Genomic DNA, 57191 nt, shown 5'->3' on the forward strand with positions numbered 1-57191 from the left:
AAGGCTCGTGACGCACTGGAGGCGTATCGCGAGGCGACCGCGGGCGAGGATCCGCGGGCGGAGCTGTTCGAGGCCGCGAAGGGAGCTTGAGAGTGATGGACGGCCGTCGGCGCAACCCGTATGAACTGACTCAGGAGACCCCGGTCTACGTCATCTCGGTGGCGGCCCAGCTCTCCGGCCTGCACCCGCAGACACTGCGTCAGTACGACCGTCTGGGCCTGGTCTCACCCGACCGCACCGCCGGCCGGGGCCGCCGCTACTCGGCCCGCGACATCGAGCTGCTGCGCACCGTGCAGCAGTTGTCGCAGGACGAGGGCATCAACCTGGCCGGCATCAAGCGGATCATCGAGCTGGAGAACCAGGTGGCCGCGCTCCAGGCCAGGGCCGCGGAGCTGGAGGCCGCGCTGGACGGCGCGGCGGCTGCCATGCAGCAGCGGGAGGCTGCGGTGCACGCCTCCTACCGGCGGGACCTGGTGCCGTACCAGGAGGTGCAGCAGACCAGCGCGCTGGTGGTCTGGCGTCCGAAGCGGCAGCATCCGGCGCCCGACTGAGACGCACCGCCCTGGCGCTCCGCACGACGCACGGCGAGCAAGGCGGCTGAGCACGAGGCAGGGCGAGCAGGGCGGTTGAGCACGAGGCAGGGCGAGCAGGGCGGTTGAGCACGAGGCACGAGGCACGCATGCGGGGCCCGGAGGTTTTCCCTCCGGGCCCCGCATGCGTGCGGCGGTCGGACCGCGGGGTATGCGAGTCAGCCGGTCGCCGTCGGCCGGCCGGGCCGGGTCACCGCTGGGTTCCCGGCTGCTGTCCGGGCCAGCTCGCGGGCGGCCCCTGGGTCCAGCCGCCGCCACCGGGCTGGTGCGGCTGCCCGTGCGACGGCCACTGCGGCTGCTGGGGCGCCGCGGGCTGGAAGCCGGTGGTGTAGGGCTGCGCGGGCGCGGTCGGGTACGGCTGCTGCCCGGCGGGCGCGTACGGCGGCGCGGGGTGGGCCGCGGGCGCGTACGGGTGTTGCGGCGCGGCGGGGTAGAGGTGCTGCGGGGCGGGGTGCTGCGCCGGGATCTGTGTCGCGGGCGGCAGGTCGAACTGCGGGAGGGGCGCCGTGCTGACCCGGTCCAGGAGGACGATGTTGGGGTTGCAGTCGGCGGGGTGCACGAACACGGCGCCGCCGGCCCGACGCTCCACCACCAGCAGACTGAACTCGGCGAGCGCCTGAAGCTGCGTCGGCTCGAGCACGTACTCGTAGACGCGCTGCCGTCCGGTCGCGAGGCTGGTGCTGTCGCTGTCGCCGGTGGTGCGGGTCGTGGACTCGTTGCTGGTGTGCGTGACGCTGGTGGAGGTGCCCGTCGTCGTGCTGTGGCTGCCGCCGGAGCTGGTGGAGGACGACGACGAGAACGGGTTGGATCCGCCCTGGTAGCTGGTGGAGCTGCTGCTGCCCCAGTTGCGGCCGCGGGTGACGGACTCGCTGTGGGTCGTCCCCCTGCTGACGGAGGAGCCGACCGTCTCGGCGACGGAGGTGTTGACGGTCCTGCCCTCGGTGTCGGTCAGCGAGTGCAGGACGAAGGAGTGCTCGCGGCCGATGAAGTCCGCCGCGACGTTGGCCTCCTGGTGGTTGCCGAGCTTCATGAAGGCGACGGTGCCGCCGCCGATCATCTGCTCGGCGGCGTCCCTCAAGTGCGGCTGCAGCAGGACGAGCGGGGACCCCCGGCGCTCGCAGACCTGCGCCAGCTGTTCGAGGTGGCGTCGCTGGAGGCCCTGCTCGCCGAGTGCCAGGAGCACGGCCGGGGCGGTCTCCTCGAACGAGGCCAGCCGCCGCATCACGCTCTGCACGGCCAGGTCCGCCAGCAGTTCCGTGCTCGCCGAGCCCGCGCCGAAGTCCAGGGCGAGGCAGGTGAGATAGCCGGGGCCGCGCCCTTCGCGGGCGGCGCCCAGCCGCTCCAGCGGGTGCACGAAGGAGACCAGGCGGAAGAGGCTGTCCCGCACCTGGTCCTTGTTCTTGTCGTTGAGCAGGTCGTCCGCGATGCGGTTGCGTTCGTCCCGGCTGAGGCAGGCGGTGTCGTCGGCCTCGCCCATCAGGACGCGCAGTCCCGCGCCCAGCCGGGCCACCGAGACGTCGTCGCCGAGGGCGCCGCACAGCTGGGTGAGGATGCGGGTGTCGACGGCGCGATCGGCGCGGCCCGCCTCGGGATTGTCGCCGTGGACCGCCTCGACCAGCGCGTGCACCAGCTCGTGCGGGCCCAGTCCGCCGACGATGCTGCTCTCGGCCATCCGGCTGGGCAGCAGCTGGACGTCGACGGGCACTCCGGCGGCCTCGGCGAGGACGGACAGCTCCCGGCACACCAGGGCCTGCGTCAGATCGACGACGATCACCGGCCGGTCCTGGAGCGTGGAGGCCCCGAAGACGGTGAGGAAGCCCTCGCGGCCGCGCTGGCTGCCGCCGAAGACGTCCAGGCGCCGGATGTCGGCGCCGAGGGGCAGCGAACCCCAGGCGTCCAGGCCGCGGACCCATTGCTCCTGCCCGCTTTCGTGGTGCTGCCGGCGCTGCTGCCACATCTGCCAGGAGGACTGGAAGTGCTTCTCCAGGGCGCTCTGTTGGGTGGTGAGGTGACCGGTGGCCGAGCTGAGCCGCTGGGCGGCGAGGGCCATCCGGGCCAGCGCGACGACGATCGCCACGACGCCGAGGACCGCCATGACGGGTCCGACGAAGTAGCTCAGCACGAAGCAGGCCGCAGCGACACCGCCGCCGACTTTCAGGGCGGAGCCGCGACGCTCCTCGTGATCGAGCCGTGCGGCGGTGGCCCGGTTCTCGTACCCGACCTCCACCTGCTGACGCTGCGGTTCCGGCTCGACGAACGGCCGGCGCAGCGACTCGGGGTCGCGGTGGACCCAGCCCAGACGCGGACCCGCGTCGAAGAGACGCAGGTAGCGGCCGAGCTGTCCGGTCCCGGTGCTTTCGACAGTCATGCGTGAGGCTCCCGGCCCGTCAGGCGACGAAGGTCTCGAGCGCGCGGATGCGCTGGTGAAGCGGCGGATGCGAGGACATGAGCCGGGCGACGGGGCTCTCCTTGCGTGCGGCGTCGTCATGGCCCTCGGCCTGCCAGCCCGCGAACACGGAGATCAGCAGGGGCCCGTACCCGAGCTGGCCGGCGAACCGGTCCGCCCGCAGTTCGCCCTGCCGGCCGGCCCAGGCGAGCAGGAACGGGATCGCGTAGAGGACGACGGCGGGCGGGAAGGCGAGGAAGGTCGCGACGGCGAAGGCGCCGAAGACGACGACGAAGACGCCGGCCGCCAGGCAGGAGAGTTCGGCGGTGAAGAAGAACAGGAAGCGCGTCACGAACTTGACGACGGTCATGAACATCCGGACCGGCACGGCGTACCAGATGCCGAGCAGCAGGGCCCAGGAGTGACCGCCGACGTGGTGCCCCAGCTCGTGGGCGAGGACGGCCGCCAACTGCTGGGGCGGCTGCCGCATCGCGCCGCGCGTCACACCGACGATGTGCCCTGCGGCGGCGGAGGCGTTGAGTTCGTCCGTGTCCTCCAGCCACAGTGTGTACTGGCTGCCGTCGATCCCGGCGCGGCGCGTGACGTCGTCCCAGATCGGCTGGAGCGCGGCCAGTTCGGCGCCGGTGGGCGGCCGCATCTTGAACAGCAGCCGCGCGAGGCCGCGTTCGGTGGGCCGGTGGAACACCAGCGCGCCGGAAGCGAGCCAGGCGACCACGAGGACCACGTCCAGACCGCTCGGCAGGGCCTGGGAGATCAGCCACACCACCAGCAGACTGCCCAGGAAGAGCGGCACGTTGAGCAGCAGCCTGGCCACCGAGGTGGCATCGGCACTGCGACGCACCTGCGGTACGCCGGGGGCGTTCGGGACCGGCGCGTACGGCTGCTGGGGATACGCCAGCGGCGGTGCCTGGCCCGGCGCCTGCTGCGGATGCTGCTGTGGTGCGAAGGACTGCTGCGGCGCGAAGGGATGCTGCTGCGGCGCCTCATGCGGGGGGTGCTGACCGTAGGCGGGCGGCTGCGGCGCGAACTGGGGCGGCTGAGCCGTCGCTTGGTACGGAGCCTGCTGGTACGGAGCCTGCTGGTAAGGAGGCTGCTGGTACGGGGGTTGCTGCGGTGCCGCGGCCTGGTAGGGAGGCTGCTGGTACTGCGGCTGGTGCGGTGGCGGGGTCTGGTACGGCGGGGTCTGGTACGGAGGCTGCTGCTGAGGCGGCGGGGTCTGGTACGGAGGCTGCTGCTGGGGCGGTGCGGCCTGGTACGGATGCTGGGGCGGTGCGGCCTGGTACGGCGCCTGCTGCGGCGGGACGGGAGGCGCGGGGGGACCGGGTGGGTAGGCCGGGTCCTGCGGCGGACCGGACGGGGCGTCGGGATGCCCGGGGCCGCTGTGCCCGTACGGGTTCTGGGGTTGGCGAGGGTCAACGGGATGGGTCATATGAGTTCGCCCTGAGGGAGATGGGCGCCATGAAGGCGCCCACTTGTGGACAGGTGAGAAATGACCGTCCCGCGGACGGCAGAAGACATGCCTCTGATGATTGAACTCGCCCCCGTGGCCGCCGAAGCGGATGTCAGTCATTGATCAGCAGCCGACACATGGTGCACGAATCGACTTCCCAAGTCCACCTGGAATGAGGGGAAGTGACGTCACAGTTGCAAGGCTTGGCCGCGTTCACCGTTGCCTCTAGGGTGGTGCCGCAAGATCGACAACGGGGGAGACGTTGCCCAGAAGACCGCTCGCGCACGAGCCCGTCATCATTCCCCGGAGCGAACGCGCCGAGCATCGGCGAGAACGCGCCGGACACCCCGGAATCGCCGGTCGGGTCGGTCGGGCCGAGCGCATATGACCGACCACGCACCGGGCGGCGGCACATGGCAGCGGTTCGCGAGCCTGGAGGCCGCGCTGCTGCGCGAGGTCCCGCGGCAGCGGCCGTCCGAGGACCGGCCGTCCGGCGGTGAGGACGAGCTGCGGGCGCAGCGCCTCGCCGCTCTGGTCTCCGCCCACCACGCCCCGCACCCGCACGACCCGACGGGCGGCGCGGTGCTCGTCGGCTGGGCGCGGACGGCGGCCGACGGTCCGCTGGACGTCCTCGTCGGCGGCGCCGCCCTGCTGGGCGGCCGCACGGACCCGGCCGACGGGACTGCCGCCCTGCTGAGGCTTCCCGCGGGCGCGCGTGGCCTGCGCCGGCCGGCGGGCACGGCGGCCGCCCTGATGGCCGCCTTCCCCTGCTGGAGCGCGGTCGCCGGCGTGACCGACGGGCTGCTCGTCGACGACGAGCCGAGGCCGGTGGACACCGCGGCCGCTCGCCGGCGGCCCACCCTGGAGGACTGCCTCCTCGGGGTGTGGCAGGAGCCCTTCGCCTGGCTGGTGTTCGCCGAGCCGGTGCCGCCCGCGGAGCTCGGCGAACTCACCGATGACGTGGCCGACGAACGGCGCAGGACACAGGCCAAGGCGGAGAGCTCGCCCGAATACGCCATCGCCGCGGCGCGACTTGAGCGCCGCCACAAGGAGCTGGCCAAGGCGTCGGCCACCGGACTGTGGCGCATACGGCTGCTGGCCGGCGGCCGGACGCCCGAGGAGGCGACCCGGGTGGCGGCGCTGCTGTGCGCCTCGGCGGACCTGGAGGGACTGCCGTACGCGCTGCGTCCGACCGGGCGGGTCGGCGACCTGGCCACCGCCCTCGGCGGGGCCCTCCCGGCGCCGGAGGAGTACCCCTGCCTCGCCGGTTCGGACCTGCTGGCTGCCCTGGCCAGGCCGCCGGCCCAGGAGATTCCCGGCGTACGGTTCGCCCTGCGCCCGGAGTTCGACGTCACCCCCGAGACCTCGGGCCGTCCCGCGCCGCCCGGAGCGGCTCCCGTCCGGCTCGGCTCCGTGCTGGACCGCAACCGCAGTCCCGTCGGCGCCCTCGAACTGACCCGCTCCACCCTGAACCGGCACACGTTCGTGTGCGGGGCGACCGGTGGCGGCAAGTCGCAGACCGTACGAGGCCTCCTCGAGTCGGCGACGCACGCGGGCATCCCCTGGCTGGTGGTGGAACCGGCCAAGGCCGAGTACCGCTTCATGTCGGCGCGGCTCGGGGACGCCGCCGAGGTCGTGGTGGTCAAGCCGGGCGATCCGGAGTCCCTCCCGGCCGGTCTGAACCCCCTGGAGCCGTCCGCGTACACGAGCGGCGAGCGCTTCCCGCTCCAGACGCACCTGGACATGGTGCGCGCCCTCTTCCTGGCCTCCTTCGACCCGCAGGAACCGTTCCCGCAGGTCCTGAGCGCCGCGCTGACCCGCTGTTACGAGGATCTGGGCTGGGACCTGACGCTCGGCGAGCCGACGTTCCCCGGCGCCGAACCGCGCTACCCGACCCTCGAGGACCTGGAGCACACGGCGCTGCGGGTCGTCGCTGACATCGGATACGGCAAGGAGGTCGCCGACAACGTCCAGGGCTTCATCAAGATCCGCCTGGCGGGGCTGCGCCTCGGCACCACCGGCCGCTTCCTCGAGGGCGGCAGACCGCTCGACTTCGGCGAGCTGCTGAAGCGCAACGTGGTCTTCGAGATCGAGGACGTCGGCGACGACAAGGACAAGGCGTTCCTGATGGGCACGATCCTCATCAGGCTCGTCGAGTATCTGCGCATGGAACAGCGGGTCACTCGTCGGCTGAGCTTTCCGCTGCGTCACCTGACGGTCTTCGAGGAGGCGCACCGCCTGCTGCGCCGCGCCGAGGAGAGCGGCGCGAGCGCCCACGCCGTGGAGATGTTCGCGGGCCTGCTGGCGGAGATCCGGGCGTACGGCGAGGGGCTGGTCGTCGCGGACCAGATCCCGGGCAAGCTGCTGCCCGACGTCATCAAGAACACGGCGGCGAAGATCGTCCACCGTCTGCCCGCCCAGGACGACCGGGAGGCGGTCGGCGCGACGATGAACATCACGCGGGCCCAGTCCGAGTACCTGGTCACGCTGCCGCCGGGCGAGGCGGCCGTCTTCACGGACGGCATGGACTATCCGCTGCTGGTGCGGATGCCGGACGGGACGGACCGCGAGGACGCGGGAGCGATCAGGCCGGCGTCGGCGGCGGGCATGACGGATCCGCGCAGTCGCGCGTGCGCGCCCGACTGCTCGACGGCCCCCTGCACACTGCGCGACCTGCGCCGGGCCCAGCGGCTGACGGAACAGGCCGAACTGCGGATCACGCTGTGGGCCGAGATGACGGTGGCGGCCCATCTGCTGGGCTGGACGACGCCGCTGCCGGGCGAGGACATGCGGCGCGAACTGGAGCCGTTCCGGGGTCGCCTGCTGGACTGCGCCATCGGCCAGGCCGTGGACGCGGCGGTGCACAGCCGGGCCGGCGCTCCTTCCCGCCCGGGCGCGCTCGCCGAGCATGTGGCGGCGGCGATGCGGGCCCAACTGGACGGGCTGGACCCGTGCCCGGTCGGCGAGCCCCGCTTCAAGGCGCGGAAGGGGACGAGGACACGGGTGTACTACCACGGGCGTCACGAGCCGTCGGTGCTGGAGGGGATCGTGGGCTGCACGGACACGTCGCCGGACTGGCGCGGCCGGTTCGCGCGCACGCTGTCGTGCTTCGCACGCTCGATCCGACGGCCGGACACCGCCGAGAGCAGCACGGGGGACGGAAGTGAGTGAAATTCACGAAAGCGAACGTCCGGTGGTTCCGGAGCTGCCTGCGGAGCAGACCGGCGGTGGACCGGGGTGGCGGGCGGAATCGACGGGAGAGCCGGAGGAGCCGAGGGCCGGCGACTCCGTGGCTTCGCCGGACGCCCCCACCCGAGACCTGAGCGACCGACCGGAACCGGAACCGGAACCCGAACAACCCGAACAACCGGAGCAATCCGAACAACCGGAACGATCGGAGACATCGGAACAACCGGAGTCGCCTTACGAGGCGCCCGAAGCACCCGAAGCCCCCGGCGACGAGCCGGAGCAACCGGAGCAGCGGGAGCCATCAGAAGTGGGAGAGCCGTCCGAGCCGCTGGAGCCGCTGGAGCCGCTGGAGCCGGCAGATCCGGTAGACCCGGCAGGCCAGGCGGACCTGGCAGAGCAGCCGGAGCAGCCGGAGTCATCTGAAGCGGCGGACCCGGCGGACCCGGCCGAGCAGCCGGAGCAGTCGGAGTCATCTGAAGCGGCGGACCCGGTGGGCCCGTCGGAGGAGCCGGAGCCGCCAGACCCGCACGAACAGCCGGAGCCGCCCGAGCAGCCGGAGCCGTCCGAGCAGCGAGAGCCGTTCGAGCCGTCCGATCAGCCGGAGCCGTCCGAGAAGGCGGACCAGGCTGAGCAGCCGGAGTCATCTGAACCGGCGGACCCGGCGGACCCGGCGGTTCCGGCAGGCCCGGCGGACGCTCAGGGCCCGGGGGACACGTCTGAGCTGCTGGAGTCGTCGGAGTCGTCGGAGTCGTTGGAGTCGTCGGATTCGCCCGAGTCGGCAGACCCGTGGGAGCCGTCGGACGAGGAGGCCGCGCCGGACATGGTCGAGGAGGGCGAGGTGGCCGTCGAGGGTGAGGAGGCAGGCGAGGGGCCGTCCGAAGAGGAGGCCGGCGGGGACGCAGACTCCCAGGACCAGGCGGCCGGGGCGGCCGGGGCGGCCGGGGCGGCGGAGGGTGCGCCGGCGGCCGAGGAGGCCGACCAGTCGCCGGGACGTGGCCTGATGGGGCGTCTCAAGGACGCCGTCGCCGCGGTGCGGGGCCAGGACAAGCCGACGGAGGTCCAGTCCGTCGTGGACCGGCCGGACATCCACAACCCGCAGGCCCTGAACGCGCGTCCGGATCGCTACGGAAATCCGCTGGAACGCGAAGACGGCACGCGTGTCCCGCTGTTCGACGGTCCGCCGCGACGGGAGCAGACGCGCCAGGGCGGTATCGGCGACTGCGGGATGATCTCCACCATGGGCGCCGTCGCCGGCCATCTGCCGGACACCATTCGTGACGTAGTGCGGGAACGCGACGACGGCGCCTATGAGGTGACTCTTCACGAGACGAAATACGCGGCCTCGCGGGATCGTTACGAGCCGACCGGGCGGCCCGTCCGGCTCACCGTCACCTCCGAGCTGCCGGTGTTCTCGGAGGTGCCCGACAGGGCGGCGTTCGCGCGGACGGCCGAAGTGGGAGTGGCCTGGCCGGCGATCCTGGAGAAGGCGATCGCCGGTGTGGACCAGACGTGGGACGACGAACGGCGGGCGAAGTGGGACCGCCAGCACCCGACGGCGGATGCCGGCACCCAGGGGTATGTGCGACTGGACAACGGCAGTTACGGCAACGAGCGTGCCGAGGTGCTCACCCAGCTGACGGGCCGTCCCTCGTCCGTCGTGGAATTCCCCAGCGGATACGACATGCAGGGACGCAGCGCGGACCGTCAGCTGATCGAGGACATCCGGGGGAAACTCGCGGACAACTGCCCCGTTCTCGTGGGTACGGTGTCGAGGGAGAGGAGCGAGGCGCCCCTCGCCAAGGACCTCATTTCCGGGCATGCCTACGAGGTGACCGAGGTGGACGACCGGGGACTCTTCCATCTGCGGAATCCCCACAACATCAACCACCCCGAAGAACTGACGGTCTCCGAGTTCAAGAAATACATAAAACCCAGCTACGTCACACTGGAGTGATGGTCATGTCCGAAGTCAGGCTCGTCCACGGAATTCCCGCGTTCGAGGACGGGATTCAATTCGGGGTCATTCATGTGGACGCCCGTCCCGGGGCGCCGCTGACGGTGAGGTTGGGAGTGGCGGCGGAAGACGAGCGGAGGTACACCCTCGAAGTGGGTGACTCCTTCGCCGTCCGGGACGAGAACTGGAAGGTCGACAGGGTGGAGAACCCCGGCAGCGACGACTGGTGCGTCGTCCTGAAGAAGACCGACTAGGGGCGGGGCGGGCCGGCGCCGACGTCGGCGAGGTCCGGGAGAGGTCCTCGACGGCCCGCGCCGGCCCTGTGGTTCCTTGGCCCGCCCTTCGCCTGATTTGTCCGGTCAGACCTTTTCAGGGCCTCCGCTTCGTCTCCATGTGTCTTCACACCCTGAGCGGAGTGTGACGTTGCTCCTTCGTTAAGCGGTTCTGCTTGACGACGGCGGTCGCCGCCGCGTTGGCTTCTCAGATACCCGGGTCACCAATGCCGCACCCCGGTCCGCAACGCCCCGAACGCACCTGAAGTGAGCACCCGAAATGCGTCGTATCGCCATAGCTGTCGTCGCCTCCGCGATGTCCCTCTCACTTGCCGGGTGCGGGATGCTGGGGGCCTCGGAGAAGACCGGCAGCGCGACACCGACCCGGAGCAACGCGATCACGGTGGGCGTGCTGATGCCGGAGGAGACGAACACCCGGTACGCGGAGTTCGACTACCCGATCATCAAGAAGAAGGTCGCGGCGCTCACGGACAACCAGGGCAGGACCGACTACGCCAACGCCGCCTCGGACGAGAAGACCCAGGACCGGCAGATGCAGAAGATGATCGACGACAAGGTCGACATCATTCTGCTGGACGCCGTCGACGCGAAGGCGATCGCGCCCATGGTGAAGAAGGCCAAGGAGGCGAACATTCCGGTCATCGCCTATGACCGCCTGGCCCAGGGCCCGATCGACGCGTACGTCTCCTTCGACAACGAGCTCGTCGGCGAGGTGCAGGGACGCAGCCTCGTCGAGGCCATTCCGAACGCCGGCGTGTCCGACAAGATCGTCATGGTGAACGGCTCGCCCGCGGACCCGAACGCCGGCCAGTTCAAGGCGGGCGCGCTCAGCGAGATCAGCGGACGGGTCACGATCGCAAAGTCTTACGACACCGACAAGTGGAGCCCCGAGGTCGCCCAGGCCAGCATGACGAAGGCGATCGAGGCGATCGGCAAGTCCAACATCGCCGGCGTCTACTCCGCCAACGACGCCATGGCCGGCGGCATCATCAAGGCCTTGGAGGCGGCGGGCGTCAAGGACACCGACCTGCCCCCGATCACCGGTCAGGACGCCGAACTGCCCGCCGTGCAGCGGATCATCAGCGGCGAGCAGTTCATGAGCGTCTACAAGCCCTACCCGGCGATGGCCGAGGCCGCCGCCGAGGCCGCCGTCGCCAAGGTCCAGGGACGTGACCTCCAGTTCGAGGCCCTCACCCGCGACACGGTCGACAGCCCGACCGACAAGGCCATTCCGGCCAAGCTGGTCACGGTGGTCGCGCTGACGAAGAAGAACATCCAGCAGACCGTCATCGCCGACGGCATCTACAAGGCCTCCGACATCTGCACCGCGAAGTACAAGTCCGCCTGCGAGGCCCTCAACCTGATCTGAGCCTTCGGCCGACGCCCGCCTCTGCGGCTGCGGCGGCCCTGGCTGAGACCCCGGCGAGAAGATCACCGGCCCGGCGCCTACCGCGCCGGGCCGGTGCTCGCATTCCCCCGTAGTTCCCCCGTCGTCGCCCCCCTCGGGCTGCCCGGCCGGACTCCCCCGTGGCCCGGCCGGGTCGGTTGCGTCTCCCCCCGGGTGCGGAGCACCCGGGGGAGAAGCGGAATCAACGATGCACCGTCGCAGCCGTCCTGCACCACCGTCAGCTTGTTGCAACGTGAGGGGAGGAGGCTGGGAGAAAATCGCACAGACGGGTGGTTTTTCCAGCCTCGGACCGGAGGAGCCGTGTTGCGGACCTCGTCCGGGCCGCGCATAGTTGCGCTCCGGAAGCGGCGTACGGCGGGGGTGGGATGCGCGATGGCCAGGCACGGGGCGGAGGAGCATCCACATGGCGCCGACCGACTGTGCGAGGCCGGGGACCGCGTGTACTCCCGGGCCGTACGGCGCGGCCGGGTGGCGCGCACCGACTCGGAGGCGGTTCCCTGTCTCCTGGAGCTGGCCCTGCTGCACCCCGACCCCGACGACATGGAGTGGCTGGTGCCGACCTCCCCGCAGGAGGTCATGACCCGTCTGCTGCGCGGAGTCTACGACGAGGTGAGCGCCAGTCAACGGCGGATGGGCTCGGCGGTCGCCGCCTTCGAGTGGTACGCCGGTCTGGGCGGTCCCGCGCGCGGCACGAGCGCCGGCGAGGGAGCGGCGATCCGCGTCCTGGACGGCGCCTCGCGCATCCAGGCCGCCCTCGACGCGGCGACCGAGGCGTGCACGACCGAAGTGCTCACCGTGCAGCCCGGCGGCATCCGGCGTGAGCACGAGCTGTCGGAGGGACTGCACCGCGCGCTGGAGCTTCGCGGTCGCGGTGTGCGCATGCGGGACCTCTACAACCATGTCGCCCGGCACGGTCAGGGCCTGCTCAACTACCTGGATCTGATGGGCGACACGGTCGAGGCCCGCACCCTGGACGAGGTCATCGACCGGCTGATCCTCTTCGACCGGACGGTCGCCTTCATCCCCGCCAACACCGACCGCACCATGGCCCTGGAGCTGCGCCACCCGGCCCTGATCTCCTACCTGGTGACGGTCTTCGAGCGGCTCTGGCGGCTGGGCGTCCCGCTGACCGCTCCGCTCCCCGACACCCGCATCGAGGGCATCTCGCACCGCGAGCAGTCCATCGCCGCGCTGCTGGCCGAGGGCCACCAGGACGCGGTGATCGCCGAGCGGCTCGGCATCAGCGTCCGCACCTGCCGGGCCCACATCGCCCGCCTCTCGGAGACGCTGGGCGCGGCGAGCCGGACCCAACTGGGCGTGCGCATCGCCCAGGTGGGCCTCGACCGCCCGTCGGGAGAGGGCGAAGACGCGGTGCGGGAGAGCGTGCCGGGCGGGGCGGCGGAGAGCGCAAGCACGTCGGGCGGGGTGGCGGAGAGCGCGAGCACGTCGGGCGGGGTGGCGGAGAGCGCGAGCGCGCCGGGCGGGGCGGCGGGGAGCGCGAGCGCGTCGGGCGGGGCTGCGGGGACGGGCGCGTCGGGCGGGGCTGCGGGGACGGATGGCTCCGTCGGCGTTCCTGCGCCGGGATCCGGCTCTTCCGCGGCTCCCGCCCCCTCCTCGTAGGCGACCGCTCCCGTCCCCTCCTCGTAGGCCACCGATCCGGATGTCTCACGGGCCGGCCACTGATCCGGCCGCCTCACGGGCCGGCCACTGCTCCGGCCGCCTCACGGGCCGGCCACTGCTCCGGCCGCCTCACGGGCCGGCCACCGCTCCGGCCGCCTCACGGGCCGGCCACCGCTGCGGCTATCGCTCCGGTTCCTCCTCCTGCCCGGGCGTCTGCGCCCGGCCGCGGCGCTGGTCCCGGTCGAGGATTCCCGACTGCCCGATGAGGTAGCCGAGTTGGGCGCGGCTCTCGCTGCCGAGGGTGGCGGCGAGCTTGGCGATGTGGACGCGCGCGGTGCGGATGTTCATGCCGAGGCGGTCGGCGATGACGGCGTCGGTGTGGCCCTCGACCAGAAGGGCCGCGATGGCCTGCTGCCGGGGCGTGACGCCGCCCCGGGACAGCCGGTGGACCGCCTGCGGGTACATCGGGAGGGCCAGCCGCCAGAGCCGGTCGAAGGTGGTGGTGAAGTAGGTGAGGAGGGCGGGGTGGCGGACCTCCAGGGCCAGTCGGCCTTCCTCGCCGGCGGGGATGAAGGCGACCGTGCCGTCGATGACGATGAGGCGGTCGGTGACCTCGTCGAGGGTGCGGGCCTCCGCGTCTCCCCGGAGCTGCTCGTAGCGGGCCAGCACCAGCGGCTGGTGGCGCTGGGTGTGCTGGTAGAGGGTGCGGATGCGGCAGCCGCGGTCGAGCAGGGCCTGGTCGCGGTCCATCGCGACGGGCTGGGCCCGCTCGCCGCGCGGGCCGCTGTAGTGGACGTGCGGCTGGATGCAGAGCACCTCGCTCGTCGCCTCGGCCATCGCCTCGGTGATGGCCTCGTTGATCCGCTCCGTGCCGCTGAGGATGCGCAGCGAGGCGGGGCCGGAGGGCGCGGCGCTCTGTCCTTCTCTGTGCATCAGCGGTGCGAAGAGCGTCGACAGCCGTTCCTCACGGCGCCGTTCCGCGGCGATCCGGGCCCCCGAGGCGCGCAGCAGCCGGTGCAGGGCCACGGCCGGGGCCACCGGCTCGAGTTGGGCCACGTCGTCCACGGTGGGGTGGAGCAGGCCGAGGGCGAGCAGGCAGGGGGCCGCCGTCTCGGCCTCCTCGGTCTTCAGGCGTCCGCAGCGCAGAGCCTGCTCGTAGAGCCGCGTGCCGGCGGCGCACAGGTCCTCCACGCCGTGGTCGGGGTGCGGCGGCGCGCTCACTGCGGTGCTCCCTGCGGTTCGTGGACGCCGGGCTGCCCGACAGGCAGGCCGGCCGGGCGCCGGGCGAACGCGCGCGGGAGCTGCGGACGCCGGGCATGCGGGTCCCGGGCCGCCGCCGCGCACGGTTCCTCCGGACCGTACCGGTGCTCCGGTGTCGTCATGCATGACCTTCGTTTTTTCGGGCGGACGTCAGGGCTGCTGTTTGAGGATTCCCGACTGGGCTATGAGGAAGCCGAGTTGGGCGCGGCTGCCGCTGCCCAGCGCGGTGGCGAGCTTGGCGATGTGGGCACGGCAGGTGCGTACGTTCATGCCCAGCCGGCGGGCGATCGCCTCGTCGACGTGCCCCTCGACGAGGAGCTTGGCGATGGAGTGCTGGATGTCCGTGATGCCGTCGGGCGCGGTCTCGTAGGGGGCGCCGGTGGCCAGCGGGACCGCGCGGCCCCACATGAACTCGAAGACCTTGATCAGATAGCGGACGAGCCCGGGGTGCCGGAGCTCGAGGGCGACCTGGCCGTCGTCCCGGGTCGGGATGAAGGCCACGGTCTCGTCGCAGATGATCAGCCGCTCCACGAGTTCGTCGATGGTGCGGTACTCCACCTTGCCGTCCGTGAACTGCGAGACGTACGCCAGCGTCTCGGGGCTGTAGCGGGCCGTGTGCTGGTAGAGCGTCCGGATGCGGCAGCCGCGTTCGATCAGCGGGCGGTCGCGTTCGAGCCCCTGCACGAGGGTGTGCTCCAGGCGTCGCCGGCTCGGCTGGACGGTGAGCATCTCGGTCTGGCACTGGGACGTGGCCAGGTCGAGCGCCGCGTTGATCCGGTCGACGCCCTCCAGCACCGTGATGGAGTGCGTGGTCGGCGTCGGCTGGGCGCTGAGGGTCATGAACGGCTCGAAAGCGTCGGCGAGTTCCACCGACAGCCGTCTGCGCTGCGTGATCTCGCGCTCGATCGGGTTGAGCAGCTGGGACAGAGCGATCGACGGGGGCACCGGGCGGAGCCAGTTCGCGTCGTCGGGGTCCGCGTGGAGCAGGGCGAACTCCATCAGACACGGAGCAGGCTCCACGTCCGCGCGGGCCACCCGGCCCGTCCGAAGAGCGTTCCCGTAGAGACGGCGACCTTCCTCGCACAGCTCAGTGGTCGCATGAGGATGTGTCGGCTTTGCCTCATTTTTCGTCAAATCTCCACCCCCCAGGGTCCTGAACGTGCAGGAACATGATGCATCGATTGTGTGGCCATGACGTGCCCGAATGGGCCATCGTCGTAGTCGACGGGGGAGAGGTGACCTTCAAATGAGGACGAAGCCGACTATGCATAAGAGAATGCTTCGCTCGGCGCTCGCCGCCGCCTTCTCCGCCGCCTTGGCCTTCGGAGCTCTGAGCGGCCTTGCGGGGACGACGGGCGACACGGCGGGCGACAGTACCTGGAGTCCCGGCGCCGGCACCGTCGTGACGGCCGGTGACAGCACCTGGGACACTCCGGCGGACAGCACGTGGGTCGCGCCCGCCGACAGCACCTGGGCCGCTCCTGCGGACAGCACGTGGACCGCTCCTGCCGACAGCACCTGGGTCGTCACGGCGGCGGCGCTGGGTGACAGCACGTGGATCACGCCTCGCGACAGCACGTGGGTCGCCGAGTCATGACCACGCCACCCGACGACCGCTCCTTCCGCCGCGAAATGGCCACCGCCTACCGCTCCGGCTGGCACTTCATCGATCTGGTCACCGCCATCCCCCACAGTGGTGACTCGTTGATGGTGACGGTGTTCGGCGAGCCGGTGGTGGTGACCCGCGACGAGGACGAGGACGTACGGGCCTACCGGTGCCTGCGCAAGCCCCGGGGGGCGCCGCAGCCCGTGCGGTGCGCCATCCGGTACGGAATGATCTTTGTGAATCTGGACCAGCGTGATCACAGGCTGGTGGAGCCCGAGGCTCTGCCCCTGAAGACCATCTCAGCCACCCCCCGCAGTGCCTGACGCGATTCCCCCGTCGTAAAAGATCGCTCAGGTGCTTCCCCCCCGCAGCGGCGTCACCGTGACCTGAACACGGTGACGCCGCTGCAGTTTCCGGGGACATTTCCGGTATGCGCCTGCTTGAGCCTTGGCCGGAAATCGACGGGGCGGGTTTCGGTCACCTGGCCACTCCGGCCTCATCCGCCCCCGTCCGGGTCGGTCCCGTCCCCCCGTCCGGGTCGGTCCCGTCCCCCCGTCCGGGTCGGTCCCGTCCCCCCGTCCGGGTCGGTCCCGTCCCCCCGTCCGGGTCGGTCCCGTCCCCCCGCCGGGTCGGTCCCGTCCTCCCCGCCGGGTCGGCCGCGTCCCATCACCCGCGTCGGCCGCGTCCCGTCGTCCGGGTCAGCCTCGTCCCATCGCCCGGGTCAGCTCGATCTCGATCACCACGCGCGAGGGGTTCGGCCTGGGCTCACGCCCGTAGCGCTGCGCGTACCGGCGCTCCGCCTCCGCGACCCGCTCCCGGTCCGTGCGGACGAAGGCCAGCCCCTCCAGCGTGGCCCAGCGCCGGCCTTCCATCTGGCACACCGCGACCCGCGCCCCGGCCGGCTCCGCCGCCAGGACGTTGCGCACCTTCCTGCTCGCCCCGTCGGCGATGACCCGGGCGAGGCGGTGCTCGGGGTCGTAGGTGACGCCGACCGGCACCACGTGCGGACTGCCGTCCGGACGCGACGTGGTCAGCGTGCACAGGTGCCGTTCGCGCCAGAAGGCGAGGTAGGGCGCGTCCGGCGCGCCAGGATCCTGGGGAGGTGTGGCCATGCCCGGAACCTACTGCCTCCCGGTTGCGCGGCGCACGCCAGGGGAACACGGGAGAACAGGAGAGCACCTTGAGCGGAATAGGCTCAACTTTGTGTACGCTGACTGAGTCAGTACTGGGAGAGCGCTGACGCAAGGAGGAGACAGCGAACGTGGACGCCGAGCTGACCAACCGGAGCCGGGACGCGATCAACGCGGCCAGCAGCAGGGCCGTGTCCGAAGGGCACGCCGACCTCACCCCCGCCCACCTGCTGCTCGCGTTGCTGCAGGGCCAGGACAACGAGAACATCATCGACCTGCTCGCCGCGGTGGACGCCGACCAGGCGGCCGTCCGGGCCGGGGCCGAGAAGGCCCTCGGCTCGCTGCCCAGCGTGGCCGGGTCCACCGTCGCGCCCCCGCAGCCCAACCGCGACATGCTGGCCGTCGTCGCCGACGCGCAGAACCGCGCCCGCGACCTGGGGGACGACTACCTGTCCACCGAGCACCTGCTCCTCGGCATCGCCGCCAAGGGCGGCCCGGCCGCCGAGGTGCTCACCCGGCAGGGCGCGACGGCGAAGAAGCTCCAGGAGGCCTTCCAGAAGGCCCGCGGCGGACGCCGGGTGACCAGCGCCGACCCGGAGGGCCAGTACAAGGCCCTGGAGAAGTTCGGCACCGACTTCACCGCCGCCGCCCGCGAGGGCAAGCTCGACCCCGTCATCGGCCGGGACACCGAGATCCGGCGCGTCGTGCAGGTGCTGTCCCGCCGCACCAAGAACAACCCCGTCCTCATCGGCGAGCCCGGCGTCGGCAAGACCGCCGTCGTCGAGGGGCTCGCCCAGCGGATCGTCAAGGGCGATGTGCCCGAGTCCCTCAAGAACAAGCGGCTCGTCGCGCTCGACCTCGGCGCGATGGTCGCGGGCGCCAAGTACCGGGGCGAGTTCGAGGAGCGGCTGAAGACCGTCCTGGCCGAGATCAAGGACTCCGACGGGCAGATCATCACCTTCATCGACGAGCTGCACACCGTCGTGGGCGCGGGCGCCGGCGGCGACTCCGCCATGGACGCCGGCAACATGCTCAAGCCGATGCTGGCCCGCGGCGAACTGCGCATGGTCGGCGCCACGACGCTCGACGAGTACCGCGAGCGGATCGAGAAGGACCCGGCTCTGGAGCGCCGCTTCCAGCAGGTGCTGGTGGCCGAGCCGACGGTCGAGGACACCATCGCCATCCTGCGCGGACTCAAGGGCCGCTACGAGGCCCACCACAAGGTGCAGATCGCGGACGCGGCGCTGGTCGCCGCCGCCACCCTCTCCGACCGGTACATCACCTCCCGCTTCCTCCCCGACAAGGCCATCGACCTCGTCGACGAGGCCGCCTCCCGCCTCCGCATGGAGATCGACTCCTCCCCGGTCGAGATCGACGAGCTCCAGCGGTCCGTCGACCGGCTGAAGATGGAGGAGCTGGCCCTCAGCAAGGAGACCGACGCCGCCTCCCGCGAGCGCCTGGAGAAGCTGCGCCGCGACCTCGCCGACCGCGAGGAGGAGCTGCGCGGACTCACCGCACGCTGGGAGAAGGAGAAGGAGTCCCTCAACCGGGTCGGCGCGTTGAAGGAGAAGCTCGACGACCTGCGCGGCCAGGCCGAACGGGCCCAGCGCGACGGCGACTTCGACACCGCCAGCAAGCTGCTGTACGGCGAGATCCCGGCCCTGGAGCGCGACCTGGAGGCCGCGTCCGAGGCCGAGGAGGAGGCCGCGAAGGACACCATGGTCAAGGAGGAGGTCGGCTCGGACGACATCGCCGACGTCGTCGCCTCCTGGACGGGCATCCCGGCCGGCCGCCTCCTCGAGGGCGAGACGCAGAAGCTGCTCCGCATGGAGGACGAGCTCGGCAAGCGGCTCATCGGCCAGGCGGAGGCGGTCCAGGCGGTCTCCGACGCCGTGCGGCGCTCCCGTGCGGGCATCGCCGACCCCGACCGCCCCACCGGCTCCTTCCTCTTCCTCGGCCCGACCGGCGTCGGCAAGACCGAGCTGGCCAAGGCCCTCGCCGACTTCCTCTTCGACGACGAGCGGGCCATGATCCGCATCGACATGTCGGAGTACGGCGAGAAGCACAGCGTCGCCCGCCTCGTCGGAGCGCCCCCGGGCTACGTCGGCTACGAGGAGGGCGGCCAGCTCACCGAGGCGGTGCGCCGGCGCCCGTACAGCGTGGTCCTGCTCGACGAGGTGGAGAAGGCGCACCCGGAGGTCTTCGACGTCCTGCTCCAGGTCCTCGACGACGGCCGGCTCACGGACGGCCAGGGCCGCACGGTCGACTTCCGCAACACCATCCTGGTGCTGACGTCCAACCTGGGCAGCCAGTATCTGGTCGACCCGCTGTCCACCGAGGCGGAGAAGAAGGAACAGGTCCTCGAGGTCGTGCGGGCCTCCTTCAAGCCGGAGTTCCTCAACCGACTCGACGACCTGGTCGTCTTCTCGGCCCTGAACAAGACCGAGCTCGGCCGGATCGCCCGCCTGCAGATCGACCGCCTGGCCAAGCGGCTCGCCGAACGCCGGCTCACCCTGGAGGTCACCGACGCGGCCCTCGCCTGGCTCGCCGACGAGGGCAACGACCCCGCGTACGGCGCCCGCCCGCTGCGCCGCCTGGTCCAGACGGCCATCGGCGACCGCCTGGCCAAGGAGATCCTGGCGGGCGAGGTCAAGGACGGCGACACGGTCCGGGTCGACACCTTCGGCGAGGGCGAGGGCCTGATCGTGGGCCCGGCGACGGGCAAGACGCTGTAGCGGCCCCTCGCCTGCGCCTGCGCCTGCGCCTGCTCTTGCGCCCGTTCCCGCTCCCGCTCAGGTCACGTCGTGAACGCCGAGTACCGCACCCTCGCGGTCTCGGCGTTCTCGTACGTCACGTTCACGTTGACGTAGTACGCGTCCACCCCGGGACGCTCGGTGACGTCGAGCTGGAAGCAGTAGTCCACGTCGGACCCGCAGGCCTTGGTGCCCGGGCCGCCCGGCCGGGGAGCGTCGGGGTAGGCGTCCGTCAGCCAGTCGCTCACGCCCCCGCGAGGCATGCGGAAGTCGGCCTGGTAATTGGTGTCCAGCCAGGACTGCACCGTGCACTTCGCGTCCCGGACGTCCGTCGGCAGCTCGGCCCCGCCGAACGCCAGCGCCTGGGCGCAGGGCACCTCCTTCAGACGGGTCCCGTCCGTCTCCTCGTCGTCGGTCAGCACCCAGACGCCCACCAGCACCAGCAGGCCGACCACCAGCAGCACCGGAAGAGCCAGGATCGCCGCCACCAGACCCCACCTGGTGCGGCCCGCGGGCCCCGGCCGCATGTCGGCCCCCGGCCGCTCGCCCGTGTCGCCCCGCCCGTTCTTCGCCACGTGATCCCCCTCCATCCGTCACCACCCCTTGGTACGACAGGCCGGATCATGTCAGCTCAGGGCTGACAGCCCCGGCGGGGCTTGCCACCCCCCTCCCCGCATGGGGGAGGATGGCAGGATCCGTACGAAGGGAAAATCACGGTGAGCATCGACCCGTCCTCGATTCCGAACTTCGGGGGCCAGCCAGAGCCGGAGCCCCAGGGTGGACCGGCGGGCCCCGTCGTCCCGGATCAGGACCTCGTGAAGCAGCTCCTCGACCAGATGGAGCTGAAGTACGTCGTCGACGACGAGGGTGACCTCGCGGCGCCGTGGGAGGAGTTCCGTACGTACTTCATGTTCCGCGGCGAGGGTGACCAGGCGGTCTACTCGGTGCGGACGTTCTTCGACCGGGCCCACAAGATCGACGACAAGGTGCAGCTGCTCGAGTCGATCGACGACTGGAACCGCCGCACCCTGTGGCCGAAGGTCTACACCCACACCCACGACGACGGCACCGTCCGCCTCATCGGCGAGGCGCAGCTGCTGATCGGCGCCGGGGTCAACATCGAGCTGTTCGTCTCCTCGACGGTGAGCTGGGTGCGAGCGGCCATCGAGTTCGACAAGTGGCTCGTGGAGCAGCTCGGCCTGGAGTCGGCCGTCAACGAGGCCGACGAGAAGCCGGAGGACGGCGCCGAGGGCGCCGAGTAGCGCCGGCGACCTGCCTGTACGTCGACGGGCGTCCGTCCACACCCTGTGGACGGACGCCCGTCGGCGTTCCGGGGCTGTCAGCGCTTCGGCCACCGCGTACGGGAACGGCCCCACCACGACAGGATCCATCCCAGGACGATCACCGCCGGCAGGATGAACGCGTAACCGGGGACTGTGCCCACTTGGAATCGCTCCGGGTCATCGAGGTCCGGTCGGTCTGCCGCTGGGTGATGTGGTTGCCCATGTCAATCAACCCTGCGGTCGGGTGCTCGACGGTCTTCAGGTCACCCGTCGGCTTCCGGGTCTTCACTTCAAGTCCCAGGTCGAGCCGGTCGCCGGACTTGAGCTTCACACGTGTGGTCCAGCGGGTTTCGAACAGCGACGCGGTCCGGGTGTCCGAGAGGAGCCGCACCCCCGCGTCGTGCACCTTGTTGTCGAGCCGGGCGCCGACGATCCTGACGTCGGAGACGACCTGGGGGTCCAGCGCGACGGAGAAGGACGCGGGCACGGGGGCCGTGCCCGGTCCGACGCTGTTCAGCGTGATCCGCGCCGGGTAGTAGTACCGCCGCTTGCCGTTCGCCCACTCGCAGCGGTTCCACACGCCGCTGACCTCCAGGCCCCACGGCGTGGCGACTCCGCCGAAGGTGTGCGGACGTCCGGGCTGCAGGCTCAGCGGGCCGGTCGGTCTCATGTTCTTGGTGCACGGCCGCGGTGGCATGGGCGGGCCCGGCGACCAGGTCGTACGGGTGGCGCATGGGGAACGAGGTCCCCACGACGACCACCGGGTCGCTGCCGGCGGGCAGGGCCTCGGTCAAAGTGACCGTGCAGGCGGTGGCCGAGGTCTTGGGGTCGGTGGCGACGGCGCTCGTGGCGCGCAGCCGGCGGTCGCCCACGGTGGCGACGCCCTCAGGCAGCGGTGAGTGCTCCGTTCGCTCGGCGACGTCAGTCTCGGCCCGGTCGAGGTACGCGAGTGAGTGCGAGGAAAGACGATCGGGTCAGCGTTCCCCCACTGCGCGGCCGGACTGTCATCCAGGGGGCGACGGAGGCCGCGTGGGCCTGCTCGGTCCTGTGCCCGGTCAGCTCTCGTAGTGGTAGCGGCACTGTGCGATCAGGACGGCGTCCTCGGTGGCCTTGTAGATCAGTCGGTGTTCGTCGTTGATGCGGCGCGACCAGTAGCCCTGGAATCCGTGCTTGAGCGGTTCCGGTTTGCCGATCCCCTCGTTGCCGTTGCGGGCGATGTCCGCGATGAGGGTATTGATGCGCTTCAGGATCTTCCGGTCCTGAAGCTGCCACCACAGGTAGTCCTCCCAGGCGCGAGAGGAGAAGGTGATCTTCAACTCGCGGCCCTCATTCGTCGGTCGCCAGCTCGCGTACGGTGCCGCCGCCGTTCTCCAACTCGTCGATGGAGGCGAGCAGGCGCCGGGCGTTCGCCGGGCTTCGCAGCAGGTACGCCGTCTCCTTCAGGGACTCGTAGTCCTCAAGGGAGACGATGACGACCGGCTCATGTCCGGCCCGGGTGATGACGACCTCCTCGCGGTCGTCGGTGACTGCGTTGAGCACCTCGGCGTACCGCGCGCGCGACTCGGAATACGTCATGGTCTTCACGGTCGACCCTCCTTTCACGTACAGGAAATTGTACGTCGACGCCTGTGGTGGGGCAAGGAACAAGGAATGCGACGACCGGCCCCGCGCGACGGCGGTCAGTGTGCGAATGCCTTGCGGAGCCGTTCCGTCGCGTCCGCCAGTACCTCGAGGCGCTTGCAGAACGCGAACCGCACGTAGGGCGCCCCGGCCTCTTTGTGGTCGTAGAAGACCGCGTTCGGGATGGCGACGACACCGGCGCGCTCGGGGAGGGCGCGGCAGAAGGCGATGCCGTCGTTCCGCCGAGGGGGCGGATGTCGGTGGTGATGAAGTACGTGCCGGCGGTCCTGAAGACCCCGAAGCCCGCGTCCGCCAGACCCGCCGCCAGCAGGTCCCGCTTGGCCAGCATGTCCGCGCGGAAGCCGTCGAAGTACGCGTCGGGCAGGCGGAGCGCTTCGGCGACCGCGTACTGGAACGGGCCGGACGCGACGTAGGTCAGGAACTGCTTCGCCGCCCGCACCGCCGTCACCAGGCCCGGCGCCGCCGTGACCCAGGCGACAGCTCGTTCGTACGCCTATTCGTATGATGCGCGGCACGCCCTCGGGGAGGTCGGCGAGGTCGGTCGGCCCGTTGCCGTGAGTCCGTGCGGAGGAGAACCCGGTTCGTCGCACGGAGGTTCAATGTCGCAGTCGCTGGGGGGTGACATCCCCATGTACGGCCCTTGCGGTAGCCGACCGCTCGCCTTCAACCGAGTTGTCTTGTCGGCCCCGGATGGGCGATAGCGTGAGGTGGCAAGGACTGTTCCTGACAGGGCGGACGATTTTCATGCGGATGCGGTTCGAACCCGAGGCCGAGGAAGAGTTCGAGGCGGCGGGCGGGCTGCTGGTCGACCGCCTCGTCAGGTGGGCCGGGGAGCAGGCGCTGCCGGTGGACGGGTTCACGGCTGAGAGGGCGCTGGACTACCGGCACCGGGCGACTGCCGACGGCCGACTGGGACTGTGGGAGTCGCGCCATATCGAGGAGCTACTCCTCTCCTGGCTTCCCGAGCAGGTCACCGAGGGTCCCGGGGAGGAACACGCCGACGCCCCGGGCACACTGCGCACGCTGCTGCGCTATTTGCACGCCACGCAGTTGGCGGACCCACGCGGCCCCGCCCTTGAGGACTCCCTCGCGGCGGTCGACGCGGCTGCGGGGCAGTATCCGGCGGCGATGGCGGACCGCACCCGCTGGGGGATGGCGAAGTTCTGGGCCGTGACAGCCGCCGAACAGGGCGTGGACGTCTCGGATGGGGCGGCGTTGCAGCAGTTCGCGGAGCGGGCGCAGCGTGGGGAGGCCGTCTACGACCAGCAGGTCCTCGATGTGATCATGGAGCGGCGGCTGACCGGCAACACACTGCACGGTGTCGAGCGGGCTGAGCCGCAGCTGCCTGTGGTGCTCCCCCCGGACGGCGAGTTGCGCCGACGGCCCGAGGCATCGGCGGTTCTGGCGCAGCTGCGCCGACTCGCCGAGTGGGCGGGGCAGGGCGACCGCCCGGTGACGGCGACGGGACGGCTGCGGATGGCGGAGGCCCGCGAGCTGGTGGACGTACTAGGCACCGGCGACAGGATTGAGGGGGTGCGCTCTTCGGCCGACCTGCCGCGACTGGGACTGCTGGTGGAGTGGGCGAAGAAGGCGCGGCTGATCCGGGTTGTCAAGGGGCGGTTGTACGCGGTGGCCAAGGCCCGGCCGGTACTGGCCGACCCGCTTCAGCTGTGGCTGCGCGCCTTCGACGCGTGCTTCGAGTTGCGGCAGGCCCTGATCGGCATGCGGAGCGGCTGGCACGTCGAGTCGATGCTCTTCGACGTCTACGAGGACATCCTGGAAGATGTGCTGAACACGCTTTACAGCCTGCCGTACCCGATGCCCTGGCCGCGGCTGCGTGACTCCGTACACCTGGCCTATCGGGCCCGCTTCAAGCTGGACGGCGGGTCGGATCTCCGGCACCGGATGTGGTTCGAGCACGCCGACCGGGACCTGCGCACGGTACTCGACCTGCTGGATGACCTGGGCGCGATCGAGCGTGACCGCGGGATGGCCGACCCGGTGTTCCTGGACGTCGACCTTTCCGATACCGGACCCGAGCTGCCCCCGGCCATGCCGCCGGAGATTGCGGAGCTGCTGGGCGGCGCGGGAGCGGCAACGGACCCGGCGGCGCGGGAGCGTGCCGATGCCCGGGGAGAGGAGCTGACCGCCGGGCCGGTCGAACTCATCCGTCTCACCGAGCTCGGTACCCGGGCCATACGACAGCGGTTGCTGGCGGCCGGCCGGGACGCACCGTTGGTCGGTGAACTGGCCCAGGCCCCGGCGGCCGGCCTGCTGGGGGTGCTGGCCGAGGACTACGACCCGGACACCGCTCGCACGGAGTTGGCCGGCTGGATCACGGCCCGCGGCGAGCGGGAAGGCGCCCTGCGGCAACTGACCGACGCCGTAAGGGCCATGACCTTCCGCACGCGTGCGCAGGCGATGCTCGACGTGCTGCTGACGGCATTGCCGGACGGTGAGGGCGAGCGGCTGCTGCGGACGCTGCGGCGAGACACGCAGCTGGCGCCGCTGGCGCTGAACGAGCTGGCGCACCGTGAGTTGCTGTCCCCAGAGGACATGACCGATGCCGAGCATCTGCTGGTGCTCGCCGAGAGCCTGCTTCAGCTAGTGGAGTTGGCGGGCGGCGGGGACGGCGCCGAGGAGATGCTGCGCGCCCAGGCCCCCCAGGCCAGGGACGCGGTTGCCGCCGCTTTGGACTCCGCGCACCCGGACCGGGCAGGACTCGACGAGCTCAGGCAGCTGGCGGCCCGGGCACTGGGTACCCACGGTGCCCGCATCGGCCGCGCCCGGAAGGTCCGGCGCTCCTCAGGCAAGAGCGGCCGCAAGCGGCGCCGCTGACCGGGCAACTCCGCCTGGCCCCCAGACGCCGGGTGCGCCGGCACTGGCATGGAGTCGAGCGGAGGGAAACCGATGGCCCTGGCGTTGTCCGTCCTTGGTGGCGCGCTACCGTCGGGGTCGTGGTTGAGGGATGGGGCGAGGACAGACTGCGGGCCCTGCGTGGCGCGCTCCACGCGCAGGACGGGGTGGCACTGCTGGCGGCGTTGCGTAGTGGACCCGAGCGTGAGGATCTCCAGCTGGACGGCGACGGTGTGGCCGGGGTCGCGGCGCGGGGCCTGCCGGGGGCCGCGGAGACGGCGGCCTTGTTTCTCGGCGCGCTCCAGGAGCGTGGCTTCCGGGGCGATGAGGAGCTGGCGGATCGATTGCGCGCGGCCATGGGAGACGAGGCGATCCGCCTCATGCGTCCGTTCGCGGTCGATCTGGAGATGCTCGCCATGCTGCTGGAGGGTGACCCGGCCGAGTCCGGTGGTCGGCTGGATCTGTCCACCGGGGAGTGCTGGCCGGCGTTCACCGATGAGCTGGGGCGTGGGCCCGAGGCTGAGGAGGACGACGATTCGGAGCGATGGCTTTACGTGCCGGCTCTGGGGTCCAGGGCCGGTTACCGGGACATGGAGCTGTTCATCGAGGAGGTGGAGGACGCTGCCCTTGCCGACCGGCTGCGGATCGCCATCGGCGGGCGGGGCGCCTTCCGGCGCTTCAAGGACGTCCTCGCGGGTGACGAGCGCTCCTGGAGCCGCTACCACCGGTTCCGCGATGAGCGACAGCGCGGCCGGGCCCACGCCTGGCTGGCCGAGGAGGGCTACTGCCCGCCCATTACCTTCCGCGTAGAGCCCAGCTCGGGTTCGTATCCTCCGGGGCCGGTATGACTCTCCATTTTTGTTTCCTGGCTCCGCGTCGGGCCGGGGCGGTTCTCCCGGTGAACTCGTTGCCGGCGCAGCAGCAGCAGCGCCGGAGGGAGCGGGTCCTGTCGCAGGAGTGGGGCTTTCAGCTGCTGTCCACGTCGCTCGATAGAAATCAGAGCACAATCTGAGTACAGTCTGAGTATGAGTATCGCACCCTTGGCATCCGAATCGGAGTCCGTCTCGTTCACCGATCTGTCGCGGAACCCGAAGGCTGTCGCAGCCAGGGCGGCCGCCCTGGGACGTCTGCGCGTCACGCACCGAGACGCGCCCGACATGGTTTTGACCACGGCCATATACGCAGAGCGCGCCGAGGAAAACCTGACCACGGCGTCCCGGCTGTTCCTCGCACTGCTGAAGCAGGACGACGGTGCCAAGTCGCTTTTGCTCGCGCTGCCCGAGGTGTTCCCGTGGGTGCGCCACCTGGACGCCGAGGAAGTCCGGGAATTCACTGTCGAGCTTCTGGAAGCGCTGTCCGACGCCGCTGAACTGGGCGCCAGGGAGGCTGTGCACCGAGCGATCGTCTCGTGGCGGGCCACCGCTCGCATCAACGCCGATCCTGACCAGCTCAGGGAAGCGCTCCGTCCGCTCGGTGACGTCGACCTCGGCCCCGTCGAGGTGCACGAGTGAGTCCGAAGAAAGGCGATCGGGTCAGTGTTCCTCCGCTGAGCGGCTGGAACGTCATTTACGGCACGACCGAGGCCGCGACCGGTTGGGAGGAGTTGTGCCGGGTGGCGTTGCCGAACGCGCATCGCTGCCTGGAAGCTCTTCGCGCAGACCCGCTGTCGCGGGCCAGCTGGAACCGCCAGCACCAGCTCCGAGGCAGACACGCCACCAGGGAATGGAAGGGTTCTGAGCTGGAGCAGTGGGAGTACGAAATCACCAGCGGCGGCAGGGTCCGTTACCTGGTCAGCCCGGACACATCGACTGTGATCCTTGTGTACGCCTCACCGCGACACCCGAAGGACACCGAATAGCCTTCCGGCGTTTCGCCCGCGCGGAAGGCAAGGCGAACCGGCGCGCGGGTTGCGATGGGCTCTTGCGGTGCAGATGGCGGGCCGACCGGAGTCGGAGGACGGCCGCGCCAGGGACGACGGACCCCACGGAGCGGCCGTCAGTGCGCGAATGCCTTGCGGAGCCCTTCTGTCGCGTCCGCCAGTACCTCGGTGCGTTTGCAGAACGCGAACCGCACGTAGGGCGCCCCGGCCTCTTTGTGGTCGTAGAAGACCGCGTTCGGGATGGCGACCACGCCCGCGCGCTCGGGCAGGGCGCGGCAGAAGGCGAAGCCGTCGCTCTCGCCGAGGGGGCGGATGTCGGTGGTGATGAAGTACGTGCCGGCGGTCCTGAAGACCCCGAAGCCCGCGTCCGCCAGACCCGCCGCCAGCAGGTCCCGCTTGGCCAGCATGTCCGCGCGGAAGCCGTCGAAGTACGCGTCGGGCAGGCGGAGCGCTTCGGCGACCGCGTACTGGAAGGGCCCCGACGACACGTACGTCAGGAACTGCTTCGCCGAGCGCACCGCCGTGACCAGGCCGGGCGCCGCCGTCACCCAGCCGACCTTCCAGCCGGTGAAGGAGAACGTCTTGCCGGCCGAGCCGATCGTGACCGTGCGCTCGCGCATCCCGGGCAGCGTCGCCGCCGGCACGTGTGGGGCCTCGCCGAACACCAGGTGCTCGTACACCTCGTCCGTCACGACGAGCAGGTCCCGTTCCACCGCCAGCTCCGCGATCGCGGTCAGCTCCTCGCGGGTGAGGACCGTGCCGGTCGGGTTGTGCGGGGTGTTGATCAGCAGCAGCCGGGTGCGGTCGGTGACCGCGTCGCGCAGCTCGTCCAGGTCGAGGCGGAAGCGCGCCTGCTCGGCGTCGGGGCGCAGCGTCACCGGCACGCGCGTGGCGCCGGCCATCGCGATGCAGGCCGCGTAGGAGTCGTAGTACGGCTCCAGGGCGATGACCTCGTCGCCGGGTTCGAGCAGAGCGAGCAGGGTGGCGGCGATGGCCTCCGTGGCGCCCGCGGTGACCAGGACCTCCGTGTCCGGGTCGAAGGAGAGGCCGTAACGGCGGCGCTGGTGGTCGGCGATCGCCGTGCGCAGCTCGGGCACGCCCGGTCCCGGCGGGTACTGGTTGCCGCGCCCGTCCCGCAGCGCCCGCACGGCCGCTTCCCGGATCTCCTCGGGGCCGTCCGCGTCGGGGAAGCCCTGGCCCAGGTTGATCGAGCCGGTCGTCGCCGCGAGTGCGGACATCTCGGCGAAGATCGTCGTCCCGAACTCGGCGAGACGGCGGTTGAGGAAGGGGCGCGCGGGAGTGGTCATGGCCGTCATCCTGCGCCGAAGCTCTGGAGTTCCTCAACTCCGCTTTGGCCGTCGGCCGGGGCGGGCATCCCCCGTTCACGCGGCGCTCGGACGCCGCGCGAGGCGCCCACGGGGGGCCGCTTCGGGGGACAGGGAAGGAGGGTGACGCCATGTTCTTCGGCATCGTCCTGGCGGTGATCTTCATCGGGTTCGTGGTGGCCGTGGCAGCCAACGCGCGCAATCGCAGCTCCGTGCGGTCCCGCGGAGGCGGCCGGTCGCGCAGCGGCGGCTCCTCCGGCAGCTGGTGGGCGGGCGGCGCGGCCGGCGGGAGCGGCGCCTCCTGCAGTTCCGGCAGTTCGGGCAGTTCCGGCGGGCACCATGGCGGCCACCACGGGGGGCACTCGTGCGGCGGCTCGTCCTCGTCCTGTGGCGGAAGCTCGTCCTGCGGCGGCGGCTCGTCCTGCGGCGGGGGCGGCGGATGCGGCGGAGGCAGCTGACACGGGGCAGCTGAGCTCCCCGCGGGGGGAGCCGCATCCGGACCGCGGGGCCCGGCCGACCACGGGCTCCGCGGTCACACCATGTGCCCGGGGCGGGCGCGAACGGCATGTGCCTGGCCCGCCTGGGCGTACGCCCTGGTTGAACAGTTGAGCTGTGGAGCCCCCCGAGGGATGGAAACCCCACGAAGTTGGGTAAAAACGCTGTGGTGGCACCACACTTCATGATTCCCTCTAAAACACCGACGCAGCCCCTCACACCCTTCGGGCGTCCCGAGCGGACGACCTCCCCAGACCGGGCTGACCGGGGCGGTTCCCGGTGTCGACCGGGGTGCGCCGGACCTTTTCCTCCTTTTCTTTGCGTCTCCGCGGAGCCGATCCATGCTCACGACCCTGAACACCTCCTACACCGACACGCGCGCGGCCGATCTCGCCTGGGCCCTGGGGCGTGAACCGCTGCCCGCCCTCGCCACCCTCGACCTCGAACTGAACGGTGCCAAGCTTCAGTTGAGACTGCTCGGTGCGTCGCACCAGGTGCTGCTGGAAGAGGAGCAGGCCAGCTGTTCGGAGACGGTGGCCTGTATCCCCGGCAGCAGCACTCCGCTCCCGCTGGGCGTCGCCAAGCGGGTCGGCGGCTGGGAGTACGAGTTCGCGGCGCGCGTCGAGGAGCTCTCGCCGGGCCGGTTCGCGGGCCGCGCCCAGGAGCTCCTGGCCCTCGTCTCCGAGCATCCGCACGGCCTGGTCGGCGTCTTTCCCGGCAGCCCGCACGCCTTCACGGCCCTGCTCGCCCAGCGCCACGAGGGCCATGTCCACTGGCGCACCTGGCACGCGTACCCGCAGGACGGGCAGTTGGTGGCGACGAGAACCAGGGTCGGCGTGCGCGTGCCGGTGTGCGCCGAGATCCCGTCCGGCGGATGAGGCGTGGACCGGTGGGCCGCGGACCGGTGGGGCGGCCACCGGTGGGGCGTATGCCGGTCGGGAGGGAACCGGTCGGGCAGGGGTCGGTGGAGCGAAGCCCCGGGGGCCGAGGGCGGCGGGGCGTGACGGTGGCGGGGCGTGACGGCGGCCCGTCTGGCGGTGACTCAAACGTGTGACCGCCCGGACGCCCCGAGTTTCACACGTGTGGGTGACGAAGGGTGCCCATCCCGTGACGTAACGTCGCAGTCGTGATCGAACCGTACGCACCGGCCCCGCCCGGCGCTCCGCCGCCCTGGAGGGGTCCCGCGCGGCTCCCCGTCCGGCCGGACACCGGGCGGCTGCTGGTCCTCGCGTGCGTCTTCGTCTGCGCGGCCTGCGGTCTCGTCTACGAACTCGAACTGGTCGCCCTGGCCTCCTACTTGATGGGCGACTCCGTCACCCAGGCGTCCGTCGTGCTGTCGGTCATGGTCTTCGCGATGGGGCTCGGCTCCCTCGTCGCCAAACGGCTGCGCCGGTTCGCCGCGGCCGGCTTCGGCGTCCTGGAGGCGGCCCTCGCCCTGGTCGGCGGGTGCAGTGCCATGGCGCTGTACGCGGTGTTCGCCTGGACGGGCGGCTGGGGCGGCCTGTGGGCCGACGGCTCCCGCATCCTCCTCGTCGCGTTCTCCCTCGCCATCGGCCTGCTCATCGGGGCCGAGGCGCCGCTCCTCATGGAGCTGATCCAGCGCATCCGGCGGCAGGACGCGGGCGGTGCGGTGGCGGACCTCTTCGCCGCGGACTACGTGGGCGCGCTGGTCGGCGGCCTCGCGTTCCCGTTCCTGCTCCTGCCGTTCCTCGGCCAGTTGACGAGCTCCCTGCTGGTGGGCGCGGTCAACGTGGTCGCCGGGGCCGCCCTCGTGCTGGGCCTGTTCCGGCGCGACCTGACCTGCCGGGCCCGCTGCCTCCTGCTCGTCGCCAACATCGTCGTCCTCGGCGTCCTCGCCTCCGCCGCCGTCCTCGTCGACGACTTCGAACGGGCCGCGAGGCAGGCGGTGTACGGGGGCGACGTGCGGGTGGCGGTGCAGACCGGCGTCCAGGAGATCGTGCTGACCGGCGGCGCCGACGGCCGCCCCCTCGACCTCTATCTGGACGGCCGCCTCCGTTTCGCGGGCCGTGACGAGCGCAGGTATCACGAGGCACTCGTCCAGCCGGCGATGAGCGGCCCGCACGCGCATGTGCTGATCCTCGGCGGCGGCGACGGTCTGGCCGCCCGCGAAGCCCTCGGCCGTCCCGGCGTGCGTCGCGTCGACCTCGTCGCGCCCGATCCCGGGCTGGTCCGGCTGGCCCGCACCGACCCGGCCCTGTCGAGCCTCAACGACCACGCCTTCGGCGACCCGCGCGTCCGCGTGGCCGCCGGGGACGCCTTCCAATGGCTGCGCGAGGCCCCTCCGGCGACGTACGACGTGGTCGTCGCGGATCTGCCCGATCCCGGCATCACGGCGAGCACCAAGCTCTACTCCCAGGAGTTCTACGGTCTGGCCCGCCGCGTCCTGGCCCCCGGCGGCCGCCTCGTCGTGCACGCCGGGCCGGTCGCGGGCCGGTCGCGGGTGTTCTGGACGGTCGAGGCGACGCTGCGCGCGGCCGGCCTGCACACCGCCCCGTACCGGGTGGACGGCCGCGGCGCCGGGCGCACCGGCGGCCCCGACCGCATCGCCGGCGACGACTCCCGGGCCCCCCGCGACTGGGGCTTCGTGCTGGCCGCCGCGGACGCCCGCCCGCCGGTGCGCCTCGACGCGCGCGAGCGCCCCCCGCGCACGCTGACCCAGGCGGCCCTGACTGCGGACGTCCGGGCGGCCGAGGCGCACCGGGTGGCCGGAGTGCCGGCCTCGACGCTGGTGCATCCGCGGTACTGACGCGACGCCCCGGTGTGAGAAGCGCATGCTGCTCCGAGCGGGGAGCACACCCGGCGTCGAAGAGCGAGCCGATCGGTCGCCGGAGGGGGATCGGCGCGTGGCGTCGACGCCGCTCGTGCGGGCCTACCACCCGGTCGGTCGCGGGGAGGCCGAATCCGGTTTCGCCGCGTGCTTTCCCGCCCCGCGTGGGTAGGCTCGGGACTTATGGAGCAAGAGGTGTTCGTTCCGGTTCCGGCCGAGCGGCTGAGGGCGGCCCTCGCCGATCCCGCGCAGGTGGCCCGTGCGGTTCCCGGGCTCCAGCAGGACGCGGGCACCGAGCCCGTCGCGGGCCGGCTGAAGATGCGGATCGGCGGCCACACCATCACCTACCGGGGGACGGCACGCGTCTCGCCGCGCGAGAACGGCGGCTACGCCGTGGAGGGCGACGGGACGGAGGTCCGCGGCAGCGGGTCGGTCGAGCTGAGCCTCGCCCTTCATCTGCGGGAGGCCGACGCGGGCACCACGCTCCGTTTCGAGGGGACGGCCTCGGCGGACGGCCGGGTCGCGGAGCTGCCCTCCGAGGCGGTCGTCTCGGCGGTGGCCAGGCTGCTCACCCGTTTCGCGGCGAACCTGGGAGTGTCGGCCGCACGGGACGAGCAGCCCGAACCCGGGACGAGTGACGGCGCCGGCCGCCGGGACGACGTCCGAGGCGACCGCCAGGACGAGGTACAGGACGACGTCCAGGACGGGCGGAACGCCGCCGCCCCGGTGGCCGACGCCCCCGACGCCGGGAACGACGCCGATCCGGACGCCGATGCGCGGGACGCCGGTGCGCCCCACGACGTCGCCGACACGGACGCCGCGGACGACGTCGACGAACCCGTCGTCCCCGCGGCCGTCTTCGAGACGGCGGCGCTCCCCTCCGAGCTCGAGGACCTCACAGGCCCCGCGCAGCCGCCCGCCGAGGCCGCGCACGCGCGCCGCACGATGATCGGCCGCAGCGCCGAGGAGGTCGACCACGCTCCGCCGCGCGGGCGCTACGCGCCGGTCCCCGCCCCGCAGACCGTCATGCCGAACAGCGCGCTGCGGTGGGCGGCGCCGGCTGCCGCACTGGTCGTGGCGTCCGCGATCGTGGTCGGCAGGGCGCTGCGCCGACGCGGTTAGGACGGGTCGGCACCGGTTGCGAGGCCGGCCCGGGGGCGGCCGGCCCGTCGACGGGCCCTGCTCCTCAGGTGGCCCCGACCGCCCCAGTAGGGTCGTCCCGTGAGTGACGAAGAGATCACGCTGACCGCGGGCGACGCGGAGGCGACCGTGCAGCCGGGCAACGGCGGCCGGGTCGGGGGGCTGCGCGTCGGCGGCCTCGAACTGCTGCGCCAGGGCGAGCGGTTCGGCTGCTTCCCGATGGTCCCCTGGTGCGGCCGCATCCGCGACGGCTGCTTCCACAACGGCGCGACCGTCCACCGGATGCCGCTCAACGCCGCGCCGAACGCCATCCACGGCACCGCCCGCGACGGCGCCTGGAAAGTCGCCCGGCGCACGGCCGACGAGGTCGTGCTGACGTACGAACTGGTGGCGCCCTGGCCCTACCCCGGCCTGGTCACCCAGGTGTTCGCGCTGACCGAGGACGCTCTGACGATCCGGATGGCCGTGGAGACGTACGACTCCTCCTTCCCGGCGCAGATCGGCTGGCACCCCTGGTTCAACCGCAACCTGGGCGGTCAGGAGGCCGAGGACGTGCGGGTCGCCTTCGACCCGGCCTGGCAGGAGCAGCGCGGCGACGACCATCTGCCGACCGGCGAGCGCGTCGAGCCGAAGCCGGGCCCCTGGGACGACTGCTTCGGCATGCCCGGCGGCGTCGACGTCACCCTCACCTGGCCCGGACAGCTGGAGCTGAAGGTGACCAGCCCCGAGAAGTGGGTCGTCGTCTACGACGAGCAGGAGGCGGCGGTGTGCGTGGAGCCGCAGACCGGCCCCCCGAACGGGCTGAACACGCTCCCGCGCCTGGTCACGCCCCTGGAGCCGCTCGAGGCCGCGACGACCTGGTCGTGGTCGCGGCTCTAAGCTGAGGGGCATGACGGACGTCAACGGAACAACGCCGCCCGGCGCACGCGGCGCGCTGCTGCAGCTGATCAAGGACAAGGCCGTGGTGCACGGCAAGGTCACCCTGTCGTCGGGGCTGGAGGCCGACTACTACGTCGACCTCCGCCGGGTCACCCTCGACGGGGAGGCCGCCCCGCTGGTCGGGCAGGTGCTGCTCGACCTCACCGCCGACCTCGACTTCGACGCGGTGGGCGGTCTGACCATGGGCGCCGACCCGGTGGCCGGCGCCATGCTGCACGCGGCCGCCGCCCGCGGCCGCAGGCTGGACGCCTTCGTCGTGCGCAAGGCGGCGAAGGCGCACGGGCTCCAGCGGCGCGTCGAGGGGCCGGAGATCAGGGGCCGCCGGGTCCTGGTCGTCGAGGACACCTCCACCACCGGCGGCTCGCCGCTGACCGCTGTGGAGGCCGTGCGCGAGGCGGGCGCCGAGGTGGTGGCGGTGGCGACCATCGTGGACCGGGCGACCGGAGCGGACGAGAAGATCCGCGCGGGCGCGGGCGTGCCGTACCTGTTCGCCTTCTCGAAGGACGAGCTCGGCCTGGACTGACCCGCCCAGGGCTCCCGCTCGAACGGCGCCCAGGGTTCCCGCTCGAACGGCGCCCAGGGTTCCCGCTCGACACTCCCAGGGCCGTGCCCGGCCTGCCCGGGCTCTGGCCTCGACCAGCCCGGGGGCCGCGCCCGGCTAGCCCGGGAACCCGGGGCTCAGGCCTCGACCCGCCCCGGGGCCGCGCCCGGCCCGCCCGGGGACCAGCCCCGGGGCCGCGCCCGACCCGCCCTGTGGACAGGGCCTGGACCATTCGCGCAGGTCTGGAAAGATGGGGCCGACGACGACGTCGAACCCCAAGGTCTAGGTCAGGGCCGTAGTACGCAGATCGCCAACCGCACAGTCAAGGAGCGGACAGATGCCCATCGCAACCCCCGAGGTCTACAACGAGATGCTCGACCGGGCGAAGGCAGGCAGGTTCGCCTACCCGGCCATCAACGTCACCTCGACGCAGACCCTGCACGCGGCGCTGCGCGGCTTCGCGGAGGCGGAGAGCGACGGCATCATCCAGATCTCCACGGGCGGCGCCGAGTTCCTGGGCGGCCAGTACAGCAAGGAGATGGTCACGGGTTCCGTGGCCCTCGCCGAGTTCGCGCACATCGTCGCCGAGAAGTACCCGGTCACCGTCGCGCTGCACACGGACCACTGCCCGAAGGACAAGCTCGACGGCTACGTGCGTCCGCTGCTCGCGGTGTCCGAGGAGCGCGTGAAGGCGGGCCGCAACCCGCTGTTCCAGTCGCACATGTGGGACGGCTCCGCCGAGACCCTCGCCGACAACCTGGCCATCGCACAGGAGCTGCTCGCCCGCGCCGCCGCCGCGAAGATCATCCTTGAGGTGGAGATCACCCCGACCGGCGGCGAGGAGGACGGCGTCTCGCACGAGATCAACGACTCCCTGTACACGACGGTCGACGACGCCGTGCGCACCGTCGAGGCGCTCGGTCTGGGCGAGAAGGGCCGCTACCTGCTGGCCGCGTCCTTCGGCAACGTCCACGGCGTGTACAAGCCGGGCAACGTCGTGCTCCGTCCCGACCTGCTCAAGGAGCTGAACGAGGGCGTCGCCGCGAAGTACGGCAAGCCGGCCGGCTCCCAGCCGTTCGACTTCGTCTTCCACGGCGGCTCCGGCTCCACCGCGGAGGAGATCGCGACCGCGCTGGACAACGGCGTCGTCAAGATGAACCTGGACACGGACACGCAGTACGCCTTCACGCGTCCGGTCGCCGACCACATGTTCAAGAACTACGACGGCGTCCTGAAGGTCGACGGCGAGGTCGGCTCCAAGAAGACCTACGACCCGCGCACCTGGGGCAAGCTGGCCGAGGCGGGCATGGCCGCGCGCGTCGTCGAGGCCACGCAGCACCTGCGCTCCGCGGGCCAGAAGATCAAGTAATCCCCCGTGCGGTCCCTGCGGGGCCGCACGGACTCGTACCGCACCGGGCCCGGCGTTCGTCAGCATCCTGTCTGACACGCCGGGCTCGCTGTATACCTGGGGGCATGCCCGACGTCCGGATGGCCTCGCCCCGCGGCAGATGGATCCTGCTCACCACCGTGCTCGGCTCCAGCATGGCCCTGCTGGACTCGACCGTCGTCAACGTGGCGCTGCCGCGCATCGGCCGTGATCTGGGCGCCGACCTCGCCGACCTGCAGTGGACGGTCAACGCGTACATGGTGACGCTGGCCGGGCTGATCCTGCTCGGCGGCTCCCTCGGCGACCGTTACGGACGGCGCAAGGTGTTCGTGGTGGGGGTGGTGTGGTTCGCCGCCGCCTCGCTGCTGTGCGGGCTGGCCCCGAACGCGGGCGTGCTGGTGGCCGCGCGGGCGTTGCAGGGCGTCGGCGGGGCCCTCCTCACCCCGGGCTCCCTCGCGCTCATCCAGGCCTCCTTCCACCCCGACGACCGGGGGCGTGCGGTGGGGCTGTGGTCGGGGTTCGGGGGCATCGGCGCGGCCGTCGGGCCGTTCCTGGGCGGCTGGCTGGTGGACGGTCCGGGCTGGCGTTGGGTGTTCCTGCTGAACCTGCCGCTGGCCGCGGTGTGCGTGCCGGTGGCGCTGAGGCACGTTCCCGAGTCGCGGGACCGGCTCGCGCACGGCCGGTTCGACGTCCTCGGCGCGGTGCTCGGGGCGCTCGCCCTCGCGCTGGTGACGTATGCGCTGATCGAGGCCCCCGGCGGTTCGGCGGGCGTCGTGGCGGCAGGCGTCGCCGGGGTGGCGGCCGGGGCGGCCTTCGTCTTCGTGGAGCGGCGGCGGCCGGACCCGATGATGCCGACGGACGTCTTCGCGTCCCGCCAGTTCACCGCCGTCAATCTGGTCACGCTGTGCGTGTACGCGGCCTTCGGCGGCTTCTTCTTCCTCTCGGCGGTGCAGTTGCAGACGGTGGTGGGCTGGTCGGCCCTCGGCGCCGGCACGGCGCTGCTGCCGACGACCGTGCTGATGCTGCTGCTGTCCGCGCGCTCCGGCGAGCTGGCCGAGCGGATCGGGCCGCGTCTGCCGCTCACCGTCGGGCCGCTGCTGTGCGCGGCAGGGATGCTGCTGATGCTGCGGGTCGGGCCGGACGCCTCCTATGTCGCGGACGTGCTGCCCGCGGTGCTGGTCCTGGGCCTGGGCATGGTGACGCTGGTCGCCCCGCTGACCGCGACCGTCCTGGCCTCCGTGGACGTGAGCAGGGCCGGCCTGGCCAGCGGCGTCAACAACGCGGCGGCGCGGGCGGCGGGCCTGGTCGCGGTCGCCGCGCTGCCCCTGCTGACGGGCATGGGCCCGGAGACGTACCGCTCGGCGGACGCCTTCGACACGGCGTTCGGGCGAGCGATGGTGATCTGCGCGGCGGCGCTGGCCGCAGGTTCGCTCACCGCGTTCCTCACCGTGCGGCGGCCGCCGCCGGACTGCCGCAGGCCGGAGTGCAGGACGCACGGCAGCGTCCTCGCCCCGCCGCTGGAGGGGCAGCGGGCGCGCAAGCGACTGGGGTAGGGGGCACCGGTCCGGCGCAGTACGGGGCTCGGGTCCGGCAGGGTTGCGGGGGGCACGGGCCGGCAGAGTCAGGGGACTCGGGTGCGGCGCAGCAGGGGGCGCCGGGCCGGTGCGGCCGGGGTGCATCGGTCCGACGCACGGGCGTCTGGCGCGGGGCGCCGAGTGGAGGAGACTGGAGCCATGTCGATTCACGAGAACCTCCTCGGGGGACCGCCCCCGACCCACCTGCCCGACGACCCCGAGCCGCGCGAGCTCCTCGCGAACGGGACGGCGCCCGCCGACGTCGCCGCGAAGTACCCGACGTCCTCGCTGGCCTGGGCCCGGCTCGCCGACGACGCGTTCGAGCGGGGCAGTGTGGTGGAGTCGTACGCGTACGCCCGTACGGGGTACCACCGCGGCCTCGACAGCCTGCGCCGCAGTGGATGGAAGGGGCACGGACCGGTGCCCTGGGAGCACGAGCCGAACCGTGGCTTCCTGCGCGCCCTGCACGCCCTCGCGCGTGCGGCGCAGGCGATCGGCGAGCAGGAGGAGTACGAGCGCTGCGCGCAGTTCCTCAAGGACTCCTCCCCGACGGCCGCCCAGACCCTGGGCTAGCCCCGGCACAGCCGTTCATCTGCGTGTTCGTCCGTTCGTTCGGACGCGGCCCGTCCGGTGTGACCGGACGGGCCTTGCGTTTTCGGGATGCCATTGCGCACTATGTGGCCGTGGGGACCGGGGCCCCCGTGTCGGTAACGGCAGGGGCGGACCGCTACCCGGAGTACAACAGGAGACAGCGATGTCCCAGCAGGCTCAGCCCCACGAGGCTTCGGAGCCCGAGACCCCGCATCTCGACTTCGCCGGCACGACGCCGTACGAGGACTACGTCAAGGCGGACGTGCTCACCCACCTCCAGCACACCCTCTCCGACGACCCCGGAGAGATGGTCTTCCTGGTCACGACCCAGGTGATGGAGCTGTGGTTCACGGTCATCGTCCACGAGTGGGAGACCGCGGCGCAGGCGCTCCGCGAGGACCGGGTGCCGGTGGCGGTCGACGCGCTGAAGCGTTCGGTCCGTGAGCTGGAGGCGCTGAACGCGTCGTGGCGGCCGCTCGCCCAGCTGACCCCCGCCCAGTTCAACTCCTACCGCTCGGCGCTCGGCGAGGGCTCCGGCTTCCAGTCCGCGATGTACCGCCGCATGGAGTTCCTGCTCGGCGACAAGTCCGCGTCCATGCTGGTCCCGCACCGCGCCGCGCCGCGCGTGCACGCCGAGCTGGAGAAGGCGCTGCACGAGCCGAGCCTGTACGACGAGGTGCTGCGACTGCTGGCCCGGCGCGGCCACGCGATCCCCGCCTCCGTCCTGGAGCGCGACGTCTCCCTGCGCTACGAGCCCTCGGCGGAGGTCGAGGCGGTGTGGACGGCCGTGTACGCGGGCGACGAGTCCGACGAGGTCGCCCGGCTGGGCGAGGCGCTGACGGACGTCGCCGAGCTGGTGTGGCGCTGGCGCAACGACCACCTCGTCGCCACCCGTCGCGCGATGGGCGCCAAGGCGGGCACCGGCGGTTCGGCCGGGGTGGCCTGGCTGGAGAAGCGCGCGCAGAAGAACGTCTTCCCCGAGCTGTGGACGGCGAGGTCCCATGTCTGACCTCGCAAGCACCGCACAGCAGCTGGACGCGGGCGACGAACTGGCCGTCAAGCGCGCCCAGTTCGTGCTCGACGACGGCGTCTACCTGGACGGCAACTCGCTGGGGGCCCTCCCGCGGTCCGTCCCCGGCCGTGTCGAGGACGTCGTACGCCGCCAGTGGGGCGCGATGAAGATCCGTTCCTGGGACGAGAGCGGCTGGTGGACGGCGCCCGAGCGGATCGGCGACCGGATCGCCCCGCTGGTGGGGGCGGCGGCCGGACAGATCGTGGTCGGCGACTCGACGAGCGTCAACGTCCTCAAGGCGCTGGTGGGCGCGGTGCGCCTGGTGGACGACGCCCGGGACGAGATCCTCGTCGACGCCGCCACCTTCCCCACCGACGGCTACATCGCCGCGTCGGCGGCCCGTCTGACCGGCCGCACGCTGCGCCCGGTGCACCCGGGAGAGGTCCCGCAGGCGCTGTCCGGGCGGACGGCCGCCGTGCTGCTCAACCACGTCGACTACCGCACGGGCCGGCTGCACGACCTGCCCTCGCTCACCGCCGCCGTGCGCGCGGCGGGCGCGGTCTCGGTGTGGGACCTGTGCCACAGCGCGGGCGCCCTGCCGGTCGGCCTCGACGAGCACGGCGTGGACCTCGCGGTCGGCTGCACCTACAAGTACCTGAACGGCGGCCCCGGTTCACCGGCCTACCTGTACGTCCGACACGGTCTGCAGGACCGCTTCGACTCCCCGCTGCCCGGCTGGAACTCGCACGCCGAGCCCTTCGGGATGCGGGAGACGTACGAGCCGGCGGCGGGCGCCGCGCGCGGGCGCGTGGGCACCCCCGACATCCTGTCGATGCTCGCGCTGGAAGCGGCCCTCGAGGTGTGGGACGGCGTGTCGATCGCGGCGGTGCGCGCCAAGTCGCTCGCGCTGACGGACTTCTTCCTGGAATGCGTCGCCGCCTACGTCCCCGAGGGGCGGGTCGAGTCGCTGACTCCGGTGCGTCACGAGGAGCGCGGCAGCCAGGTGGCGCTGCGCTGCGAGGACGCCGGGGACGTCATGAAGCGGCTGATCGAGCGCGGGGTCGTCGGCGACTTCCGCAGCCCGGACGTGCTCCGGTTCGGCTTCACCCCGTTGTACGTCGGGTTCGCGGACGTGGAACGGGCGGCGCGGACGCTGGCGCGGGAACTGGGCTGACCTGGCGGACGGGCGGCGCGGACCTGGCGGGGTGACCGCGCTGCCCTGGCGGTATCACCGCGCTGCCCCGGCTGTATGACCGCGTTGCTCCGGCAGGGGAATTGCGTTGTCCTGGCGGAGGGGTCGCGTAGGTCGGGCGGAGGGATCCCGCTGTCATGGCGGAGGGATCCCGCTGTCATGGCGGAGGGGTCCCGCTGTCATGGCGGAGGGGTCGCTCCGGCCCGGCGGAGGAGCACTGACCTGGCCGTGTGACCCGGTCGGCTGAACCGGCAGGGTCTCCAGGGCGTACCTAGGGGTACGCCCTGGGGGTTTCCCGGCGGGCGGGCCTGCCGGGGTGACGGAACAGCAGAACCGTTTACCTCTCACCGTGCGTGACATCCGCGTGTCCGCGCACGTCACGGGCCTGATACCGTCCCGGCCAACGGCCGAATTCTCTCCTGGTCCGCCAAATCTTCTTCGCCGCTGAGAGGTTGGAGCATGCCGGACGACGTTGTCGCAGCCCGGGCCGCCGCCGAGGAGGCGTCGGCCTTCGCGCATCCGCCCGTCGAGCCCGACGTCACCGCGGCGTACGGCGACCACCCCGACCAGGTGATCGACTTCTACGTCCCGCGTGCGGAGGCCGGCCCGGGCGGCCCGGTCCCGCTCGTCGTCGTGCTGCACGGCGGAGCCTGGCGGGCGCCCTACGACCGGCGGCACATCACGCCGTTCGCGGGCTTCCTGGCCCGGCGCGGCTTCGCGGTGGCCAACGTCGAGTACCGGCGCGGGGACGGGAGTTCGGACCCGGGGCAGGCTCCGGTCGCCGGACGCTGGCCCGACACCTTCGACGACGTCGCCGCCGCCCTGGACGCGCTTCCCGGTCTCGCCCGGACGGCCGTGCCGCAGGCCGACGCGCGCCGTACGGTGCTGACCGGTCACTCGGCCGGCGGTCACCTCGCGCTGTGGGCGGCGGCCCGGCATCTGCTGCCCGCCGACGCGTCCTGGCGCACCGGCGACCCGACCTCGCTGCGGGGCGTCGTCGCGCTGGCCCCGATCGCCGACTTCGCGGTCGCCGGAAAGCTGGACGTGTGCGGTGGGGCGGCCCGCCAACTCCTGGGCGGCGACGAGCACTTCGAGGATCGGCAGCCGTACGCCGACCCCGCGCTCCTGTTGCCCACGGGCGTCGCGACCACGCTGGTGCAGGGTCGTGCCGACGAGGTCGTTCCGCAGGCGGTCGCCGAGGCCTACGCGGACGCGGCGGCGAAGGCGGGCGAGGTGGTGGGCCTGACCCTGCTCGAGGACGTCGGCCACTTCCCGCTGATCGACCCGGCGGCGGACGCGTGCGCGGTGGTTGCGGAGGAGATCGCCCAACTCGCATGGTGAACAGGTGAGTTCACAGAGGTGTGCGGCGGTGCGCACCCCGTAGGTGTCGTACCCGTAGTACCTGAGGGCTACGTCGCAAGACAGCTCCCGGGTGGGACGCGAACGACACGGCTCGATCCGTAACTTCCAAGCCAGCAAGGCCCGACGGCCGGGCGCATGGCGGGGGAGGGACGGGATGGCGGAGCTGGGTGCGGGCGGACAGCGGCGTGGAGGGGACCGGGACGGGTCGCCGGCCCGGAGCGGCGTGACGGTACCGGGCGGAACGGCCGCATCGGGCGGAGCAGCGGCGTCGGGTGCAACGGCCGCGTCGGGTGCAGCGGTGGCATCGGGCGGCGTGACGGCGCCGGGCGGAGCGGCTTGGGGGCGGCGCTGGGTCCGTGTCCTGCTGGCCGCCCTGGTCACCGCCGCCGTGGTCGTCCCCCTCACCGCCGCCGCGGCCCGGCCGCGTATCCCGGCTCCGGCACCCGCGGTCCTTCCCGCGGCGACCGCGGCGACGCTGGAGCGGACCTACGCCGCGCACCGGGCCAACGCCGCGCTGGCGTCCCGGATGGCCGCCGCCCACGGCGACCGTCACCGTGCGGCCGCCGAGCGGGCGCTGGCCGCCCCGTCCCGCAGACTGCTCTCCTTCGACGGCCGCGGACCCGGCCGGGCGGTCGAGGTGTTGGGGGACCTCGCGCACGCCGACCGCGTCGCCGTCCTGGTGCCGGGCTCCGACACCTCCCTGGACACCTACGAGCGCTTCCACGCCCAGGCGGCCGCCCTGCACGACCGGCTCACCCGTCGGGCCGGGCAGACCGGCCCGCCCCGATCCGGGTCCAGGGCCGGGTCCATGGCCGGATCCGGCGAGCGGACGGCGGTGGTGGCATGGCTCGGGTACACGACCCCCGGCACGATCAGCGCCACCGTGCTCACTCCGGCCCGCGCCGAGGAGGCGGTCCCAGGCCTTCGCGCGTTCCTGACCGGGCTGGCCGCGGTCACCGGCCCGGACGCCCGCGTCACCCTTCTGTGTCACTCGTACGGCACGGTCGTCTGCGGCCGCGCCGCCTCCGGCGTGGACGTGAGCGACCTCGTGCTGCTCGGCAGCCCCGGCACGGGCGCGGCCTCGGCCGCGGACCTGCACACCCGGGCGCGGGTCTGGGCGGCCCGCGGCGGCGACGACTGGGTGGCGGACGTCCCGCACGTCAGCGCCGACCTGTTCGGCACGACCGTCGGCTTCGGCGCCGACCCGCTGTCCCCGTCGTTCGGAGCCCGAGTCTTCGAGGCCGGGCCGGGCGGCCACAGCGATTACTTCAGGCCGGGTTCGGTCTCGCTGGCCAACATCGCCCGGATCGTCCTCGGCGCGACCTCGGAGGTGACCCGTGCCTGACACCCTGGAGAAGCGGCGACCCCGGCCGGCGCTGCGGCGGGCCGCCGCCCGCATCGACCGCGCCACGCCCCCGCGGCGCGACCGGGCCGTGGACGCGCTGCGGGCCCTCGCCATCCTCGGCGTCGTCCTCGGCCACTGGCTGGTGACCGCGCTCGTCGCCGACGGCGGCTCCCTGCGCGCCGCCAGCCCGCTGGCCGCCATGCCGTGGCTGGCTCCGGTGTCGTGGACGTTCCAGACGCTCGCCGTGTTCTTCATGGTGGGCGGCCATGTGGCGACGAGGAGTCTCGCCTCGGCCCGGGCCCGGGGCGTTGGCTACGCCGCGTGGCTGGGGGCCCGTCTGGGCCGCCTGTTCGTCCCGGTCACCGCGGTGGCGGCGGTGTGGACGGTGGCGGCGGCCGGCCTCCTGCTGGGCGGCGCGTCCTTCGTCACCGTGCACACCGTGGTCAAGCTGGCGCTGTCACCGCTGTGGTTCCTGCTGGTCTTCGCCGTGCTGACGGCGGCGACCCCGCTGGTGACCCGGCTGAACCCGCTGTGGCCGCTGGCGGTCGTCCTCCACGTGGATCTGGTGCGCTTCGGCCTGGGCGGCCCGGCGTGGCTCGGCTGGGTGAACCTGGCCGCGGGCTGGCTGGTGCCGTACTCCCTGGGCGCGGCATGGGCCCGGGGCGAGCTGGAGCGCCCCCGTGCGGGCTGGACGCTGCTCGTCGGCGGGGCGGTGGCCGCGACGGTGCTCGTGCGCTGGGCCGGCTATCCGGCGTCGATGGTGGGCGTGCCCGGCGCGGCCGTGTCCAACCTCAACCCGCCGACCCTGGCCGCCGTCGCCTTCGGCCTCGCCCAGTGCGGGCTGGCCCTGCTGCTGCGCGACCGACTGCGCCGGGCCATGCGGCGGCCCCTGGCCTGGGCTGCGGTGGCCCTGGTCAACCTCTCCGCGATGACGGTGTTCCTCTGGCACCAGACGGCCATGATGGCGACGACCGCGACCGCCCTGACGGCGGGCCGTCTGCCCGGACTGCACACCGTTCCCGACGGGCTGGACTGGGTCGCGGCCCGCCTGCTGTGGCTGCCGGTCTTCGGCCTGGCGCTGCTGGTGTGCTGGGCGGCCTTCCACGGGCTGGAGAAAGGGACGTCCCGTCCCCGGGGCCGCCGGCTCGGGGGTAGCCGGTCCACAGTGGTCCGCGTGCACCACCGCTCCGGCCGGCCGGAACCGAAAGCGGCCCGCAGTGCCTAGGGTTGGGCGCGTGAACGGCAAGAGGAGCAACAGGGCGCCGGTCTCCGCCGACCGCAGTGCCGCCTCGCCGTCGGCGCCGGGGCGCCACCTGCGCAGGCTGCGGCTGCCGGGGATCGTGCTGGTGTGCGGGTCCGCGCTCGGCATCGCCCTGGCCGCCACGGGGGACCAGATGGGCCAGTACGGCCTGGGCGCGGAGCTGAGCGTGCTGGTCGGGTTCGCGCAGGGCGCGGCCGTCGTCCTCGCCCTGTGGCGGCCGGGGCCCGCGTGGGGGCTGTCTTTGGCGGGGGTGGTCGTCGCCGCGGTGTCCGCCCGGCCCGCCCTGGTGGGTCATCCGCTGCCCGGTCCGGCCTGGCCGTGGAGCACCGCCCAAGTCATCGCGCACGCCGCGGTGTTCTTCCTCCTGGCGCTGCGCGTACCGACCCGGGTGTCCGTCGCGGCCCTGGGCGCCACCGCGCTGACCACCTGGGTGATCCAGGGGCTGGTCGGCGGGGCCACCTATACCTCCACCGGTATCACGGCCGTCGCGGTCTTCGCGGCCGTCGTCCTCGTCGGCGTCGCCTTCCGCGGTCTCGGCGAGGCCCGCACCCAGCTCGTCGAACAGGAGACGATCACCGCAGAGGAACGCGCCCGCCGCACCCTCCTCGAGGAGCGCAGCCGGATCGCCCGCGAGCTGCACGACGTGGTCGCCCACCACATGTCGGTGATCTCCATCCAGGCACAGGTCGCCCCGCTGCTGGTGGAGAACCCGTCCGAGGAGCTGCGGGAGAACCTCGCCGGCATCCGGCAGAACGCCCTGGAGGCGCTCACCGAACTGCGCAGGGTGCTCGGCGTGCTGCGCTCGGAGAACCCCGAGGACCCCTACGGCCTCGGCGCGTCCGGGGCCGGCGCCGCCCCGGACACCCCCCAGCCCACCCTCGACCGCCTCGACGCACTCCTGGAGAACACGCGCGCGGCCGGGCTGGACGTGAACGCCGTCGTCACGGGAGAGGCGCCCGGCTACCCGCCGGGCGTGCAGTTGTCGGCGTACCGGATCGTGCAGGAGGCGCTCAGCAACGCGCTGCGGCACGCGCCGGGCTCCCATGTGCGGGTGTCGGTCGCCCACGACGTCCGGGGCCTGTACCTGGAAGTCGTCAACTCCCGGCCCCGGGCTCCCGTACGGCCTTCACCCGGCGCGGGCCACGGGCTGCTCGGGATGCGCGAGCGGGCGGCGATGCTCGGCGGTCACGTCACCGCGCATCCCACCCTGCACGGCGGTTTCGCGGTGCTGGCGCATCTGCCGACGGAGGGCGCGGCGACACCCCGGGGCGACCTCGCCGAGCTCGACGCCCCGGACGGTCTCGAACTCACCTTCCCCGGCGAAGGTCCCGACGGGCCCGACCGGGACGACGGGCATGACGGGGCCGGGGACAACGGAGGCGACGGGGACAACGGACGCGACGGGCAGGACGAGCGCGACGGGCACGGGCGTGGCGGCCGGGACGCCCCGGGCACGGCGGACCCTCCGGGCGGCTTCGACAGGCCGGACGGCCGGTGCGCTGCACCCCCTACACGAGAAGGAAACCGATGACGACCGGCGGCACCATCCGCGTACTGATCGCCGACGACCAGCAGATGGTCCGGCAGGGCTTCACCGTGCTGCTCGACGCACACCCCGGCATCGAGGTGGTCGGACAGGCGGTGAGCGGCTTCGACGCCGTGGCCAAGGTCGCCGAACTCGGCCCGGACGTCGTCCTGATGGACATCCGGATGCCCGATCTCGGCGGCATCGACGCGACGCACCGCATCACCCTCGAGCACCCGCACATCAGGGTGCTGGTGCTCACCACCTTCGACCTCGACGAGTACGTGTACGACGCGCTGCGGGCCGGCGCGTCCGGCTTCCTGCTGAAGGACGCCTCCGCCGACCAGCTGGCCGAGGCGGTCCGGGTGGTGGCGGCCGGCGACGCCCTCCTCGCCCCGGTCATCACCCGCAAGCTGATCGCCGAGTTCTCCCGCCTCGACGACCGGCCCCGGGCTCCCCTGAAGGAGCGGATCGGTGAACTCACGGAGCGTGAGACGGAGGTGCTCGCCCTCATCGCGCAGGGCATGTCGAACGCCGAGATCGCGCGGCACCTCGTCGTCGCCGAGCAGACCGTGAAGACGCACGTGGGCCGCATCCTGGTGAAGCTGGGGCTGCGCGACCGCACCCAGGCGGCGGTCTTCGCCTACGAGTCGGGGCTGGTCAGGCCGTCGGGGTACTGAGGCCGCCCCGCCCCCGGGGCAGGGCGGCGGCGGACTCCCGGACCCGTAGTACTTGAGAGGGAGCCGCCGGAACCCCTCTCACTGGTGACGACCGCGCCCCCTCGGTGCGCCTACCGTTTTCATCGTGACCGAGACGACGCAGACGCACAGCACGCCCCCCGGCGACCCGGACGACTCCTTCGAGGCCTACCGGCCGCGCAGCCCGGAGTTCCGGGCGGCGGTGGACGCCCTGCGCGGCCTGCGGCGGGACCTGTTCCACGACGCCTTCGCCTACCGCCCGCTGCCCCGCAAGGAGAAGGCCGGCCGGCTCGCCCGCAACTGGAAGGGCCGCAAGCGCGAGTACGCGGCATGGTCGCGGCACACGGTGGTCGCTGCGGGCGGCGCGCTGGCCGCCCTGATCGCCTTCACGGACGGCGGCGGCGGCCTGCTGGGATTCCTGACCGGCCTGGTCGTCCTGGCGCCGGTGCTGATGACGCTGGTGCGGCCGGTCGGGGCGTTCTGGCTGTCGCTGGCCTCGACCTCGGCGGTCGCCCTGCTCGGCACGACGTACGGGAACTGGCCCTGGCTGCCCGGCAGCTATGTCTCCTACCTGCTGGTCCTCGCCATTGTGGCGATACGCACCCGGCCGCGCACGGCGGCGTGGATGTGGCTGCTCACGGCGGTCTACGGCTTCTTCGCCGAGACCCTCTTCGGCTGGGGCCACTACGTCACGAACACCGCGTCCATGCTGGTCTTCTCCGCGATCCTGCTGCTCGCCGTCACCGTGTGGCACATCCGCCGGCAGGCCGAGCAGGAGGTCACGGCCCAGCAGACGGTGACCGCGCACGAGCGGTCCCGGCGCACCCTTCTGGAGGAGCGCACCACGATCGCCCGTGAGCTGCACGACGTGGTCGCCCACCACATGTCGGTGGTCGCCATCCAGGCGGAGGCCGCCCCCTACCGGGTGGAGAACCCGCCGCCGGAGCTGGAGAAGGCCTTCGTGACCATCCGGGAGAACGCGGTGGCCGCGCTCACCGAGCTGCGCCGGGTGCTGGGCGTGGTCCGCGCCGAGGACTACGACGTCCCGGACGCCCCGCAGCCCACGCTCGCCGAGCTGGACGCGCTCATAGCCAATGTGCGCGAGGCCGGCCTGGAGGTGGAGAAGGCGGTCACGGGGGCGGTGCGCGAGCTGCCGCAGGGGGTGGAGCTGTCGGCGTACCGGATCGTCCAGGAGGCGCTGAGCAACACGCTCCGCCACGCGCCCGGCGCGAGCGCCCGGGTGGAGGTCGGGTACGTTCTGGGCGGGCTCGGCCTGCGGATCGTCAACGGCGCTCCGCCCAACCCGACCCTGATCAAGCCGTCACCCGGCGCCGGACACGGCATCACGGGCATGCGGGAGCGGGTCACGATGCTGAACGGCGAGATGACGGCCGAGGCGACGCGCGAGGGAGGGTACGAGGTGACGGTGTTCCTGCCGGTGCCGGCGTCCACGGAGTCCTCCTCCGCCGCGCCTTCTCCGGGCGAGGGTGGGGCATGACGATCCGGGTTCTGATCGCCGACGACCAGATGATGGTCCGCGAGGGCTTCTCGGTCCTGCTGAACGCCATGCCGGACATCGAGGTGGTGGGCGAGGCGGTGAACGGCCGGGAGGCGGTGCACCGGGTCCGCGAGCTGGCTCCCGACGTGGTCCTGATGGACATCCGCATGCCGGAGCTGAACGGCATCGAGGCGACGCGGGAGATCGTCGCCGCGGACGGCACGGCGAAGGTCCTCGTCCTGACCACCTTCGACCTGGACGAGTACGTCTACCAGGCGCTGCGCGCGGGAGCCTCGGGCTTCCTCCTGAAGGACGCCTCGGCCCGGCAGCTGGCGGACGGCGTGCGGGTGGTGGCGGCCGGTGAGGCGCTGCTCGCCCCGTCCGTCACCAGGCGTCTGATCACGGAGTTCTCCAAACTCTCGGACACCCCGGGGTCGGTCCGCGCGGCCGTCCAGGCGTCCTACGGCGACCTGACCGAACGGGAGACGGAGGTACTGGTCCTCATCGCCCAGGGACTGTCGAACGCGGAGATCGCCGAGCGGCTGGTGGTGGCGGAGTCGACCATCAAGACGCACGTGAGCAGAATCCTGGTGAAGCTGGGCCTGCGGGACCGCACCCAGGCGGCGGTGTTCGCATACGAGGCGAGACTGGTGACGCCGGGGTAACCGCCCCCCGGCGGGTCGGCGACGCCCGCAGTGCCCGCCACGCCCGCCGCAGCCACGGCGCCTGCAGTGCCCGCCGCGGACGGCGCCTGCAATGCCCACCGCGGCGACGGTGCCCGCCGCAGCCACGGTGCCTGCAGTGCCCGCCGAGCCCGCCGCGGACGGCACCTGCAATGCCCACCGCGGCGACGGTGCCCGCCGCAGCCACGGTGCCTGCAGTGCCCGCCGAGCCCGCCGCGGACGGCACCTGCAATGCCCGCCGCAGCCACGGTGCCCGCCGGGCCGGGTCGCGTCCGTCCGGGTCTCAGGCCCGGTAGTACGCGTCCGGGGGTGCTGCCAGGTCGGGGCGCTCCTCGGCGTAGCGATCGCCGTGCAGTGCCGACATGGCCCAGTGCCAGGAGGGGTCGTGGAAGACGAGCAGGCGGTACGGCTCGTCGGGCGGTTCGGAGGGATACCACCTCAGGGCCGCCGCCCAGGACTCCACGAGGCTCATGCCGCCGTACCGCCGCATGACCCAGGCGTAGGCCCGGCGCTCACCCTGCAGATGGGCGCGGTACTCGGCCTCGTCCACCGTTCACCGTCCTCCGTCTCCTTCGCACCTCGGCTCGTCGATCATCGCCGGTCTTCTCCCGTCGGGGAGCGCACGGTCAGGACCCCCTGGTCAGGACGCCGGTCCACGGGCTAGCGTCCGTCCATGGCAGCAGCTGACGACCTCTCGTTCGACCCCTGGGACCCCGCGTTCGTGGCGGACCCGTACCCGGCCTACGCCGAGCTGCGTGAGCGCGGGCGGGTGATCTACTACGAGCCCACCGGCCAGTGGCTCGTGCCAGGGCACGCGGACGTGTCGGCCCTGCTGCGGGATCGCCGGCTGGGGCGCACGTACCAGCACAGGTTCACGCACGAGGAGTTCGGGCGGACCGCGCCGCCCGCCGAGCAGGAGCCGTTCCACACGCTGAACGACCACGGGATGCTCGACCTGGAGCCGCCGGACCACACCCGGATCCGGCGGCTGGTGTCGAAGGCGTTCACCCCGCGCACGGTGGAGCGGCTGAAGCCGTATGTGCACAGGCTGGCCGGCGAGCTGGTGGACGGGCTGGTGCGGGCGGGCGGCGGCGATCTGCTGAGCGATGTCGCCGAGCCGCTGCCGGTGGCCGTGATCGCGGAGATGCTGGGGATCCCGGAGGCGGACCGGGGGCCGCTGCGGCCCTGGTCGGCGGACATCTGCGGGATGTACGAGCTGAACCCGTCCAAGGAGACCGCGGCGAAGGCCGTGCGGGCCTCCGTCGAGTTCACCGCCTATCTGCGCGAGCTGATCGCCGAGCGGCGCAAGGAGCCGGGGGACGACCTGATCTCCGGGCTCATCGCGGCGCACGACGAGGGCGACCGGCTCACCGAGCAGGAGATGATCTCGACGGCGGTGCTGCTGCTGAACGCCGGTCACGAGGCGACCGTCAACGCCACCGTCAACGGGTGGTGGGCGCTGTTCCGCAACCCGGAGCAGCTGGCCGCGCTGCGCGCCGACCACTCGCTGGCGCCGTCGGCCGTCGAGGAGCTGATGCGGTACGACACCCCGCTGCAGCTGTTCGAGCGGTGGGTGCTGGACGACATCGAGATCGACGGGGTCACCGTGCCGCGCGGGGCCGAGATCGCGATGCTCTTCGGTTCGGCGAACCACGATCCCGCGGTGTTCGCGGAGCCCGAACGGCTGGACCTCACCCGGGCGGACAACCCGCACATCTCCTTCAGCGCGGGCATCCACTACTGCATCGGCGCCCCGCTGGCCCGCATCGAGCTCGCCGCGTCGATGACGGCCCTGCTGGAGCGGGCCCCGACGCTGGCTCCGGCGGCGGAGCCGCGACGCAAGCCGAACTTCGTGATCCGGGGGCTGGAGGGTCTACCCGTCACCGTCTGACCTGCCGCGCGGCGCGAGCCCGCGGCGTCGGTCGCGTCGGTCGCGTCGGTCCTGCCGGTCGTGCAGCAGGCCGGCGACGACCGCGTGGGCGAGGACCGGCAGGGCGGCTCCCCCGAGGAACACCAGTGGGAGCTCGGTGAACACGACGCTGAGATCCATGCGCTGCTGCTCGAAGCCGTTGCCCAGGTGGATCCGCGTGCGGTCCGAGGCGAGCCACAGGGAGACGGCCGTCAGCGCGCTCGTCACCGAGATCGCGCACCCGCCGCACCCCACTGCCTTTCGCCCCATGCACAAGGGGACGCCGCAGCCTCCGGTCCGGTTCGCCGCCGGCGACGGCCCGGCCCACGGCCGCCACGGAAGCCCCGCCTCCCCCGGCCGCCGCAGCCGCTGCCCGGGCGGGTCTTCGCCGCTGCCGTGGCCGCTGCCCGGGGTTGCCACTGAGGCCGCCGTCATGGTCGGCGCCGCGGCCGCCGCCCGGCCGTCGCCGCCACGGTCCCGCAGCCGCAGCCGCTGCCCGGGCCGGTCTCCGCCGCTGCGGTGGTCGCCGCCCGGGCGGGTCTTCGCCGCTGTCGTGGCCGCTGCCCGGGGTTGCCACTGAGGCCGCCGTCATGGTCGGCGCCGCGGTCGCCGCCCGGCCGGTCGCCGCCACGGTCCCGCAGCCGCAGCCGCAGCCACAGCCGCAGCCGCAGCCGCAGCCGCTGCCCGGGCCGGTCTCCGCCGCTGCCGTGGCCGCCCGCCCGGGCGGGTCTTCGCCGCTGCCGTGGCCGCCCGCCCGGGCGGGCCTCCGCCGCTGCCGTGGCCGCTGCCCGGGGTCGCCACTGAGGCCACCGTCATGGTCGGCGCCGCGGCCGCCGCCCGGCCGGTCGCCGCCATGGTGCCGCAGCCGCAGCCGCAGCCGCAGCCGCAGCCGCAGCCGCAGCCGCAGCCGCAGCCGCAGCCGCTGCCCGGCCCGGTCTCCACCGCTGCCGTGGCCGCCCGCCCGGGCGGGTCTTCGCCGCTGCCGTGGCCGCTGCCCGGGGTCGCCGCTGAGGCCGCCGTCATGGTCGGCGCCGCGGTCGCCGCCCGGCCGGTCGCCGCCACGGTCCCGCCGCCGCTGCCGCGGTCGTCACCGTGGCCGCGGTCGCCGCCACCGTCCCGCCGTCGCTGGCGCCGCGGGCGTCACCTTGGTGGCCCGGTCATGTCGTCATGTCCCGACGTCGCAGTCCCGCCAGGCCGACGGCGGTCAGGACGAGCGCCGACAGCAGCAGGACCAGCACCGGCCCCCACTCCATCTCGTCGCCGGGCAGCTTCGGCAGGTGCGCGAAGGGCGAGAGGTCCAGGACGGCCGACGGCGCGTTCAGGGCCGGGCCGATCCAGCCGAGGAGAAGGATCGCGGCGGCCACTCCCCAGCCGGCCGGGGCCAGCCGCGGAGCCCATCCGTACAGGACGAGTGTCAGAGCGCCGACCGCCCACACCGCGGGCAGCTGCACCAGGCAGGCGCCCAGGACCGGGAGGGTCTGCCTGCCGTAGCCCGCGGCGAAGCCGAGGCCGGCCAGGAGCATGATGAGGGCCGCGCCGCCGAAGGCGACCGTCAGATGCCCGGACGCCCAGCGCAGTCGTCCCACCGCGTTCGCGAGCACGGGTTCCGCGCGGCCCGAGGTCTCCTCGCCGTGCAGCCGGAGCACGGACGCGACGACGAAGAGGGACGCGATCAGACCGAGCATGCCGATCATCGAGGCGAGGAACGCGTCCGTCAGCCCGGACCGCCCGCCCATCCGCTCGATGATCTCGCGGGCCTTGTCGTTGTCGCCGACCAGGTCGGCGGCGCCATCGGTCAGGCCGCCGTAGACGACGCCGGCGAGGAGGAACCCGACGCTCCAGCCCAGGACCCCGCCCCGCTGCAGCCGCCAGGCCAGGGCGAAGGCGCTGCCGAGCCGTCCGGCGGGGGGTCCGGGAAGGGTCGGCAGGAAGCTCATGCCGACGTCCCGGCGGCCGGCGAGGCCGTAGGCCAGTGCGCCCTGTGCGAGGATCGCCGCCGCGAACAGGCCCAGCACCCACCACCGTTCGTCCGCGAACGCCCGCAGGTTCTCCAGCCAGCCGAGTGGCGAGAGCCAGGTCAGCGGCGACGAGCCGTCGTCCTTTGCGGAGTCGCCCGCGGCCCGCAGGACGAAGGCCGCGCCGAGGGCCGCCGCCGTCAGTCCGCGCGCCAGCCGTGCGCTCTGCGTCAGCTGGGCGACGATCGCCGCGGTCGTCGCGAACAGCATGCCCGCCCCGGCCAGGCCGAGGCCGAACGCGACGGCGCCCGCCGCCCCTCGACCCGCGAGGCCCGCCGTGACCAGCAGACCCAGGGCGGCATTGGCGACGGCCGCCGCGAGCAGGGCCGCGGTCAGGGAGGCGCGCCGCCCGACCATGCCGGAGGCGATCAGCTCCTGACGGCCGCTTTCCTCTTCGTCGCGGGTGTGCCGTACGACGACGAGCAGGCTCGTCACCGCGGCGAGGGCGGCCGCGTACACGCCGACCCGCCAGGCCGTCAGCGCGCCGATCGAGTCGTCGAAGACGGGGCCGATCAGGGCGCGGAGGGAGGGGTTGGCGTCCATCTGCCGCAGCAGGTCGGCCCGGGCGGCCGGGGTGTCGTACAGGCCCTCGATGCTGGTGGGCATGGACAGCACCATCAGGGCGGTCACGGCGACCCAGACCGGGATCAGCAGCCGGTCGCGGCGGAGCGCGAAACGCAGCAGGGTTGCGGTGCCGGTGAGTTGGGGGGCGGCGAGGGTCGTCACTGTGCCGTCTCCTGGTAGTGCCGCAGGAACAGTTCCTCCAGCGTCGGCGGAGTCGACGTCAGCGACCGCACGCCCGACGCGCTCAACGACCGCAGCACGGCGTCGAGTCGGGCGGTGTCGACCTGGAGACGGACCCGTCTGCCGTGCACCTCCAGGCCGTGCACGCCCGGCAGGTGCGCCAACCCGTCGGGGGCGCCCGCGAGTTCGGCGGTCACGCTGGTGCGGGTCAGATGGCGCAGGTCGGCCAGCGAGCCGGTCTCCACCGTGCGGCCCTTGCGGATGATGCTGACGCGGTCGCACAGCTCCTCGACCTCGCTGAGGATGTGGGAGGACAGCAGGATCGTCCGGCCCCGGTCGCGTTCCTCCGTCACACAGCGCTGGAAGACCTCCTCCATCAGGGGGTCCAGGCCGGACGTCGGCTCGTCCAGGATGAGGAGGTCGACGTCCGAGGCGAACGCGGCCACCAGGGCGACCTTCTGGCGGTTGCCCTTCGAGTAGGTGCGGCCCTTCTTGGTGGGGTCCAGTTCGAAGCGGTCGATCAGCTCGGCGCGGCGGGCGGCGTCGAGGCCGCCGCCGCGCAGCCGTCCGTACAGGTCGATGACCTCGCCGCCGGAGAGATTTCGCCACAGGGTCACGTCGCCGGGCACGTAGGCGATGCGCCGGTGCGCCTCGACCGCGTCCTTCCACGGGTCGCGGCCGAGGATCTGCGCGGCGCCCGAGTCGGCGCGCAGCAGGCCCAGCAGGACGCGGACGGCGGTGGACTTGCCGGCGCCGTTGGGGCCGAGGAAGCCGTGCACCTCCCCGGCCTCCACCTCCAGGTCGAGCCCGTCGAGCGCGTGGGTGCGGCCGAAGGACTTGTGCAGTCCGGACACCGTGATGGCCTTCGTCATGGAGCCGAACGTACGCTTATTTCAGAAATTTGTGAAGTTAAGGAAATGCGTGAACCGTCGATAGGATGGGGGCATGACCGAAACAGACGCGGACGGGCGGGACGAGGAGGCCGTGTCCCGGTTCGTCGAGTCCTTCGCCGCGCAACTCGTCGAGGCCGGGATGCAGCGCATGCCCGCCCGGGTCTTCGCCGCGCTCCTCTCGTCCGACGAGGGCGCGATGACCTCCGCCGAACTGGGCGCGCAGCTGAGGATCAGTCCCGCCGCCGTGTCCGGCGCGGTGCGCTACCTGGCCCAGCAGCACATGGTCTCCCGCGAGCGCGAGCCCGGTTCCCGGCGTGAGCGCTACCGCGTGCACAGCAACCAGTGGTACGAGGCGCTGACCAACCGCGAGACCGTGCTCAAGCGGTGGGAGGGGGCCCTGCGCGAAGGCGTGGAGAGCCTCGGCGGCGACACCGCCGCGGGACGCCGGATGTCCGAGACGCTCGCCTTCTTCGAGTTCGTCGACATCGAGATCGCCGCCATGATGGAGCGCTGGAGACTGCACCGCGAACAGGTCTTCGGAGACGGCTAGAGCCCCGGACCTCGGGAGGCCCGAACCTCCCGCTCACTGTGCCGTCGGCAGCATCAGCCCCAGTGCTCCCTCCCGCACGGTCCACGTCCGCCGCCGTACCGGGCCGGCGACCGCGGTGTCCGCCCGGTAGCGGAAGTCGACCCCCGAGACGGTCACCGTCCGGCCGTACGCCTGCAGCGGCGCCGCCTCCGTGCCCACCGACGACGGCCGCACCACCACCTCGGCCGTCCCCGAGGCGCCGGGCGTCACCGACACCGCCTCCACGGGCTGGTCCAGGTCGACCAGGGTCGTCCCGTCCACCTCGACCCGCAGCCGCGCCGGGCCGGCCGGAAGCGGGGCGGCGACCGGCCGGGAGGGCCGGATGGGGACGAGCGTGCGGACCAGCGACTGCAGCCAGGGCCGCGCCGAGGAGTCCGCCGGCAGGGCGCCGCCGGCCGTCGGCGGCGCGGGGATCCGCAGCGCCCCCAGCACCACCCCGTCGCTGTCGTCGACCAGCAGGTCCAGCCGCCGCCCGACGCCGTCCAGGACGGCCCGCGCCGCCGCGACCGGGCTGGTGGGCACCCCCAGGGCGTGCGCGATGCTCAGGGAGGCGCCCACCGGCACCACCGACAGCACGCAATCGGCCAGGGCCCGCTGCCGGTGCAGCAGGGTCACCGCCCGGGTCAGCGCGCGGTCGTCACCGATGACCACCGGCCGCCGCGAGCCACGCCGGGCCAGCACCCGGGCGAATTCCTCGGGGTCCTCCGGCACGCACACCTTCGTACTGGCCGCACCCGCGCTGAGCACGTCTTTCGCGATCCGCACGGACTCCCCGTCCGCGCGCCGGGAGACCGGATCGATGATCACCAGCAGCTGATCGGACGTCGCGAAAGTCGCCACCTCGGTCCTGCCTCGCTTCCTCGGGTAGCATCTTTGTGCAAGAGCCCCTTGCGCTATTGCGCCAGGGGCTTCGTCTATTCCGGGGCATCCGGGTCCGACAACGGGCGACCAACGACGGTCGCGGCGCTCGCGGTGAACGCGGTGGAACGATCCATCGCGTACGCCCCTGACCTTGGACATGCCCCACCCGGAAGGGGTGTACGCGCGTGCCCGCACTTGTGCTGCTCGGTGCTCAGTGGGGTGACGAAGGCAAGGGAAAGGCCACCGACCTGCTCGGTGGCTCGGTGGATTATGTGGTGCGTTACCAGGGTGGCAACAACGCCGGCCACACGGTCGTCGTGGGCGACCAGAAGTACGCACTCCACCTGCTCCCTTCCGGAATCCTGTCTCCCGGCTGTACGCCGGTCATCGGTAACGGTGTCGTCGTCGACCCGTCGGTCCTGCTCTCCGAGCTGAGCGGTCTGAACGAGCGCGGCGTCGACACGTCGAAGCTGCTGATCAGCGGCAACGCGCACATCATCACTCCGTACAACGTGACTGTCGACAAGGTGACCGAACGCTTCCTCGGAAAGCGCAAGATCGGCACCACCGGGCGCGGGATCGGTCCGACTTATGCCGACAAGATCAACCGGGTCGGCATCCGGGTGCAGGACCTGTACGACGAGTCCATCCTGATGCAGAAGGTCGAGGCGGCGCTCGACGCCAAGAACCAGCTGCTGACCAAGCTGTACAACCGTCGCGCGATCGCCGTCGACCAGGTCGTCGAGGAACTGCTCGGCTACGCGGAGAAGCTCGCTCCGTACGTCACCGACACGGTCCTCGTCCTCAACCAGGCGCTGGAGGACGACAAGGTCGTCCTCTTCGAGGGCGGTCAGGGCACCCTCCTCGACATCGACCACGGCACGTACCCCTTCGTCACCTCGTCCAACCCGACCGCCGGCGGCGCCTGCACCGGTGCCGGCGTGGGCCCGACGAAGATCAGCCGGGTCATCGGCATCCTGAAGGCCTACACGACCCGCGTCGGCGCGGGCCCCTTCCCGACCGAGCTCCTCGACGAGGACGGCGAGGCGCTGCGCCGTATCGGCGGCGAACGGGGTGTGACCACCGGTCGCGACCGCCGCTGCGGCTGGTTCGACGCGGTCATCGCCCGCTACGCGACCCGCGTGAACGGCCTGACGGACTTCTTCCTGACCAAGCTCGACGTCCTCACCGGCTGGGAGCAGATCCCGGTCTGCGTGGCGTACGAGATCGACGGCAAGCGGGTCGAGGAACTGCCGTACTCGCAGAGCGACTTCCACCACGCGAAGCCGATCTACGAAACGCTCCCCGGCTGGTCCGAGGACATCACCAAGGCGAAGTCGTTCTCCGACCTGCCGAAGAACGCCCAGGCGTACGTGAAGGCGCTGGAGGAGATGTCCGGCGCCCCGATCTCCGCGATCGGCGTGGGTCCGGGCCGGGACGAGACGATCGAGATCAACTCGTTCATCTAGGGCGTGGAGCCGCCGGCTGAGTGAGAAACCTCGGCT

The 57191-nt window shown here is 72.4% G+C and carries 50 protein-coding genes and 2 pseudogenes (1 of these 52 only partly in view); 35 read left to right on the forward strand and 17 right to left on the reverse strand.

All coding sequences use genetic code 11. The annotated features are described in order from the left end of the window. Positions 1–90 carry the 3' portion of a molecular chaperone DnaJ gene (gene dnaJ, locus ACN6LD_RS01865; RefSeq protein ID WP_319193284.1) on the forward strand. The gene continues 1086 nt to the left of window position 1, outside the view, so 90 of the gene's 1176 nt are visible here — the last part of the coding sequence; its start codon lies beyond the left edge, outside the window; it ends in the stop codon at positions 88–90. Between the two features lie 5 nt (positions 91–95). Further along, positions 96–551, forward strand: a complete 456-nt coding sequence (locus ACN6LD_RS01870; RefSeq protein ID WP_107448849.1) for a heat shock protein transcriptional repressor HspR — start codon at positions 96–98, stop codon at positions 549–551. Between the two features lie 229 nt (positions 552–780). Here the strand turns inward: ACN6LD_RS01870 and ACN6LD_RS01875 are convergent, their stop codons facing one another. After that, a complete protein-coding gene (locus ACN6LD_RS01875) occupies positions 781–2958 on the reverse strand; it encodes a hypothetical protein (RefSeq protein ID WP_445042335.1) in 2178 nt (725 codons plus the stop codon). Between the two features lie 19 nt (positions 2959–2977). Continuing rightward, on the reverse strand, positions 2978–4426 hold the full coding sequence (locus ACN6LD_RS01880) for a M48 family metalloprotease (protein ID WP_445042336.1): 1449 nt from the start codon (positions 4424–4426) through the stop codon (positions 2978–2980). A gap of 405 nt (positions 4427–4831) precedes the next feature. Here ACN6LD_RS01880 and ACN6LD_RS01885 point away from each other — a divergent pair, with 405 nt between their 5' ends. From ACN6LD_RS01885 to ACN6LD_RS01905, 5 genes and pseudogenes are all read left to right on the forward strand, one after another. Beyond that, complete coding sequence (locus tag ACN6LD_RS01885; RefSeq protein ID WP_445042337.1) at positions 4832–7618, forward strand: ATP-binding protein; 2787 nt, start codon at positions 4832–4834, stop codon at positions 7616–7618. A 325-nt stretch (positions 7619–7943) separates the two neighbouring features. After that, positions 7944–9590, forward strand: coding sequence for a hypothetical protein (locus tag ACN6LD_RS01890; protein WP_445042338.1), 1647 nt, complete (start codon positions 7944–7946; stop codon positions 9588–9590). Between the two features lie 5 nt (positions 9591–9595). Next, the gene (locus ACN6LD_RS01895) at positions 9596–9844 is read left to right on the forward strand and encodes a DUF6406 domain-containing protein (protein ID WP_445042339.1); all 249 of its coding nucleotides are present in this window, start codon (positions 9596–9598) and stop codon (positions 9842–9844) included. A 298-nt stretch (positions 9845–10142) separates the two neighbouring features. Beyond that, positions 10143–11252, forward strand: a complete 1110-nt coding sequence (locus ACN6LD_RS01900) for a sugar ABC transporter substrate-binding protein (RefSeq protein WP_445042340.1) — start codon at positions 10143–10145, stop codon at positions 11250–11252. 411 nt (positions 11253–11663) lie between these two features. After that, a pseudogene (locus tag ACN6LD_RS01905) lies at positions 11664–12644 on the forward strand (helix-turn-helix transcriptional regulator); the annotation flags it as partial. Between the two features lie 447 nt (positions 12645–13091). Here the strand turns inward: ACN6LD_RS01905 and ACN6LD_RS01910 are convergent. The 3 genes from ACN6LD_RS01910 to ACN6LD_RS01920 all read right to left on the reverse strand — a co-directional run bounded on the left by ACN6LD_RS01910 (position 13092) and on the right by ACN6LD_RS01920 (position 15725). Further along, positions 13092–14132: a helix-turn-helix transcriptional regulator gene (locus ACN6LD_RS01910; RefSeq protein WP_319188166.1), complete on the reverse strand. Its 1041-nt coding sequence runs from the start codon at positions 14130–14132 to the stop codon at positions 13092–13094. 189 nt (positions 14133–14321) lie between these two features. Next, positions 14322–15170, reverse strand: a complete 849-nt coding sequence (locus ACN6LD_RS01915; RefSeq protein ID WP_057577941.1) for a helix-turn-helix domain-containing protein — start codon at positions 15168–15170, stop codon at positions 14322–14324. Between the two features lie 243 nt (positions 15171–15413). Further along, entirely contained in the window at positions 15414–15725 is a 312-nt protein-coding gene (locus tag ACN6LD_RS01920; protein ID WP_445042341.1) for a hypothetical protein, read from the reverse strand. Between the two features lie 39 nt (positions 15726–15764). Between ACN6LD_RS01920 and ACN6LD_RS01925 the strand changes: the two genes are divergently transcribed. Beyond that, positions 15765–16100 carry a Rieske (2Fe-2S) protein gene (locus tag ACN6LD_RS01925; RefSeq protein WP_057577939.1) on the forward strand — a complete coding sequence of 112 codons (336 nt, stop codon included), beginning with the start codon at positions 15765–15767 and terminating at the stop codon, positions 16098–16100. A gap of 375 nt (positions 16101–16475) precedes the next feature. Here ACN6LD_RS01925 and ACN6LD_RS01930 read toward each other — a convergent pair whose 3' ends face one another. Next, on the reverse strand, positions 16476–16889 hold the full coding sequence (locus ACN6LD_RS01930; RefSeq protein ID WP_319188161.1) for a pyridoxamine 5'-phosphate oxidase family protein: 414 nt from the start codon (positions 16887–16889) through the stop codon (positions 16476–16478). Between the two features lie 149 nt (positions 16890–17038). On the opposite strand from ACN6LD_RS01930, the gene clpB reads away from it, so the two are divergent. Then, positions 17039–19642: an ATP-dependent chaperone ClpB gene (gene clpB / locus ACN6LD_RS01935; protein WP_319188159.1), complete on the forward strand. Its 2604-nt coding sequence runs from the start codon at positions 17039–17041 to the stop codon at positions 19640–19642. A 62-nt stretch (positions 19643–19704) separates the two neighbouring features. On the opposite strand, the gene ACN6LD_RS01940 is transcribed toward clpB, so the two are convergent. Further along, positions 19705–20235, reverse strand: coding sequence for a hypothetical protein (locus ACN6LD_RS01940; protein ID WP_445042342.1), 531 nt, complete (start codon positions 20233–20235; stop codon positions 19705–19707). Between the two features lie 141 nt (positions 20236–20376). On the opposite strand from ACN6LD_RS01940, the gene ACN6LD_RS01945 reads away from it, so the two are divergent. After that, positions 20377–20922 carry a YbjN domain-containing protein gene (locus ACN6LD_RS01945; protein ID WP_319188155.1) on the forward strand — a complete coding sequence of 182 codons (546 nt, stop codon included), beginning with the start codon at positions 20377–20379 and terminating at the stop codon, positions 20920–20922. Between the two features lie 139 nt (positions 20923–21061). On the opposite strand, the gene ACN6LD_RS01950 is transcribed toward ACN6LD_RS01945, so the two are convergent. The 4 genes and pseudogenes from ACN6LD_RS01950 to ACN6LD_RS01965 form a co-directional block, all read right to left on the reverse strand. Next, positions 21062–21613 (reverse strand): hypothetical protein, encoded by a 552-nt coding sequence (locus tag ACN6LD_RS01950; RefSeq protein ID WP_445042343.1) that lies wholly within the window; start codon positions 21611–21613, stop codon positions 21062–21064. A gap of 385 nt (positions 21614–21998) precedes the next feature. Next, entirely contained in the window at positions 21999–22259 is a 261-nt protein-coding gene (locus ACN6LD_RS01955) for a Txe/YoeB family addiction module toxin (protein ID WP_046730454.1), read from the reverse strand. Between the two features lie 10 nt (positions 22260–22269). Then, positions 22270–22527, reverse strand: coding sequence for a type II toxin-antitoxin system Phd/YefM family antitoxin (locus tag ACN6LD_RS01960; RefSeq protein WP_319188150.1), 258 nt, complete (start codon positions 22525–22527; stop codon positions 22270–22272). Between the two features lie 95 nt (positions 22528–22622). Beyond that, positions 22623–23062, reverse strand: a pseudogene (locus ACN6LD_RS01965) (aminotransferase class I/II-fold pyridoxal phosphate-dependent enzyme); the annotation flags it as partial. Between the two features lie 272 nt (positions 23063–23334). Here ACN6LD_RS01965 and ACN6LD_RS01970 point away from each other — a divergent pair. The 4 genes from ACN6LD_RS01970 (at position 23335) to ACN6LD_RS01985 (ending at position 27298) form a co-directional block, all read left to right on the forward strand. After that, positions 23335–25422, forward strand: a complete 2088-nt coding sequence (locus tag ACN6LD_RS01970; RefSeq protein ID WP_445042344.1) for a hypothetical protein — start codon at positions 23335–23337, stop codon at positions 25420–25422. Positions 25423–25541: 119 nt separating this feature from the next. Then, a complete protein-coding gene (locus tag ACN6LD_RS01975; protein WP_445042345.1) occupies positions 25542–26288 on the forward strand; it encodes a UPF0158 family protein in 747 nt (248 codons plus the stop codon). Between the two features lie 177 nt (positions 26289–26465). Then, positions 26466–26951, forward strand: coding sequence for a prevent-host-death family protein (locus ACN6LD_RS01980; RefSeq protein WP_319188144.1), 486 nt, complete (start codon positions 26466–26468; stop codon positions 26949–26951). Further along, positions 26948–27298 carry a hypothetical protein gene (locus tag ACN6LD_RS01985; protein WP_319188143.1) on the forward strand — a complete coding sequence of 117 codons (351 nt, stop codon included), beginning with the start codon at positions 26948–26950 and terminating at the stop codon, positions 27296–27298. Before ACN6LD_RS01980 ends, ACN6LD_RS01985 begins: the two co-directional genes overlap by 4 nt. A 137-nt stretch (positions 27299–27435) precedes the next feature. On the opposite strand, the gene ACN6LD_RS01990 is transcribed toward ACN6LD_RS01985, so the two are convergent. Then, on the reverse strand, positions 27436–28635 hold the full coding sequence (locus ACN6LD_RS01990) for a pyridoxal phosphate-dependent aminotransferase (RefSeq protein WP_445042346.1): 1200 nt from the start codon (positions 28633–28635) through the stop codon (positions 27436–27438). A gap of 140 nt (positions 28636–28775) precedes the next feature. On the opposite strand from ACN6LD_RS01990, the gene ACN6LD_RS01995 reads away from it, so the two are divergent. The 18 genes from ACN6LD_RS01995 to ACN6LD_RS02080 all read left to right on the forward strand — a co-directional run bounded on the left by ACN6LD_RS01995 (position 28776) and on the right by ACN6LD_RS02080 (position 48657). Beyond that, positions 28776–29102: a hypothetical protein gene (locus tag ACN6LD_RS01995; RefSeq protein ID WP_445042347.1), complete on the forward strand. Its 327-nt coding sequence runs from the start codon at positions 28776–28778 to the stop codon at positions 29100–29102. Positions 29103–29480: 378 nt separating this feature from the next. Beyond that, complete coding sequence (locus ACN6LD_RS02000) at positions 29481–30017, forward strand: DUF2617 family protein (protein ID WP_319188136.1); 537 nt, start codon at positions 29481–29483, stop codon at positions 30015–30017. Positions 30018–30265: 248 nt separating this feature from the next. Continuing rightward, positions 30266–31906: a polyamine aminopropyltransferase gene (locus tag ACN6LD_RS02005; RefSeq protein WP_445042348.1), complete on the forward strand. Its 1641-nt coding sequence runs from the start codon at positions 30266–30268 to the stop codon at positions 31904–31906. 204 nt (positions 31907–32110) lie between these two features. Continuing rightward, entirely contained in the window at positions 32111–33049 is a 939-nt protein-coding gene (locus ACN6LD_RS02010) for an SRPBCC domain-containing protein (RefSeq protein ID WP_445042349.1), read from the forward strand. Between the two features lie 99 nt (positions 33050–33148). Next, positions 33149–33946 carry an aldose epimerase family protein gene (locus ACN6LD_RS02015; RefSeq protein WP_445042350.1) on the forward strand — a complete coding sequence of 266 codons (798 nt, stop codon included), beginning with the start codon at positions 33149–33151 and terminating at the stop codon, positions 33944–33946. 10 nt (positions 33947–33956) lie between these two features. After that, positions 33957–34529, forward strand: coding sequence for an orotate phosphoribosyltransferase (gene pyrE / locus ACN6LD_RS02020; protein WP_057577908.1), 573 nt, complete (start codon positions 33957–33959; stop codon positions 34527–34529). Positions 34530–34884: 355 nt separating this feature from the next. Next, positions 34885–35916 carry a class II fructose-bisphosphate aldolase gene (fbaA, locus tag ACN6LD_RS02025; protein WP_057577907.1) on the forward strand — a complete coding sequence of 344 codons (1032 nt, stop codon included), beginning with the start codon at positions 34885–34887 and terminating at the stop codon, positions 35914–35916. A gap of 104 nt (positions 35917–36020) precedes the next feature. Further along, positions 36021–37487 carry an MFS transporter gene (locus ACN6LD_RS02030; protein WP_445042351.1) on the forward strand — a complete coding sequence of 489 codons (1467 nt, stop codon included), beginning with the start codon at positions 36021–36023 and terminating at the stop codon, positions 37485–37487. A 180-nt stretch (positions 37488–37667) separates the two neighbouring features. Then, positions 37668–38081: a DUF3151 domain-containing protein gene (locus tag ACN6LD_RS02035; RefSeq protein WP_319188126.1), complete on the forward strand. Its 414-nt coding sequence runs from the start codon at positions 37668–37670 to the stop codon at positions 38079–38081. A 181-nt stretch (positions 38082–38262) separates the two neighbouring features. Next, positions 38263–39108 carry a tryptophan 2,3-dioxygenase family protein gene (locus ACN6LD_RS02040; RefSeq protein ID WP_319188124.1) on the forward strand — a complete coding sequence of 282 codons (846 nt, stop codon included), beginning with the start codon at positions 38263–38265 and terminating at the stop codon, positions 39106–39108. Further along, on the forward strand, positions 39101–40285 hold the full coding sequence (kynU, locus tag ACN6LD_RS02045) for a kynureninase (RefSeq protein WP_319188122.1): 1185 nt from the start codon (positions 39101–39103) through the stop codon (positions 40283–40285). Before ACN6LD_RS02040 ends, kynU begins: the two co-directional genes overlap by 8 nt. A gap of 477 nt (positions 40286–40762) precedes the next feature. Continuing rightward, positions 40763–41644 (forward strand): alpha/beta hydrolase, encoded by an 882-nt coding sequence (locus ACN6LD_RS02050; RefSeq protein ID WP_445042352.1) that lies wholly within the window; start codon positions 40763–40765, stop codon positions 41642–41644. A gap of 319 nt (positions 41645–41963) precedes the next feature. Beyond that, positions 41964–43010, forward strand: coding sequence for an alpha/beta hydrolase (locus ACN6LD_RS02055; protein ID WP_319188118.1), 1047 nt, complete (start codon positions 41964–41966; stop codon positions 43008–43010). Further along, entirely contained in the window at positions 43003–44235 is a 1233-nt protein-coding gene (locus ACN6LD_RS02060) for an acyltransferase family protein (RefSeq protein WP_445042353.1), read from the forward strand. Before ACN6LD_RS02055 ends, ACN6LD_RS02060 begins: the two co-directional genes overlap by 8 nt. A 10-nt stretch (positions 44236–44245) precedes the next feature. Continuing rightward, entirely contained in the window at positions 44246–45802 is a 1557-nt protein-coding gene (locus ACN6LD_RS02065) for a sensor histidine kinase (protein ID WP_445042354.1), read from the forward strand. Further along, complete coding sequence (locus ACN6LD_RS02070) at positions 45799–46476, forward strand: response regulator (RefSeq protein ID WP_445042355.1); 678 nt, start codon at positions 45799–45801, stop codon at positions 46474–46476. Before ACN6LD_RS02065 ends, ACN6LD_RS02070 begins: the two co-directional genes overlap by 4 nt. Before the next feature lie 124 nt (positions 46477–46600). Continuing rightward, positions 46601–47992, forward strand: coding sequence for a sensor histidine kinase (locus tag ACN6LD_RS02075; protein WP_445042356.1), 1392 nt, complete (start codon positions 46601–46603; stop codon positions 47990–47992). After that, entirely contained in the window at positions 47989–48657 is a 669-nt protein-coding gene (locus ACN6LD_RS02080) for a response regulator (RefSeq protein ID WP_445042357.1), read from the forward strand. The genes ACN6LD_RS02075 and ACN6LD_RS02080 overlap by 4 nt, the downstream gene beginning before the upstream one ends. 301 nt (positions 48658–48958) lie before the next feature. On the opposite strand, the gene ACN6LD_RS02085 is transcribed toward ACN6LD_RS02080, so the two are convergent. Then, complete coding sequence (locus tag ACN6LD_RS02085; RefSeq protein ID WP_445042358.1) at positions 48959–49225, reverse strand: hypothetical protein; 267 nt, start codon at positions 49223–49225, stop codon at positions 48959–48961. Between the two features lie 123 nt (positions 49226–49348). On the opposite strand from ACN6LD_RS02085, the gene ACN6LD_RS02090 reads away from it, so the two are divergent. Continuing rightward, positions 49349–50566, forward strand: coding sequence for a cytochrome P450 (locus ACN6LD_RS02090; protein WP_319188106.1), 1218 nt, complete (start codon positions 49349–49351; stop codon positions 50564–50566). Here ACN6LD_RS02090 and ACN6LD_RS02095 read toward each other — a convergent pair. The 3 genes from ACN6LD_RS02095 to ACN6LD_RS02105 all read right to left on the reverse strand — a co-directional run bounded on the left by ACN6LD_RS02095 (position 50549) and on the right by ACN6LD_RS02105 (position 54215). Next, positions 50549–50812, reverse strand: a complete 264-nt coding sequence (locus tag ACN6LD_RS02095) for a hypothetical protein (protein ID WP_319188104.1) — start codon at positions 50810–50812, stop codon at positions 50549–50551. The genes ACN6LD_RS02090 and ACN6LD_RS02095 overlap by 18 nt on opposite strands. Positions 50813–51741: 929 nt before the next feature. Next, positions 51742–53325: an ABC transporter permease gene (locus ACN6LD_RS02100; RefSeq protein ID WP_445042359.1), complete on the reverse strand. Its 1584-nt coding sequence runs from the start codon at positions 53323–53325 to the stop codon at positions 51742–51744. After that, a complete protein-coding gene (locus ACN6LD_RS02105) occupies positions 53322–54215 on the reverse strand; it encodes an ABC transporter ATP-binding protein (protein WP_445042360.1) in 894 nt (297 codons plus the stop codon). Before ACN6LD_RS02105 ends, ACN6LD_RS02100 begins: the two co-directional genes overlap by 4 nt. A gap of 73 nt (positions 54216–54288) precedes the next feature. Here ACN6LD_RS02105 and ACN6LD_RS02110 point away from each other — a divergent pair, with 73 nt between their 5' ends. After that, positions 54289–54786, forward strand: coding sequence for a GbsR/MarR family transcriptional regulator (locus ACN6LD_RS02110; protein WP_319188098.1), 498 nt, complete (start codon positions 54289–54291; stop codon positions 54784–54786). Positions 54787–54819: 33 nt separating this feature from the next. Here the strand turns inward: ACN6LD_RS02110 and ACN6LD_RS02115 are convergent, their stop codons facing one another. Continuing rightward, complete coding sequence (locus ACN6LD_RS02115; protein ID WP_445042361.1) at positions 54820–55665, reverse strand: diacylglycerol kinase family protein; 846 nt, start codon at positions 55663–55665, stop codon at positions 54820–54822. 206 nt (positions 55666–55871) lie between these two features. On the opposite strand from ACN6LD_RS02115, the gene ACN6LD_RS02120 reads away from it, so the two are divergent. Then, entirely contained in the window at positions 55872–57155 is a 1284-nt protein-coding gene (locus tag ACN6LD_RS02120; protein ID WP_057577894.1) for an adenylosuccinate synthase, read from the forward strand. Positions 57156–57191 lie beyond the last annotated feature (36 nt).

This window comes from Streptomyces sp. SAS_272, assembly GCF_052543235.1.

Bases quoted from the DNA above. Each gene is read 5' to 3' on its own strand.
- ACN6LD_RS02000 (WP_319188136.1), top strand. From the start codon at position 29,481: ATGCTCACGACCCTGAACACCTCCTACACCGACACGCGCGCGGCCGAT.
- ACN6LD_RS02090 (WP_319188106.1), top strand. From the start codon at position 49,349: ATGGCAGCAGCTGACGACCTCTCGTTCGACCCCTGGGACCCCGCGTTC.
- ACN6LD_RS01950 (WP_445042343.1), bottom strand. From the start codon at position 21,613: ATGAGACCGACCGGCCCGCTGAGCCTGCAGCCCGGACGTCCGCACACC.
- ACN6LD_RS02030 (WP_445042351.1), top strand. From the start codon at position 36,021: ATGCCCGACGTCCGGATGGCCTCGCCCCGCGGCAGATGGATCCTGCTC.
- ACN6LD_RS02070 (WP_445042355.1), top strand. From the start codon at position 45,799: ATGACGACCGGCGGCACCATCCGCGTACTGATCGCCGACGACCAGCAG.
- ACN6LD_RS01925 (WP_057577939.1), top strand. From the start codon at position 15,765: ATGACCACGCCACCCGACGACCGCTCCTTCCGCCGCGAAATGGCCACC.
- ACN6LD_RS01980 (WP_319188144.1), top strand. From the start codon at position 26,466: ATGAGTATCGCACCCTTGGCATCCGAATCGGAGTCCGTCTCGTTCACC.
- ACN6LD_RS02035 (WP_319188126.1), top strand. From the start codon at position 37,668: ATGTCGATTCACGAGAACCTCCTCGGGGGACCGCCCCCGACCCACCTG.
- ACN6LD_RS01995 (WP_445042347.1), top strand. From the start codon at position 28,776: ATGTTCTTCGGCATCGTCCTGGCGGTGATCTTCATCGGGTTCGTGGTG.
- kynU (WP_319188122.1), top strand. From the start codon at position 39,101: ATGTCTGACCTCGCAAGCACCGCACAGCAGCTGGACGCGGGCGACGAA.
- pyrE (WP_057577908.1), top strand. From the start codon at position 33,957: ATGACGGACGTCAACGGAACAACGCCGCCCGGCGCACGCGGCGCGCTG.
- ACN6LD_RS01885 (WP_445042337.1), top strand. From the start codon at position 4,832: ATGACCGACCACGCACCGGGCGGCGGCACATGGCAGCGGTTCGCGAGC.
- ACN6LD_RS02040 (WP_319188124.1), top strand. From the start codon at position 38,263: ATGTCCCAGCAGGCTCAGCCCCACGAGGCTTCGGAGCCCGAGACCCCG.
- ACN6LD_RS02105 (WP_445042360.1), bottom strand. From the start codon at position 54,215: ATGACGAAGGCCATCACGGTGTCCGGACTGCACAAGTCCTTCGGCCGC.
- ACN6LD_RS01900 (WP_445042340.1), top strand. From the start codon at position 10,143: ATGCGTCGTATCGCCATAGCTGTCGTCGCCTCCGCGATGTCCCTCTCA.
- ACN6LD_RS01880 (WP_445042336.1), bottom strand. From the start codon at position 4,426: ATGACCCATCCCGTTGACCCTCGCCAACCCCAGAACCCGTACGGGCAC.
- ACN6LD_RS01870 (WP_107448849.1), top strand. From the start codon at position 96: ATGGACGGCCGTCGGCGCAACCCGTATGAACTGACTCAGGAGACCCCG.
- ACN6LD_RS01895 (WP_445042339.1), top strand. From the start codon at position 9,596: ATGTCCGAAGTCAGGCTCGTCCACGGAATTCCCGCGTTCGAGGACGGG.
- ACN6LD_RS02110 (WP_319188098.1), top strand. From the start codon at position 54,289: ATGACCGAAACAGACGCGGACGGGCGGGACGAGGAGGCCGTGTCCCGG.
- ACN6LD_RS01930 (WP_319188161.1), bottom strand. From the start codon at position 16,889: ATGGCCACACCTCCCCAGGATCCTGGCGCGCCGGACGCGCCCTACCTC.
- ACN6LD_RS01990 (WP_445042346.1), bottom strand. From the start codon at position 28,635: ATGACGGCCATGACCACTCCCGCGCGCCCCTTCCTCAACCGCCGTCTC.
- ACN6LD_RS02010 (WP_445042349.1), top strand. From the start codon at position 32,111: ATGGAGCAAGAGGTGTTCGTTCCGGTTCCGGCCGAGCGGCTGAGGGCG.
- ACN6LD_RS02080 (WP_445042357.1), top strand. From the start codon at position 47,989: ATGACGATCCGGGTTCTGATCGCCGACGACCAGATGATGGTCCGCGAG.
- fbaA (WP_057577907.1), top strand. From the start codon at position 34,885: ATGCCCATCGCAACCCCCGAGGTCTACAACGAGATGCTCGACCGGGCG.
- ACN6LD_RS01915 (WP_057577941.1), bottom strand. From the start codon at position 15,170: ATGGAGTTCGCCCTGCTCCACGCGGACCCCGACGACGCGAACTGGCTC.
- ACN6LD_RS02050 (WP_445042352.1), top strand. From the start codon at position 40,763: ATGCCGGACGACGTTGTCGCAGCCCGGGCCGCCGCCGAGGAGGCGTCG.
- ACN6LD_RS01970 (WP_445042344.1), top strand. From the start codon at position 23,335: ATGCGGTTCGAACCCGAGGCCGAGGAAGAGTTCGAGGCGGCGGGCGGG.
- ACN6LD_RS01875 (WP_445042335.1), bottom strand. From the start codon at position 2,958: ATGACTGTCGAAAGCACCGGGACCGGACAGCTCGGCCGCTACCTGCGT.